Origin of the sequence: Aquirufa rosea, from assembly GCF_004118285.1 — a bacterium.
GTDB lineage: Bacteria > Bacteroidota > Bacteroidia > Cytophagales > Spirosomataceae > Aquirufa > Aquirufa rosea.
Genome location: NZ_SDHY01000002.1, coordinates 402,696 through 460,366 on the forward strand (window position 1 = coordinate 402,696; position 57,671 = coordinate 460,366).

At 39.5% G+C, this 57,671-nt stretch carries 49 protein-coding genes, 1 tRNA gene and 1 riboswitch (2 of these 51 cut by a window edge); of the genes, 25 read left to right on the forward strand and 25 right to left on the reverse strand.

Going from position 1 to position 57,671, the window contains the following annotated elements:
* Both ESB04_RS04765 and ESB04_RS04770 read left to right on the forward strand, forming a co-directional pair.
* Nucleotides 1–61 carry the 3' end of a glycoside hydrolase family 10 protein gene (locus ESB04_RS04765; protein WP_129026580.1) on the forward strand. 1,445 nt of this gene lie to the left of the window's left edge, so the window shows 61 of its 1,506 coding nt (coding positions 1,446–1,506); its start codon lies beyond the left edge, outside the window; its stop codon occupies nucleotides 59–61.
* Nucleotides 62–71: 10 nt separating this feature from the next.
* Nucleotides 72–1,127 carry a ferredoxin--NADP reductase gene (locus ESB04_RS04770; protein ID WP_129026581.1) on the forward strand — a complete coding sequence of 352 codons (1,056 nt, stop codon included), beginning with the start codon at nucleotides 72–74 and terminating at the stop codon, nucleotides 1,125–1,127.
* A gap of 86 nt (nucleotides 1,128–1,213) precedes the next feature.
* Here the strand turns inward: ESB04_RS04770 and ESB04_RS04775 are convergent, their stop codons facing one another.
* A complete protein-coding gene (locus tag ESB04_RS04775; RefSeq protein WP_129026582.1) occupies nucleotides 1,214–2,029 on the reverse strand; it encodes an aldo/keto reductase in 816 nt (271 codons plus the stop codon).
* A 152-nt stretch (nucleotides 2,030–2,181) separates the two neighbouring features.
* Between ESB04_RS04775 and ESB04_RS04780 the strand changes: the two genes are divergently transcribed.
* Both ESB04_RS04780 and ESB04_RS04785 read left to right on the forward strand, forming a co-directional pair.
* Nucleotides 2,182–3,909, forward strand: coding sequence for a M3 family oligoendopeptidase (locus ESB04_RS04780; protein ID WP_129026583.1), 1,728 nt, complete (start codon nucleotides 2,182–2,184; stop codon nucleotides 3,907–3,909).
* A 73-nt stretch (nucleotides 3,910–3,982) separates the two neighbouring features.
* Nucleotides 3,983–4,225 carry a hypothetical protein gene (locus ESB04_RS04785; RefSeq protein ID WP_129026584.1) on the forward strand — a complete coding sequence of 81 codons (243 nt, stop codon included), beginning with the start codon at nucleotides 3,983–3,985 and terminating at the stop codon, nucleotides 4,223–4,225.
* Between the two features lie 54 nt (nucleotides 4,226–4,279).
* Here ESB04_RS04785 and ESB04_RS04790 read toward each other — a convergent pair whose 3' ends face one another.
* Together ESB04_RS04790 and ESB04_RS04795 are read right to left on the reverse strand one after the other, a co-directional pair.
* Entirely contained in the window at nucleotides 4,280–4,729 is a 450-nt protein-coding gene (locus ESB04_RS04790) for a hypothetical protein (protein ID WP_129026585.1), read from the reverse strand.
* Nucleotides 4,729–6,708 carry a protein-disulfide reductase DsbD family protein gene (locus ESB04_RS04795; protein WP_205749470.1) on the reverse strand — a complete coding sequence of 660 codons (1,980 nt, stop codon included), beginning with the start codon at nucleotides 6,706–6,708 and terminating at the stop codon, nucleotides 4,729–4,731. Before ESB04_RS04795 ends, ESB04_RS04790 begins: the two co-directional genes overlap by 1 nt.
* Before the next feature lie 198 nt (nucleotides 6,709–6,906).
* Between ESB04_RS04795 and ESB04_RS04800 the strand changes: the two genes are divergently transcribed.
* From ESB04_RS04800 to ESB04_RS04815, 4 genes are read left to right on the forward strand one after another with little or no spacing between them, the layout of a single operon-like run.
* A complete protein-coding gene (locus tag ESB04_RS04800) occupies nucleotides 6,907–8,199 on the forward strand; it encodes a serine hydroxymethyltransferase (protein WP_129026587.1) in 1,293 nt (430 codons plus the stop codon).
* Nucleotides 8,200–8,208: 9 nt separating this feature from the next.
* Nucleotides 8,209–9,075, forward strand: coding sequence for a twin-arginine translocase subunit TatC (gene tatC / locus ESB04_RS04805; RefSeq protein ID WP_129026588.1), 867 nt, complete (start codon nucleotides 8,209–8,211; stop codon nucleotides 9,073–9,075).
* A 9-nt stretch (nucleotides 9,076–9,084) separates the two neighbouring features.
* Nucleotides 9,085–10,944 carry an ABC-F family ATP-binding cassette domain-containing protein gene (locus tag ESB04_RS04810; RefSeq protein WP_129026589.1) on the forward strand — a complete coding sequence of 620 codons (1,860 nt, stop codon included), beginning with the start codon at nucleotides 9,085–9,087 and terminating at the stop codon, nucleotides 10,942–10,944.
* A gap of 10 nt (nucleotides 10,945–10,954) precedes the next feature.
* On the forward strand, nucleotides 10,955–11,176 hold the full coding sequence (locus ESB04_RS04815) for a VF530 family protein (RefSeq protein ID WP_129026590.1): 222 nt from the start codon (nucleotides 10,955–10,957) through the stop codon (nucleotides 11,174–11,176).
* 47 nt (nucleotides 11,177–11,223) lie between these two features.
* Here ESB04_RS04815 and ESB04_RS04820 read toward each other — a convergent pair whose 3' ends face one another.
* The gene (locus tag ESB04_RS04820) at nucleotides 11,224–14,595 is read right to left on the reverse strand and encodes a ThuA domain-containing protein (protein ID WP_129026591.1); all 3,372 of its coding nucleotides are present in this window, start codon (nucleotides 14,593–14,595) and stop codon (nucleotides 11,224–11,226) included.
* A gap of 89 nt (nucleotides 14,596–14,684) precedes the next feature.
* Between ESB04_RS04820 and ESB04_RS04825 the strand changes: the two genes are divergently transcribed.
* Nucleotides 14,685–15,518, forward strand: a complete 834-nt coding sequence (locus tag ESB04_RS04825; protein ID WP_129026592.1) for a dienelactone hydrolase family protein — start codon at nucleotides 14,685–14,687, stop codon at nucleotides 15,516–15,518.
* 16 nt (nucleotides 15,519–15,534) lie between these two features.
* On the opposite strand, the gene ESB04_RS04830 is transcribed toward ESB04_RS04825, so the two are convergent.
* Both ESB04_RS04830 and ESB04_RS04835 read right to left on the reverse strand, forming a co-directional pair.
* The gene (locus ESB04_RS04830) at nucleotides 15,535–16,887 is read right to left on the reverse strand and encodes a flavin monoamine oxidase family protein (protein ID WP_129026593.1); all 1,353 of its coding nucleotides are present in this window, start codon (nucleotides 16,885–16,887) and stop codon (nucleotides 15,535–15,537) included.
* Nucleotides 16,874–18,205 carry a carcinine hydrolase/isopenicillin-N N-acyltransferase family protein gene (locus ESB04_RS04835; protein WP_129026594.1) on the reverse strand — a complete coding sequence of 444 codons (1,332 nt, stop codon included), beginning with the start codon at nucleotides 18,203–18,205 and terminating at the stop codon, nucleotides 16,874–16,876. The genes ESB04_RS04830 and ESB04_RS04835 overlap by 14 nt, the downstream gene beginning before the upstream one ends.
* Nucleotides 18,206–18,352: 147 nt before the next feature.
* Between ESB04_RS04835 and ESB04_RS04840 the strand changes: the two genes are divergently transcribed.
* Entirely contained in the window at nucleotides 18,353–18,544 is a 192-nt protein-coding gene (locus ESB04_RS04840) for a hypothetical protein (protein ID WP_129026595.1), read from the forward strand.
* A 20-nt stretch (nucleotides 18,545–18,564) separates the two neighbouring features.
* Here ESB04_RS04840 and ESB04_RS04845 read toward each other — a convergent pair whose 3' ends face one another.
* Nucleotides 18,565–19,356 carry a phytanoyl-CoA dioxygenase family protein gene (locus ESB04_RS04845; protein WP_129026596.1) on the reverse strand — a complete coding sequence of 264 codons (792 nt, stop codon included), beginning with the start codon at nucleotides 19,354–19,356 and terminating at the stop codon, nucleotides 18,565–18,567.
* A 126-nt stretch (nucleotides 19,357–19,482) separates the two neighbouring features.
* On the opposite strand from ESB04_RS04845, the gene ESB04_RS04850 reads away from it, so the two are divergent.
* Nucleotides 19,483–20,391, forward strand: a complete 909-nt coding sequence (locus tag ESB04_RS04850; RefSeq protein WP_129026597.1) for an AraC family transcriptional regulator — start codon at nucleotides 19,483–19,485, stop codon at nucleotides 20,389–20,391.
* Between the two features lie 86 nt (nucleotides 20,392–20,477).
* On the opposite strand, the gene ESB04_RS04855 is transcribed toward ESB04_RS04850, so the two are convergent.
* Nucleotides 20,478–21,527: a TerC/Alx family metal homeostasis membrane protein gene (locus ESB04_RS04855; RefSeq protein WP_129026598.1), complete on the reverse strand. Its 1,050-nt coding sequence runs from the start codon at nucleotides 21,525–21,527 to the stop codon at nucleotides 20,478–20,480.
* 49 nt (nucleotides 21,528–21,576) lie between these two features.
* Here ESB04_RS04855 and ESB04_RS04860 point away from each other — a divergent pair, with 49 nt between their 5' ends.
* On the forward strand, nucleotides 21,577–22,317 hold the full coding sequence (locus ESB04_RS04860) for a glycosyltransferase family 2 protein (protein ID WP_129026599.1): 741 nt from the start codon (nucleotides 21,577–21,579) through the stop codon (nucleotides 22,315–22,317).
* A 51-nt stretch (nucleotides 22,318–22,368) separates the two neighbouring features.
* Here the strand turns inward: ESB04_RS04860 and ESB04_RS04865 are convergent, their stop codons facing one another.
* The gene (locus ESB04_RS04865) at nucleotides 22,369–24,819 is read right to left on the reverse strand and encodes a TonB-dependent receptor (RefSeq protein ID WP_129026600.1); all 2,451 of its coding nucleotides are present in this window, start codon (nucleotides 24,817–24,819) and stop codon (nucleotides 22,369–22,371) included.
* 93 nt (nucleotides 24,820–24,912) lie between these two features.
* Nucleotides 24,913–25,008, reverse strand: a riboswitch (TPP riboswitch).
* Nucleotides 25,009–25,077: 69 nt separating this feature from the next.
* On the opposite strand from ESB04_RS04865, the gene mfd reads away from it, so the two are divergent.
* Together mfd and gldJ are read left to right on the forward strand one after the other, a co-directional pair.
* Complete coding sequence (gene mfd / locus ESB04_RS04870; protein ID WP_129026601.1) at nucleotides 25,078–28,428, forward strand: transcription-repair coupling factor; 3,351 nt, start codon at nucleotides 25,078–25,080, stop codon at nucleotides 28,426–28,428.
* 63 nt (nucleotides 28,429–28,491) lie between these two features.
* Nucleotides 28,492–29,748, forward strand: a complete 1,257-nt coding sequence (gene gldJ, locus ESB04_RS04875) for a gliding motility lipoprotein GldJ (RefSeq protein WP_129026602.1) — start codon at nucleotides 28,492–28,494, stop codon at nucleotides 29,746–29,748.
* A gap of 10 nt (nucleotides 29,749–29,758) precedes the next feature.
* On the opposite strand, the gene ESB04_RS04880 is transcribed toward gldJ, so the two are convergent.
* Nucleotides 29,759–30,439: a ComF family protein gene (locus ESB04_RS04880; RefSeq protein WP_129026603.1), complete on the reverse strand. Its 681-nt coding sequence runs from the start codon at nucleotides 30,437–30,439 to the stop codon at nucleotides 29,759–29,761.
* A gap of 148 nt (nucleotides 30,440–30,587) precedes the next feature.
* On the opposite strand from ESB04_RS04880, the gene fusA reads away from it, so the two are divergent.
* Complete coding sequence (gene fusA, locus ESB04_RS04885) at nucleotides 30,588–32,681, forward strand: elongation factor G (RefSeq protein WP_129026604.1); 2,094 nt, start codon at nucleotides 30,588–30,590, stop codon at nucleotides 32,679–32,681.
* Between the two features lie 117 nt (nucleotides 32,682–32,798).
* Nucleotides 32,799–33,359: a YdeI/OmpD-associated family protein gene (locus ESB04_RS04890; protein WP_129026605.1), complete on the forward strand. Its 561-nt coding sequence runs from the start codon at nucleotides 32,799–32,801 to the stop codon at nucleotides 33,357–33,359.
* 101 nt (nucleotides 33,360–33,460) lie between these two features.
* Here the strand turns inward: ESB04_RS04890 and ESB04_RS04895 are convergent, their stop codons facing one another.
* A complete protein-coding gene (locus ESB04_RS04895; RefSeq protein WP_129026606.1) occupies nucleotides 33,461–34,495 on the reverse strand; it encodes an acyltransferase family protein in 1,035 nt (344 codons plus the stop codon).
* 156 nt (nucleotides 34,496–34,651) lie between these two features.
* Between ESB04_RS04895 and ESB04_RS04900 the strand changes: the two genes are divergently transcribed.
* Both ESB04_RS04900 and ESB04_RS04905 read left to right on the forward strand, forming a co-directional pair.
* Complete coding sequence (locus ESB04_RS04900) at nucleotides 34,652–35,359, forward strand: ABC transporter ATP-binding protein (protein WP_129026607.1); 708 nt, start codon at nucleotides 34,652–34,654, stop codon at nucleotides 35,357–35,359.
* A 308-nt stretch (nucleotides 35,360–35,667) separates the two neighbouring features.
* A complete protein-coding gene (locus ESB04_RS04905; protein WP_129026608.1) occupies nucleotides 35,668–36,276 on the forward strand; it encodes a Crp/Fnr family transcriptional regulator in 609 nt (202 codons plus the stop codon).
* A gap of 448 nt (nucleotides 36,277–36,724) precedes the next feature.
* Here ESB04_RS04905 and rplS read toward each other — a convergent pair whose 3' ends face one another.
* The 10 genes from rplS to purB form a co-directional block, all read right to left on the reverse strand.
* A complete protein-coding gene (rplS, locus tag ESB04_RS04910) occupies nucleotides 36,725–37,078 on the reverse strand; it encodes a 50S ribosomal protein L19 (protein WP_129026609.1) in 354 nt (117 codons plus the stop codon).
* A 128-nt stretch (nucleotides 37,079–37,206) separates the two neighbouring features.
* Nucleotides 37,207–37,986: a tryptophan synthase subunit alpha gene (gene trpA / locus ESB04_RS04915; RefSeq protein ID WP_129026610.1), complete on the reverse strand. Its 780-nt coding sequence runs from the start codon at nucleotides 37,984–37,986 to the stop codon at nucleotides 37,207–37,209.
* A gap of 3 nt (nucleotides 37,987–37,989) precedes the next feature.
* Complete coding sequence (gene trpB, locus ESB04_RS04920; RefSeq protein ID WP_205749471.1) at nucleotides 37,990–39,171, reverse strand: tryptophan synthase subunit beta; 1,182 nt, start codon at nucleotides 39,169–39,171, stop codon at nucleotides 37,990–37,992.
* 9 nt (nucleotides 39,172–39,180) lie between these two features.
* Entirely contained in the window at nucleotides 39,181–39,798 is a 618-nt protein-coding gene (locus tag ESB04_RS12590) for a phosphoribosylanthranilate isomerase (RefSeq protein WP_205749472.1), read from the reverse strand.
* 1 nt (nucleotide 39,799) lies between these two features.
* Nucleotides 39,800–40,588, reverse strand: coding sequence for an indole-3-glycerol phosphate synthase TrpC (gene trpC, locus ESB04_RS04925; protein WP_129026611.1), 789 nt, complete (start codon nucleotides 40,586–40,588; stop codon nucleotides 39,800–39,802).
* A 1-nt stretch (nucleotide 40,589) separates the two neighbouring features.
* Entirely contained in the window at nucleotides 40,590–41,579 is a 990-nt protein-coding gene (trpD, locus tag ESB04_RS04930; RefSeq protein ID WP_129026612.1) for an anthranilate phosphoribosyltransferase, read from the reverse strand.
* Between the two features lie 3 nt (nucleotides 41,580–41,582).
* The gene (locus tag ESB04_RS04935; protein ID WP_129026613.1) at nucleotides 41,583–42,146 is read right to left on the reverse strand and encodes an anthranilate synthase component II; all 564 of its coding nucleotides are present in this window, start codon (nucleotides 42,144–42,146) and stop codon (nucleotides 41,583–41,585) included.
* A gap of 6 nt (nucleotides 42,147–42,152) precedes the next feature.
* Entirely contained in the window at nucleotides 42,153–43,574 is a 1,422-nt protein-coding gene (locus tag ESB04_RS04940) for an anthranilate synthase component I family protein (protein ID WP_129026614.1), read from the reverse strand.
* Nucleotides 43,575–43,779: 205 nt separating this feature from the next.
* Nucleotides 43,780–44,172 (reverse strand): VOC family protein, encoded by a 393-nt coding sequence (locus ESB04_RS04945; protein WP_129026615.1) that lies wholly within the window; start codon nucleotides 44,170–44,172, stop codon nucleotides 43,780–43,782.
* A gap of 4 nt (nucleotides 44,173–44,176) precedes the next feature.
* The gene (gene purB / locus ESB04_RS04950) at nucleotides 44,177–45,541 is read right to left on the reverse strand and encodes an adenylosuccinate lyase (protein ID WP_129026616.1); all 1,365 of its coding nucleotides are present in this window, start codon (nucleotides 45,539–45,541) and stop codon (nucleotides 44,177–44,179) included.
* 118 nt (nucleotides 45,542–45,659) lie between these two features.
* Here purB and ESB04_RS04955 point away from each other — a divergent pair, with 118 nt between their 5' ends.
* On the forward strand, nucleotides 45,660–46,688 hold the full coding sequence (locus ESB04_RS04955) for a sensor histidine kinase (RefSeq protein WP_129026617.1): 1,029 nt from the start codon (nucleotides 45,660–45,662) through the stop codon (nucleotides 46,686–46,688).
* Between the two features lie 138 nt (nucleotides 46,689–46,826).
* Here the strand turns inward: ESB04_RS04955 and prfA are convergent, their stop codons facing one another.
* The gene (gene prfA, locus ESB04_RS04960) at nucleotides 46,827–47,897 is read right to left on the reverse strand and encodes a peptide chain release factor 1 (protein WP_129026618.1); all 1,071 of its coding nucleotides are present in this window, start codon (nucleotides 47,895–47,897) and stop codon (nucleotides 46,827–46,829) included.
* Nucleotides 47,898–47,993: 96 nt separating this feature from the next.
* Between prfA and ESB04_RS04965 the strand changes: the two genes are divergently transcribed.
* On the forward strand, nucleotides 47,994–48,479 hold the full coding sequence (locus tag ESB04_RS04965) for a hypothetical protein (protein WP_129026619.1): 486 nt from the start codon (nucleotides 47,994–47,996) through the stop codon (nucleotides 48,477–48,479).
* Here ESB04_RS04965 and ESB04_RS04970 read toward each other — a convergent pair.
* Complete coding sequence (locus tag ESB04_RS04970; protein ID WP_129026620.1) at nucleotides 48,472–49,257, reverse strand: DUF2520 domain-containing protein; 786 nt, start codon at nucleotides 49,255–49,257, stop codon at nucleotides 48,472–48,474. The two genes, ESB04_RS04965 and ESB04_RS04970, sit on opposite strands and share 8 nt — an antisense overlap.
* Nucleotides 49,258–49,259: 2 nt before the next feature.
* A complete protein-coding gene (locus tag ESB04_RS04975) occupies nucleotides 49,260–49,775 on the reverse strand; it encodes an HNH endonuclease (RefSeq protein ID WP_129026621.1) in 516 nt (171 codons plus the stop codon).
* Between the two features lie 112 nt (nucleotides 49,776–49,887).
* Here ESB04_RS04975 and ESB04_RS04980 point away from each other — a divergent pair, with 112 nt between their 5' ends.
* Nucleotides 49,888–51,081 (forward strand): M20 metallopeptidase family protein, encoded by a 1,194-nt coding sequence (locus ESB04_RS04980; RefSeq protein WP_129026671.1) that lies wholly within the window; start codon nucleotides 49,888–49,890, stop codon nucleotides 51,079–51,081.
* Here ESB04_RS04980 and ESB04_RS04985 read toward each other — a convergent pair.
* Nucleotides 51,078–51,875, reverse strand: coding sequence for a Rossmann-fold NAD(P)-binding domain-containing protein (locus ESB04_RS04985; RefSeq protein WP_129026622.1), 798 nt, complete (start codon nucleotides 51,873–51,875; stop codon nucleotides 51,078–51,080). The two genes, ESB04_RS04980 and ESB04_RS04985, sit on opposite strands and share 4 nt — an antisense overlap.
* 139 nt (nucleotides 51,876–52,014) lie before the next feature.
* Here ESB04_RS04985 and ESB04_RS04990 point away from each other — a divergent pair, with 139 nt between their 5' ends.
* The 4 genes from ESB04_RS04990 to ESB04_RS05005 all read left to right on the forward strand — a co-directional run.
* Nucleotides 52,015–53,265: a metallophosphoesterase gene (locus ESB04_RS04990; protein WP_129026623.1), complete on the forward strand. Its 1,251-nt coding sequence runs from the start codon at nucleotides 52,015–52,017 to the stop codon at nucleotides 53,263–53,265.
* Between the two features lie 139 nt (nucleotides 53,266–53,404).
* Nucleotides 53,405–53,475, forward strand: a tRNA-Cys gene (locus ESB04_RS04995).
* 214 nt (nucleotides 53,476–53,689) lie between these two features.
* Nucleotides 53,690–54,892, forward strand: coding sequence for a c-type cytochrome (locus tag ESB04_RS05000; RefSeq protein WP_129026624.1), 1,203 nt, complete (start codon nucleotides 53,690–53,692; stop codon nucleotides 54,890–54,892).
* A gap of 51 nt (nucleotides 54,893–54,943) precedes the next feature.
* Nucleotides 54,944–57,671, forward strand: the 5' portion of a protein-coding gene (locus tag ESB04_RS05005) for a TAT-variant-translocated molybdopterin oxidoreductase (protein WP_129026625.1). Its footprint extends 320 nt past the window's final position; 2,728 of the gene's 3,048 nt are visible here — the first part of the coding sequence; it begins with the start codon at nucleotides 54,944–54,946; its stop codon lies beyond the right edge, outside the window.

Sequence of the window (57,671 nt, forward strand, 5' to 3'; positions counted from 1 at the left end):
TTTACATAATGAATCTATTCCAGGGACCATCCAATGGATAGTGCCCAACCAAGTAGAATAATGAACTGAATATGAAATTCTTACATTTAACTGTCAAAGAAATCACCGAAGAGACAAATGATACCAAAACCATTCATTTTTGGCATCCGATTCATGATTCCTTGCACTATCATTCGGGACAGTTTCTGACCGTCATACCTGAAATCAATGGGACTAAAGTGAGAAGAAGTTATTCTTTGTCATCTTCGCCCAAAATAGACCATTCTCCTGCTATTACGGTGAAGCGTATCCCTGGTGGTTTGGTTTCCAACTTTTTATGTGATCAAATCAAGGTAGGAGACAGCCTGGAAGTCATTGAACCCATGGGCAATTTTTACATTGAACCTGATGCCAATGCTGCTAAAAACTATGTTTTCATGGGCGCTGGATCGGGCATCACCCCATTGCTTTCTATGATTAAAACCGTTCTTAAATCAGAGCCTAAATCGCATGTTTATTTGATTTACGGTTCACGATATGAAAGTCAAATTATATTCAAGTCAGCTCTAAATCAATTAGAGCAAACTTACGGCAATCGACTAAAAGTTCTACATATTATCAGTCGGCCAGAGGCTAACTGGCCTGGATTAAAAGGTCGGATCAATAAAGCTTCTACCGTGTATTATTTGAAGCAGGAATTTGGAATAGATATTGCCTCTGCCCATTATTATTTATGCGGGCCAGTAGGCATGATGGACGAAATTCAGGAAGCATTAGGCATGTTTGACGTTCCTAGTCAGAAAATTCACCGAGAGTTATTTCACAGTAATTCCAGTGTTGAAGAGGACAGTAATGATGATGACGGAAGCTTAAAAGAACAGGAAGTACACATTATTTATGAGGGCAAAGAGCACAAAATAAGCGTCAAGCCCCATGAAACAATTTTAGAGGCTGCTCTATCCGCCGATATCGACATGCCTTATTCTTGTCAAGCGGGTATGTGCACCGCCTGTATGGGCCTTTGCAAAAGTGGAAAAGTAATGATGGATGAGGAAGATGGCCTAACGGACAACGAAATCAAAAAAGGGTATGTACTTACCTGCGTGGCCCACCCACTTTCAAGCGGTGTCGTGATTGATTTAGATTAGTAAATCAGTTTCTTGATTCAATAAAAAATTCGATTTTTCGTTAACCTTGACAGCGTTTCCAACGCTGTCAAGGTTTAGAATTTCCACTAAAAATCTCTCGGATCCCAAGCCACACGAGTATTGTCATACATACTGGCCATTCGCTCCATATCCTCCTCCGAAATACTAAAATCAAATACATCCATATTTTCCTGAATCCTTGCTCGATTGACCGACTTAGGAATGGTGACAGCCCCTAATTCAATGTTCCAGCGAACCAATAACTGAAAGGTACTTTTGCCGTAATGATTGGCAATCTCGTTTAACACAGGATCATCTTTTTTCCAGCCTCGAACCAGTGGAGCATAACCTTCTACTTGTATCGTATTAGCCTTGTTAAAGGCCAATTCCTCAGGCATATAACAGAATGGACTTAGTTCAAATTGATTGACAGCTGGGCAAACATTCGCCTTAACAAACAATTCCTCTAGATGCTTTTGGTAATAATTGGACACACCAATGGATCGACAAAGTTTTTGTTCGTAAAGTGTTTCCATCGCCTTCCACGTTTCTTTTCTCTGACCATCCTTCGGCCAATGTATCAAATACAGGTCAAGGTATTCCAAACCTAAGTCCTTCAAGGTCTTATCAAATGCCTTCAAAGTACTATCATAACCCATGTCATCCATCCAAACCTTACTCGTCACAAACAGCTCCTTTCTGGACAAGCCCGATTCCTTGATAGCTTCGCCCACTTGTATTTCATTGGCATAAATGGCTGCCGAATCAATCAGGCGAATTCCCAAATCCAAGGCATCTAATACGGATTGCTTAATCTCATCTTGTTGTTTGGGGGCGTATAAACCCAATCCTAGCTGGGGCATAGAAATGCCATTGTTTAAAGTAATAGATGGAATATGCATGATTCTTGGATTATTATTTTGCGGGACAAATCTAAAAAAATCAAGAGAATTTTCATCCTAATTGTATCACCTCCTTAAGCCAGTATCAACAAAGCTATTTTTCCACTAAAAAAGACAAATACCTTCCGTATTTTTGTAAAAAAATTATTCGCATGAGTAGAACGATACGTGTAACTGCACCTAAAAGAAATTTACTTCCTTCTGATTTTGAATTAAGTACCTGGGAAAGTATTCTGCCCTATTTTGAACAATTAAGCGCTGTAAAAATTGAAAGCCTAAAGGACTTGGAACAATTCTGCTTGAACCGTTCAGAATTAGAAAGCTATTTATCAGAGAATTTTGCCTGGAGATACATTAAGATGTCATGTGACAATCAGAATGAGTCCTTGCAGAAAAGTTACCAACAATTTGTGAATGATATCATGCCTCATGCATCCATTTATGAGGATGCTTGGAATAAAAAAGTGGTGGAATCAGGCTTTACTGAACAATTACCGGCACATGGTTATGGCATCATGCTTCGAGGCATGAAGAAAGCCATCGAGGTATTTAGAGAAGAAAATATTCCCATTTACACGGAACTTTCTAATCTTTCTACGGAATATGGCGCCTTGACTGGAGGATTGATGGTAGAAATAGATGGACAAGAAAAAACACTCCAACAGGCCAATGCGTATTTAGAATCTACGGACCGACAAAAACGACAGGAGGTATATTTACAAATAGCCAATAAGCGATTGAGCATAAAAAATGATTTGAATGAGCTTTTCAATAAATTGATTGAGCGAAGACATCAGGTGGCTCTCAATGCCGGATTTCAAAATTTTAGAGATTATTCTTTCGCCAGCATGGGTCGCTTTGATTATTCCCCGGCCGACTGCTTTGAATTTCATGAAGCTGTGGCACAAACGGTGGTTCCGATGATCAACCAACAAGCTGCTAAAAGAAAAGAAGTTTTGAAATTGGATGCGCTTAAACCATGGGATAAAGCGGTAGATCCTTGGGGCAGAAAACCACTCGTGCCTTTTAAAACAGCAGATGAATTACTTCAAAAAACCATTCAGGTTTTTGATGAACTTGATCCATTCTTAGGTAATTGCTTAAAAGAAATGGTAAAATTGAACCGTTTCGATTTAGACTCTAGAAAGGGCAAAAATCCAGGCGGGTATAATTATCCTTTGGAGGAGAGCGGTTTTCCATTCATTTTTATGAATGCGGCAGGACAAGTAAGAGACATGGTAACTTTATTACACGAAGGTGGCCATGCGGTACACTCTATCGTGACCAAAGATTTAGCGTTGAATTCCTTTAGAAATGTTCCTTCGGAGGTAGCTGAATTAGCTTCCATGAGTATGGAATTGTTGACAATCGATCATTGGGATATATATTTTACTAATCCTGAGGAAGCCAAAAGGGCTAAAATAAAACACTTAGAAGACATACTAGAAACCTTGCCTTGGGTGGCTACCATCGACGCCTTCCAGCATTGGATTTACGAAAACCCAAGCCATTCACAGGCTCAACGTGATGCCGCTTGGTTAGAAATCAGTGGGAAGTTCTCAGACAGCATGACCGATTGGTCTGATTTATCTGAGATCAAAACCAATATTTGGCAGAAGCAATTGCACCTATTTGAAGTGCCATTCTATTACATTGAATATGCTATCGCCCAATTAGGAGCTTTAGCTGTTTGGAGAAACTATTGCCAAAATCCTAAACAAGCATTGGAACAATACTTACAAGCCTTGGAATTGGGATATACAGAGCCCATGAAAACTATTTATGCTACTGCTGGAATAGAATTTAGCTTTAGCAAAGATTACATAGCTGAATTAATGAGCTTTTTAGCTGAAAAAATCAAAAATTTAGAAGAAAGCTAAGCTGCAGATTTAAAGAAATTTTTTTTGTACCAATTTTGGACTTATTTTTGCATCGAATTTTTCACACAACCATATGAAATTAAAAAGTTTATTACCTGCCCTTCTTGTTGTTGCTTTAGCCAGCTCTTGCGATTATCAAAAAAACAATCGAATCAAACAAAAAGATGTTCGTCAAGGTGATACATACGTGTATGGGGTTCATCCGGATAGTGCTGCTGCTCAAACTAAGCAAACCTACACGGCTAAGCCAGAGTTGGAAGTAAAAGCAAACGAGTTGCGTGCAAAATTATTTAACTCAAAAAATGTAAGCGAATAGTCGATCTAGCAAAAGATTATATCATATCGAAAAGCCTTCCTATCGGAGGGCTTTTTATTTTTCCATGAAATAGTCCCGAATAAAATCCAATTGATAAATCAGGGCTGTATAAATGGTAGCCCACAAGAATGCCGAAATGGCCATAAAGAACAAGATTCTTGTTAAAGGCACCTTAAAAGAAAGCGCTAAAAGGCTTCCTCCGATGGGTGTTAAAAACAAGGGTGTACAGGCTGCAATACCTTTGATGCCAAATTGCGTCCAAATTTTGACTGCTAATCGAGCGCGTTTACTAAAAACCAAAGGTTTTTGATTGCGAAGTTTGGCAATATATTTAACCAACCACTGGCCTAGGCTAACCATAAAGCTAACCGTGAGCATCATCCCTAACCAAGTAAAAAAAATAGTTTCAATCCAGGTTAAGCCCAAGCTAAATCCTGTAATTGGACCAGCAATGAACTTGATGGCCGTAGCCAGCATAACAGCTGTATAAGAAGACCAATCCATTATTTATTCAATTTATACTGACGAACTCCCTGATCTAAAAAGTCTACAAAATGATCTACATTCGCATCAAAGGCCACCGGCTTCACCATTGGAGCACCTTCCTTTCGTGGATCTAGCAATACATAATGAGGCTGGGCATTCGAGTTGAAACGAGTGATTTGAAAATCTAGATTTTGATCCCCCAAGGTTTTCTTTTCTTGACCATCCACAGTAGAAACATACCATTGATCTTTTGGTAATTCTGTCTTATCATCACAGTAAAGTGCCACAATCACATACTCCTCTTGTAGGCGCTTAAGCACCTTCGGATCTGACCACACATATTCCTCCATCTTGCGACAATTTACACACCCATGCCCTGTAAAATCAATAAACAGAGGCTTACCCACTTGATTGGCATAGGCCTTTGCCTCTTGGTAATCAAAGAAGCCCGTTAATCCCAAGGGTAACTTTAAGAAATCTGCATATTTGACATTGCCTGTGGAACCAGGTTTGATGCTCACCTCTCCAGAATTTCCCTTAAAATCTTGGGTGCTCAATGGGGGCAACCATCCCGACAATCCCTTCAACGGAGCACCAAACATGCCTGGAACAAGGTAAACAACAAAGGCTAAAACAGCTGTTGCGACCAAAGTTCTTGGAATGGATAATTTACCAGATGGTCCATCATGCGGCAATGAAATCTTACCAAAAAGATAAAGAGTTAAGGCACTGAAAATAGCTATCCAAATAGCTAAGAATATTTCACGATCCAACAGATGCCAGTGATAAACCTGATCTGCCACACTTAAAAACTTGAAAGCCAAGGCAATCTCCAAAAAGCCTAATACCACCTTCACCTCGTTCATCCAATTGCCAGATTTAGGCAATTTTTGCATAAAGCCAGGAAAGACTGCAAATAAAGTAAAGGGGATGGCAAAGGCCAGAGAGAAACCCAGCATGCCGACAATCGGTTTCACAAAAGCCCCTTGAGAAGCGGCAATCAAAATACTACCTGCCAGTGGCCCGGTACACGAAAAAGATACCAATACCAAGGTAAAGGCCATAAAAAATACCCCTATGATGCCGCCTTTATCCGATTTAGCATCAACAGAATTGACCATACCGGAAGGTAAGACAATTTCAAAGGCTCCTAAAAAAGATATTCCGAAAAAGATGAATATGATAAAAAACAGCAAATTAGGTATCCAGTGGGTACTCAAGAAATTGGCGAAACTTGCCCCGGCAAAAAAGGCTAAAATGGTACCAAAAAACACATAGATCAATACGATGAAGGAGCCGTAGAGAAAAGCTAAGCCCTTACCTCCTTTTTGTTTGGTAAAAAAGCTAACCGTCATAGGAATCAAAGGATATACACAAGGAGTTAACAAGGCCAAAAGACCCGCACCCATTGCAATCCAAAAAAATTGCCACAAAGATTCCTGAGGAGCAGCCTGCTCTGCTTCAGTAGCACTACTTACTGATTCAGGGATTTTTTTTTTTGCTTCGTCTGATGGTAGATCCGAAGCGGCATTGGCACTAGCAATGACGAATGGGCCTTTAATGGGAACACATAAACCGCTTTCATTAGAACATGCCTGCGAATCATAATTCCCTTCAATCTTCCAATTCTCTGAGTTAATCTTGATTTTCTGTCTGAACTCCCCCTGACCCGTGAAATAGGTATAGGTACCATTCCAAATCTCTTTATCGAATTTTGAATGAGGGTTAATGGCCTTTAATCCACCTACCAACTCAAATCCAATGGGATTTTTGATGTTTACAGTGGTAACCACTGGACCTAAATCTTTATCAAAATCGGAAGAATATAAATACCAACCTTTGTCAATTTTTACTTGGAAAACAATTTCTGCTTCCTGCCCTACACTCGGTTTAGCTGGCTCCAAAGTCCATGACCACTTAGCTGGCACTATTTTTTGTGCCAAAAGAGGACTTGCCAAAAGGCATAAGAAGCTAAGTAGAACTAATTTGTACTTCATAAGGTTCATATTTTTCATACCTAACGTCATTAGGCATCTTTGTAGTTCGTGTGACCGAAATAATTTGATAAAATTAAACAATTTAGCGGATATCTAGGTCAAATCTTTAGAACTGAAAAGCCCAAAAATGGTTTTTCTATTCAGATAAAAAAACGTAATTTTGTGCCCATTCTCACGTAATTACGATTAATATAATCCATGGCTGCAAGCACATTTCCACAACAGCGCGACAACGAAATTTTTTCTTTGATAAATCAAGAAGCTCACCGACAAGAATTCGGCATTGAGTTAATCGCATCAGAAAACTTCACTTCTCCACAAGTAATGGAGGCGCAAGGAAGTGTTTTGACTAATAAATATGCAGAAGGACTTCCTGGTAAACGTTATTATGGTGGCTGTGAAGTAGTGGACGAAGTGGAAACGATAGCCATTGAGCGTGCCAAGAAATTATTTGGAGCAAGCTGGGCAAACGTACAACCACACTCTGGCGCACAAGCCAACGCTGCCGTATTTTTATCCTTTTTAAATCCAGGAGATAAAATTCTAGGATTTGATCTTTCTCATGGTGGACACTTATCTCATGGTTCACCTGTAAACTTTTCTGGAAAATACTTTCAAGCATTTTTTTACGGAGTAGAGAAGGAAACAGGTTTAATTGACTGGGACAAAGTAGAAGCTACGGCTGCCAAAGAAAAACCAAGATTAATCATCTGCGGAGCTTCGGCTTATTCGCGTGATTGGGATTATGCCCGCTTACGTGCCATAGCTGACCAAGTAGGAGCTATCCTTTTAGCCGATATTTCACATCCATCAGCTTTGATTGCGAAAGGTTTATTGAATAACCCGATGCAACATTGCCATATAGTTAGCACCACTACCCACAAAACCTTGCGTGGGCCACGTGGAGGTTTGATCATGATGGGAAATGATTTTGAAAATCCATTTGGCTTCAAAACCCTTAAAGGAGATTTAAAAACCATGTCGGCATGTCTTGATGGTGCTGTCTTCCCAGGAACACAGGGTGGACCATTGGAGCACGTCATTGCAGCGAAGGCCATTGCCTTTGGAGAAGCCCTAACACCGACATTCGAGGCTTATGCTAAGCAAGTACAAAGCAATGCTCAAGCCATGGCGAAAGCATTTTTAGCTAAAGGCTATGATATCATTTCAGGAGGAACAGATAATCACTTGATGTTAATCGACTTACGTCCAAAAGGATTAACCGGAAAATTAGCGGAAAATACCTTGATCAAATCGGATATCACCATCAACAAAAACATGGTGCCATTTGACGATAAATCCCCATTTGTGACTTCAGGTATGCGCGTTGGTACGGCAGCGATGACCACTCGTGGTTTAAAAGAAGCCGAAATGGAGCAAATCGTGGATTTAGTAGACCGCGCCTTGATGAATCATGAAAATGAATCTGTATTAGCTCAAATCAAAACAGAAGTAAATCAGTGGATGAAGCAATTCCCACTTTATTCATAAAAAATACACATGGCTTTAGATCAGGACTGGGACGACGAAGAACAAGATGAGGAGAAAGACGGCACGGAAATGTCGTTTATGGATCATTTAGAAGAATTAAGGTGGCACATTATCCGCTCCTTAGCTTCTATTGTAATTTTCACGATTCTTGCATGGATTTTTAGAAATGAAATCTTTGGGATCATCATCATGGGACCTACCAAAGTAGATTTTTATACCAATCAGGTATTATGTCGTTTGGCAGAACTCACGGGTATGACGAGCTTGTGTATGCAAGCTGCCGACTTCATTCTTCAAAGTAGAGAGGTTTCTGGTCAGTTCATGATGGCATTAACTCAATCCATCATTGTTGGTCTATTATTCGCGTTCCCTTATGCCTTTTATGAAATCTGGCGATTTATCCGTCCGGGTTTAAAAGAAAAAGAACAAAAAGCCGCTCGTGGAGCTGTGTTTTGGGTATCCTTGCTATTTTTTATTGGAGTGTCCTTCGGTTATTTCGTGGTAGCTCCTATGGCGATCAACTTTTTGGCCAATTTCAAATTAGATCCAAGTATCCAAAATCAATTTGATATTAACGATTACATTTCGTTATTATCCATGTTAACTCTGGCTTGCGGTTTAACTTTCCAATTACCGATGATTGCCTTTGTACTTTCTCAAGTAGGTATTTTAACGCCTTCCTTTATGAGAGAGTATAGAAAACATGCACTCATCGTGATTTTATTAGTAGCTGCCATCATTACACCTTCTCCCGATGTGATTTCTCAATTATTGGTGGCCTTCCCACTTTTTGGTCTGTATGAAATCAGTATCCTCGTGTCGGGAAGAGTATTGCGCAGAAAAATGAGAGAAGAAGCGCTCGAATCGAATTCCTAATCGGACAACATGAATTACCTATCCGCGGAAAATATTTCTCGCAATTTGGGGGAAAGATGGGTCTTTAAAAACCTATTCTTTGGCCTACAAAAAGGGGAGAAAGTATCCCTCATTGGAAAAAATGGTACGGGTAAAACTACCCTGATGGAAACCCTCATGGGAATGCAAAGTCCTGATGAAGGTAAAGTAACCATTCGAAAAGGGATTCGCGTGGGTTATCTTCCTCAAAACCCTATTTTTCAGGAAAATGAAGAAGTTCTCAACTACCTTTTTTCTGATGATTTACCCAGTGCACAAGCAATTAAGGCTTACGAAAAAGCCATGATTTCTGGCGATGCCAAGGAGCTTGAGGAATCCTTTGCGCTCATGGAAGCTCATAATGCTTGGGATTACGAGGCCAGAGCTAAGCAAATCATCACTCGTTTAGGTATTCCTGATGGAGACCAAAAAGTGAGTACGCTTTCCGGTGGACAAAAGAAAAGACTATCCTTGGCCAAATTATTGATCGAAAGTCCAGATATCATGATTCTGGATGAACCTACCAACCATTTGGATATTGAAACCATTGAATGGCTGGAAGGCATTTTGTCCGGACCTAATGTAACAGTACTCGTAGTTTCTCACGATAGATACTTTCTAGATAAAGTTTGTAATAAAATGCTCGAGCTAAGTAATGGCTCCATTTATACTTACGAGGGGAATTATGCCTATTTTCTAGAGAAAAAAGCAGAAAGAGAAGCCTCAGAAGCGAGTACCATCTCAAAAGCCAAGAACCTTTACCGTAAGGAATTGGAATGGATGAGAAGGCAGCCCAAAGCTCGCGGAACTAAGGCTCAATCCCGTATAGATGCCTTTGCTGAAACGGAGGAAATAGCTCACCGCAAGGTCGATGATAGTAAACTAGAATTTAACATTCAGATGTCTCGATTAGGAAATAAAATCATCGAGATTAACCATTTGAAGAAAGCTTGGGGTGACAAAAAAATTGTCAACGATTTTACTTACACATTCAAGAAAAAAGACCGAATCGGAATCGTGGGGAAGAACGGCGCAGGAAAGACTACTTTCTTGCAATTGTTGACTGGCTTAGAACAGCCTGACGCCGGAACCATCGATCCAGGAGAGACTTTGGTGATTGGGTATTATACACAATTGCCTTTTGAGTTTAAACCTGAACAAAGGGTCATCGATGTCATCACAGAAATTGCTGAAGTAATCCCTTATGGCAAGAATGAATCTCTAACTCCAAGCCAGTTTTTAAGTAAATTTTTATTCCCAACGGCCCAACAATACACGCCGGTAGAGAAACTTTCAGGAGGGGAGAAAAAGAGGCTACAATTGATGCAAGTACTGGTAAAAAATCCCAACTTCTTGATATTGGATGAGCCAACCAACGACTTGGATTTAGATACCTTACAATTATTGGAAGACTTCTTAAGTGAATTCCAAGGTTGTTTATTACTAGTTTCCCATGATCGATACTTCATGGATAATCTGGTGGATCAATTAATCTTAGTGGAAGGAGATGGAGAAGTAAATTTCTTCAATGGAAATTATACGGATTATCGCATTGCTTTAGAAAATAAGGAAAAAGAACCAGTGGTAGAGAAAAAGACTCCAACGCCCGTTATTGAAAACAAATCAACTACGAAAGTTGCCAAATTAAGCTTTAAAGAAGCGAAGGAGTTGGAAGAATTAGAAAAAGATATGGCGGTGATGGAGGAGCAAAAAGAAGCGCTTATCGAACGACTAAACAAAGGTTCTGATAACTTTCAAGATTTGACCGCTTGGGCGGCTGAAATTGAGCGTTTAAAGAATAGTCTAGAAGAAAAAGAAATGCGTTGGCTGGAATTATCCGAGCGCGCCTAAATAATCATCTATGAGCGAAGGACAAGTTTCCAATGACCCTTTACATGGCAAGACCTTAGCCTTTATCCTAGTGCAATTGGTGGAACGTTATGGCTGGGACGAATTGGCCCGCAGAATACGAATTAATTGCTTTGCGATCAACCCAAGCATCAAATCTTCCCTGACCTTTTTACGTCGAACCCCATGGGCTCGTCAAAAAGTAGAGAATCTTTACCTTCGAACTAAATGGTAACAAAAAAGGCTCCTCTCGGAGCCTTTTTCATGGTTTACACTTTATTTCTAATTCTCGAAATAAATTTCTTTTAATCCATACAATGGCTTGTCGCCAGCACTTGGATTAGAGAATACAAAATACAAGTTCTGAGACCCCAAAACATTCACAGGCATGCTCACTTGACCTGTGGTATTGATATCCACTGAACCTAATAATGTACCTGATGGACTACCTGATCTCAACTCTAACTTACCTCCAGCTGTTTGTCCAGGCATCACGAAAGACGATACTTGAATCGACTTAATTCCTGTCAAATCAATCATACCATAGTTCGCATAACCTTTGTCGGCAGTAGCAATTAACAACTCCCCTATACCATCAATTTTATATTTCATGGTTTTAAAAGTTTGATCAGCCGTAGCAGCCACCACACGTGAGTTACGTAAAGTAATTACCTGCTGACCCGTTGCCGAACCTACTTTTGAACCACCCTTATCTGTGTAACTAGCTACAAATAAGAATGTACCTGGCTTACCATTATCATTGGTTACATATTCCCCTTTCAAAGGCTTAGATGTTTTCTTGGTATCAGATAAGCTCAAGATATAACGTACCATTTCTTTGGCATCATCTGGCTTAATTTGTGGGTGAGCCGCCATCATTTGTTCTCCCCAAACACCACCTCCACCGGTAATGATCTTCTTAGATAACATATCGATATTGGCAGGAGTAGCACGGTATTTCTTACTTACCTCTGAGTAAGATGGTCCAATGGACTTTTTCTCTACGGCATGACAAGTCTTACAATCCGATAATTCAATCAATCGTTTTCCATTGGAGAAGGACGTATTACTTTGATGTCCTTGTTCAATTAAGGTCTTATCAAATCCTTGTAAATAGTTGATATTCAACACCACATCTTCCTCTGCAATTTTCTTATTACTAAGAGAACCATCCTCCTTATCTTCTACTTTCACTTGGTACTTCACAGGCTTATCATTCCAATAGAAAGATTTATTTCCTTCGATGCTAACTTCCACTTTAGGAACTTCGTTTCCTACCTTAACAGTCGTTTCAGCAGAACTTACATTTCCCTTAGCATCCTTCACCTTCAAGACTGCTTTGAATGTTCCTGATTTGGTGTAAGTTACAGTTGGATTAGCCAAAGTACTGGTTTGTCCGTCTCCAAAAGACCAAGCATATTTAATGGCATCACCATCATAATCTAAAGTACCTGCAGAAGAAAACTTCACTTTTAATGGCGAAGCACCTATTTTCTTGTCTACAGAAATCTCCACTTTTGGCGGACGATTTCCCCCGTTGTATTCAATCTTATACAAGGTGGCCTCCTCATTTTGAGCGAACCAATTAGGACCATATTCCAAACCATAGAAAGTCCCATCCTTCGCAAATTGCATATCAATTGGGTGAGAGAATTTTACAGATGGTAAAAAGCGTTCCATGGAATCAAAATCACCATTTTGCTTCATTGTTACGGTGTAGATGATATCCCTAGCCCAATCGTAAGCAAATAATTTACCATCATAGTAAGATGGGAATTTAGTCTTGGAATTTGCTGGATAATCATCTGAATAATACACCGGACCAGCCATAGCATTTCTAGAACCTTTTCCAATTACTGGACCAAAATCAGGAGAATCTACGTAAGGATAGAAAATAAAAGCCTTTTGAGGTTTAGGTAAATGAGCAAAACCGGTATTGTGCGGAGAATCATTGATTGGGGCATCTACACTGAATTTAGCCCATGTGCTATCTTTTGTAAAATCGCGCTGGTGATAAGTTTGATTATTCCCAACAAATAATGGCCATCCGAAATAACCCGCCTCACGCGCTTGATTCACCTCATCATATCCTCTTGAACCATATTTAGGAGAATCTTCACCCGCATCTGGACCTACTTCTCCCCAATATAAAAATCCTGTTCTCTGGTCTACTGCAATACGATAAGGATTACGGTTACCCATCACGTAAATCTCAGCTTTCGCATGTGGAGTCTTCTCTGGATATAAATTGCCTTTTGGAATGGTATAAGAGCCATCTGGAGTAGGTTTAATTCGAATAATCTTACCTCTTAAATCATTGGTGTTAGAGCTAGTAGAACGAGCGTCCCATCCTGCTCTTCCAGGACGGTTATCAATCGGACCATATCCATTCGATTCAAATGGGTTTGTATCATCTCCTGTAGATAAAAACAAATTACCTTCTTTATCCCATGCAATAGAACCACCGGTGTGACAACACCCTGTACGCTTAACAGGAACTCTTAATAATACCTTCTCTGTGTTCATTAATAAGGTATCTTTCACATCATCGTAAGTGAAACGAGATAAATGCTGCGCTGTATCTGGCTGACCCGTTTGTGGAGAATAGAATAAGTAAATCCACTTATTTTGATCGTAGTTTGGATCAATGTTCAATCCCATTAAACCATATTCAAACTTGTTGAAAACATCCAAATTGGCTACCACTTTGGTCTTACCCTTCTTTGGATCATACATTTTAACCTTACCCTTACGCTCGGCATAAAAGATTTTCCCTTGATTCGTAACAGCCAATTCAGTCGGCTCATCCAAATTACGATCCAAAATTACTTTAGTGAATCTGTTTTCCTCTGGCAATATGCCTGTGCGTAACTTCTTGTTGTAATTAATATCTGGACCTGAAGCTACCCATTGTAAACCTCCCCAGATATGCTTTAATACTAAATCCTCTGAAAAACTCTCGTGGGTATGTCCCCAGTTGGTATAAAAAGCACGTCCACCATCATATTCATGGTACCAAGCCATTGGGTGGAAATCACCCATTTTACCATCTTTATAGGTTTTCTCGTCAACAGTTACTAAGACTTTAACATCTTTGTTAAACTCCTTGATGTCATAAAATTCATCTTTACGAATGAAACTAGCAGGCATATGTGCTGTGGAAATATGACTAGGATCAACCACGGTCATTTTTCCCTCTTGTACGTTAGGACGGCCAGGATGAGAAGCAAAATATCCTCCAGATAATTTACCATACCATGGCCAGTCATATTCTGTATCTGTGGCAGCATGTATACCTAAATAACCACCTCCTGCTTGAATGAAGCGCTCAAATGCATTTTGCTGCGGAGCGTTTAGCACATTTCCAGTAGTATTCAAAAACACCACGACACGATACTTCTTAAGATTGTTTTCTGTGAATGCGGCAGCGTTTTCCGTAGTATCTACCGAAAAGCCTTTTTCAGCAGCCATCTTTAAAAAAGCGATTTTACCTGGTTCAATAGAACTATGGCGAAAGCCCTTTGTAGATGAAAAAACCAAAACCTTTTTACCTTTGAGTACGTTCTTGTCTTGTGCAACAAGATTTAATGAGAGTAAGCCTACTAGACAGATGCTAGCAAAGATTCGGACTGAGCCGAAGATTAAATGTTTCATATATTATTTCAGTCTTAAAGAATTAGGCAAAGTTAATCCAAATGCCGCATTTTCGATTAAATTATTCAAAATTTTATTCAAATAATCCCATGAAAAAAATCGTTATTCTATTGGCTCTTTTAGCTGGCTTTCAAGAGTTAAACGCACAGTCATGCTGCTTTCTAAAAAAAGATGACATGCAATTAATGGCTTCTAATAAGGCCTTTCAACGCTCTCACAAATTACCCAAACCTTATGTTCATGTTTCCAAAGCAGGGGGTGAAATGATGGAGTTCAGCACTCCTGACGGTCAAAAAGCCCGTGCCTTTTATATCAAGGCGGCCAAGCCTAGTCAGACCACTTTATTCGTATTTCAGGAATGGTGGGGTTTAAATGACCATATCAAGAGAGAAGCTGAGCATTTTTACAGTACGTTGGGTAATGTCAATGTCATGGCCATCGATATGTACGATGGAAAAGTAGCTACAACTCGGGAAGATGCTGGCAAGTACATGGGTGAGGCTAATCCTGCCCGTTTAGAAGCCATCATCAAAGGAGCCATTCAGCATGTGGGACCCAAGGCCAAAATTGCTACGGTTGGCTGGTGTTTTGGTGGAGGATTATCCTTAAAAGCATCCATCTTAGCTGGTAAACAAGGCGTGGCTTGTGTCATGTATTATGGAATGCCCGTGAAAGATGTGAATGAATTAAAAGCCTTAAATACTGATGTATTAGGCCTTTTTGCTGGAAAAGAGCAGTGGATCTCGCCTAAAGTAGTTTCCGAATTTCAAGACAATATGAAGGCAGCAGGTAAAAACCTTCAGGTGAAAAGTTTTGATGCAGAACATGCTTTTGCTAATCCTTCTAATCCTGCTTTTGATAAAAAAGCGACTGAAGAAGCATGGAACATGGCCATTGCCTTTTTTAAAGAAAGAATTAAGTAAGAGAAAAGGCAGCTTCTTAGTTCTGTGACAGGATCTCGGAAGCTGCCCTATATCCTGAGGATATGGCACCATCTAAATAACCTGACCATTTTTCTGCCGTTTCTGTACCCGCAAAATGCACATGTTTGAATGGAACACGAAGCTGAGGACCCAACTGCGTCAAAGTATTAGGCCCCATCAATCCAGTATAGCAACCGCGAGAATACACTTCCTCCGTCCAACATTTATCCAAGTACTGCACCGGGTTAGCTGCTTGATGACCAAAAATTTTCTCAACCCTTTCCAAGATCATTTTTTTCCTCTCCTGCTCCTCTAAATCAATAAAATTTCGAGCGTCATTCCCTTCCACAAATACCAATAAAATCCCCAAGTCTGTGTCCGCATGTCCCACATCAAATGTCACTTTGAGAGGATATTCATCACTCACGATTTGTCCGCTGAAACTCAGTTCCCGCCAAAATGGAGTTGGATAAATAAGGTAAACTTTCATGGCAGCACCCATGGGCATGCGTTGGTATAATTGTGCTTTTTGCTGAGGAAGAGGAGGATTAAAGCCAATAGTATTAATTAAAACGGGCGGTATAGCCAGAATGCATTTCTTAGCTTTCACTCTCAAATGAGCTGATTCGGCCATGATGCCTTCGTCTGATTGCGTCAAACTCATTAATGGTTCATTGAGGTGAATCTTATCCATCCACGTTTCGGCAATTTTTTTCACCAGTCCTTGAGTCCCTCCTTTTAAAATAGTTTGTTGAGCTCCATTTTTAATGGAAATCAGCGTATCCATATTATCCCCAGATTTGAAATAAAAAAGCGCAAAAAGAAGGGAGATTTCCGAGGCATCCGCCGCAAAAACGGTTTGAATACCTATCTCAAATAAATGCTTAGCCTTGGCTGTCCATAAATGTTTGTCCATCCAAGTGGCCAAAGTCATGGCATCATACTCTTTAGCTTTGGGATGATTCCATGGTTCAGAAGTAGAAATCTGACCAGATAAACGATTTATTTTACTAATAGCCAAACCCAAATCAATCAATGAAATTGGGTCTATTTTGGGAATAGTCCCAGTGTAAGCACTTATTTTGTCTCCGAACTTCAACAAATTCTTGCCTTGATCATAAGTATCATATGTGGCCGTTTGCGTTTCCTTTATCCACTCCCAAACCAAATGTTGCGTTGGCCCCACCCATTTAGCACCTAAATCCACGGTAGCGCCAGAACTCAAATTTTCTGTTAAGGTTCTCCCACCTATTCGATCTCGGGCCTCCAAGACTAAAAAGTCCTTGCCCGCCTCTCGCAGTTTTTTCGCAGCAGCAATTCCCGCGTAACCTGCCCCGATTATCAGAACATCTGTATTAAGCTCTTTCATAGTTCACCTTTCTATTTTGCCATTTCCAATACCAGCGATATCCCCAATGTCCTCTCATGCTACTCAACTTGGGTAATTCTTCTATTTGTTTGAAGAGCTGTAAACAATCTTCCAAAGCCTTTTGGCTTAATTGTTCCTTTTCGGATAAATTATCCTGATTCGCCCATTGCTGGTCTACATCAAACCAAGATTTTTCCTTCTCCATCTGAAAATGCTGTACCAATGAATGAATTAGGGCATAGTTCAGCAAGCCTGCCCGATGTATTTTCTCCCATTTCCACCAATATGATTCATCCATTTGATGCGTAGAAGGTAAAAAATGAGCTTCCTCTAGCGTAGTAGTTCCAAAATAAAACGGTTTGAAAACAGATAAACAGGGTGCTGAAGAACCCGTTAGCCAGACACTTGATTGAGCTTTTTCTCTCAACTCTACCACCATGCTTCCGGTGGTTTGAGATGGGGTCAGAATTCCCTGGGCATGCAAACAAATATTCCCCATGTCACCATGACATGGCTCAAAGTGTTCTTTTTTTCGATGACTTCTCAAAATTTGAAAAGCATCCAACACGGAAAAAGATGGGTTTTGGGTCGTACCTAATTGAATTTCACATTGTTGTTTCCTGGAGGCCCCTCGACCTAAAAAGGTCATGATGGGCTCTGAAAAAGCTTCCTGAAAATGAAAAGGGACATCCCTCTTCATCCACGATTTTTGATAGGCATAGGCTTTCGCAGCAGGATGAATCTCATCAAAATCCGTACCTATGCTTAATAAATTAGAAATAGCATAAAAGGTCTTAACCGATTTATAAGCCCAAAAAGGACCCGCAGTTTCTAAAACATAAGCCGACTGAGTATCTGCAATCAAAAAACTATTGCTATAATACATCCCACGATCTTGGTAACCACCACAGGCATCTTGCCCATATTTTCCCAATAATTGAATGATTACATGTAAGGCCTCAGTGGCAGAAATGGATTGTTCCAGGGCCAACCTTAACAGATCCATGCCCGTCAGACCGTCGTTATTTCTAGAAAGCTTCATTTTAGTGAAAACAGCCTCATTTCCAATAGCAACACCATGTTCATTGACCCCCATTTCTGCTCCCCACATGTGAAATGGCTTAGATAAAATCACTTCATGCACTTGTTCTAGACAATCTACCACAATAAAGGTAGCCTGAACCCGTTTCTCTGATCTTTTGTGTGCAGGAAATCGAACGATGGATTGCGCTTCATTAGGCTCTCGATCTGAGTTTTTAGCCAAAATAGCATAACCATGTAAATTGACATGAGCTGGACTAAAAAAGGTATCACACATAAAAAAAGATTTTGACAGCCAATAATTTTACAAGTATGAAATTATTTCCATTTTCCCCAAATAAAACATCTTGCAAAGAGAGTATGTAAAAGCACCTAATTATCAGTTAATTGCCGTAAGTTTGTGAACAGTCCAACATCTATAGTTATGAAATATTTGCTATTCATCTGCCTACTTTCTTTCAATCTCCCGATGGATTCTTATGCTGCTGAATCGAGCAAGGAATTGCGTTACTCCATATCTAATCAGAAAAAAGCTGCTAAATATCGAAAGAAAAAAGGCTTTCTATGGGGGCTATTCAAGAAGAAGAAAAAGGGTTGTGACTGCCCTAAATTGTAATAAGCCTTTATGAATGGTATCTATACCAAAATAGGATTCAATTCAGACGCCGCCAAACTTCCTGGCGCTAAACCTTGTAGCCAACGCTGACGGTCTGCCTCTTGATTGTCATTTTGAGGCTCAATCACATGAGCATCAGCATCCATGTAAATGATGGTCATGACTTCACGCATTTTAGTAGAATGGTTACCGGGTGCAGCATGTAAAGTCCAACCTTGGTGAAAGGTTGCGTCTCCAGCCTTCATCGTTTTCTGAGCTACAATGGGGAAATTATTTTCCTTGACGAATTGACCAATCATTTGTTCTGACTCATCTGATATATGAACCTTGGGCAAATTAACCTCCTGAGTACCCGAAGCAAAAGTCAACATTCCCATATCATCATCTATATCCACCAAGGGCATCCACATGGTGACAGTTTTGGTAGTATCCAGAGGCCAATAATATTGATCTTGGTGCCAGGGAGTTAGGCCTCCTCCAGGCTCCTTGAATAAGGCTTGATCATGATATAGCCTCACATGTGAAACTCCCAATAAATCAGCCGCAATTTTTGCAAATCGCTTGGCCAGGGTGAACTCTTTTATCAGACTATCCTCCTCCCATAAATTCATCATTTGTAAAAATGCCTTTCCGTAAGTATCGCGTTCAGCTAAGGACTTTTGCTTAGCACGAAAATCCTTAGCCCAGCGATTGATTGCCTCCCTGTATGGTTGCAATGCGTCGGTACTCAACACGTCTGGCAAATAGACGTGTCCATTCATATTAAAATAGGTTTTATCAGTTTCTTTTAGCGAGTAAGTTTGACGTAACATCAAGCAAAATTTTTCTCAAATTTCTTAAAAAAGAATGATGCTAACTACCGCAAAATTTGTAAAAATTAATGCAATTTTACCATGTAATCGGAGTATAACTAATTATAATGATAATTTTCAAATAAGATGAAAGCCAGTTTGGAACATTTATCGAAAAGTGCCGAGGCCTTATCTTTTGAAATTAAGGAAGTTAAGCAAGCTCGATTTGACGCACCATACCATTTTCATCCTGAGCTAGAGCTGACTTTGATTATTGCTGGTGAAGGAAAAAGATTTATAGGAAATCAAATCAGTGATTTTGGTCCCGGAGATTTGGTTCTATTGGGTACGAATTTACCCCATTGCTGGCAGAACCACCGGAAAGACTGGCTAAGTGAGGATCCAGAAGAGGATGCAGCACAGGCCTTAGTTATTCATTTTTCCAGCGATTTCCTTGGGGAAGCTTTTATGAATAAGCGAGAAAGTGTCACCATTAAATCCCTATTGGATCGGGCTAAATTAGGTTTTTCTATTCAAGGAAATACACAAGATAAAATTGCTCGAGAGATGTTACTTCTGAGAGGACTTGCGCCATTTCCTCGTCTGCTTCAATTTTTACAAATCTTGCATACATTAAGCATTCAAACTGCGGACCTACACCCAATCGAATCCAGTCAAAGTCACTATGCCTTGTCTACAGTTGATTTAGAAAGAATTAATCGGGTATATGCCTATGTGATAGCCAATTATACGCATGAAGTGCATTTAGATGAAGTGGCACATTTGGCGAACATGACGGAAACTGCCTTTTGCCGCTACTTTAAAAAAGTTACTCAAAAAACATTTGTAGAGCTCGTGACCGAATTTCGAATAAAACATGCTTGTCAACTCCTCAGAAGCACCTCCAAACCTATGATTGAAATTTGTTTTGAAAGCGGTTTTGGGAATCTTTCACATTTCAATAAGCAATTCAAACAATGGATAAAAATGCCTCCGCGGCAATATAGAAAATTGACTTTAGAGTGGAACCAAAATCCTAACGCTGTCAAGGTTTGAAACCTTGACAGCGTTGAAAAATGACGCTGCGCAAAAAAACCGAATCTCCCTCAAAAACCCTTCCAAGAAACTGATAAAATCACTGATTATTTTTTCTCTGGAAATAATATACTCAAAACTATACTCACCGTCAAAATTCCAATAATTACCCCCAAAGAAGCCAATGTTCCAAATCCGATTTGCTCCAGGTAATGATGCGCTAACATTTTGATTCCTACAAAGCTGAGTAATACCCCCAGTCCCATGGGTAAAAATCTAAATAAGCCCATTAAGTTCGACAAAAAGAAAAATAGCGAACGCAAGCCCATTACAGCAAATACATTGGAGAAGAACACGATGTAAGGATCTTTTGAAATAGAGAAAATAGCAGGAATAGAATCTACAGCAAACAAAATATCCGTAAAGGCAATAACCACTACCACCACAAATATGGGGGTAATATACAGTTTGCCTGTTTTCATACGAACAAAAAAGCGACCAATGACATTTCGCTTATACACATTAAAATATTTGGATAAAATCTTTACCACGGGATGATGCCCTGGCACCATTTCCTCCTCACTCTCCTTCTTAACAATGATACTTACTCCAGTGTACACTAAGAACGCACCAAACAAATAAATGATCCATTCAAATTTTTGTAATAAAGCCGCTCCCAGGAAAATAAAGATTAGTCGCAATACTATGGCACCTAATACCCCCCAAACAAGAATCTTTTTATAATAGCGTTTTTGTACGCCAAATGAATTGAAAATGAGAATAAATACAAAGACATTATCAGCCGACAACGAATATTCTACCAAATAACCCGTGATAAATTCCAAGGACATATTGTCCTGAAATACAGCCAATTGATCCAAATAAGAACCCGAACCCAATGAAATATGCTTGGCATATAAATCTTTGACAACTTCAAGGCTAGCGATGTCATGTATTCCATGAACCATGCCCCCGTTGAAACGTAAAAAAAGATAAAATAAGAAGGCCAAAATCACCCATGCACCACTCCAAAAACCTGCCTCCCGAAAGGTAACTTCAGACTGTGGGCCAGTCCTGAAAACCCCTAAATCCACCAACATCACGGCTAAGACTCCCACGGAAAACAGAATAAAAAACAAAGTTTCGCTCATAAATATCTAATTTTACACCAAAGCTCAAAGTTCGTAAATCTTTGGCACACATTTTATGTACGAAGGGAAAAAGGTAATTGTTGTGATGCCTGCCTACAAAGCCGCACTCACACTAGAAAAAACGTATAATGAAATTCCGCACGATTGGGTGGATGAAGTCATTTTAGTAGATGACCACAGTCCTGATAATACCGTGGAGGTAGCCAAAAAAATTGGCATACAACACGTGATCCGCCACGATAAGAACAAAGGTTATGGCGGAAATCAAAAAACCTGTTATACCAAAGCCTTAGAACTTCAGGGTGACATTGTCATTATGCTTCATCCGGATTATCAATATACTCCTTTGCTGCTCAAGGCCATGATTAGTATCATCGGCAATGGCTTATATCCCGTTGTTTTTGCCTCAAGAATCTTAGGGAAAGGTGCCTTAAAAGGTGGCATGCCTATCTATAAATACATTGCAAATCGAATTTTGACTCTCTATCAAAATATTTTGATAGGTCAAAAGCTTTCCGAATACCATACTGGCTATCGAGCATTTTCCAAAGAGGTGTTAGAAGCTGTAGCATTTCAGGATTGCGACGATGATTTCATTTTTGATAACCAAATGGTCCTACAGGTATTTTGGAAAAACTTTGAAGTAGGCGAAGTCACTTGTCCTACCAAATATTTTGAAGAGGCCTCCTCCATCAATTTTAAACGAAGTTCCATTTATGGATTAGGAGTTTTATGGTATTCATTGCGTTACCGACTAGCCAAAATGGGCTGGAAATGGGATCTAATGGAAAAATAGCATGATTCTTTTAATAAAAATCCCCCGCCAAAACAGGGGATTTTTATTTCTCTATAATCGAATAAAAAGTCCCAATAGGAAATTAAATCCAGCTTGAGGGTAATGGAAGTTTTCCGTAATCACCTGTTGGTCATACACATAACTATAAGTATATCCATTGGATGAATAAAGGCTATTCGCCACATTATTTAACAATAAACTAGCTTGTAGTTGCTTAGCCCACGATGTTTTAATGGGATAAATAAATCGAATATCTTGCGTCCAATAGGCCTTTAGCTTCCTATTTTCACTCGAAGTATTGTCCAAGTATTGCTGTCCTACATATTTAGTGAGCAAAGTGGTCTCTAGGCCCTTCCAACTATATGTCAACTGACTGCCAGCTATCGTTGAAGGCGAATAAGCAATATCGCTATTGCCATGATTCACCGATTTCACTCCGCCCGTATCATAATCAGGAATACTTTCCACAAAATTCAAGACCTTGTTCTGACTCAATGTGGCGTTCGCTTGCCAAGTAAAATGATTCGACAAACGGTAGTTCAAACTGGCTTCAATTCCCATGCGATAGCTTTCTGGCACATTGGTTCTAATGGCCTCGCCTACACTATTAACTGCACCTGTCAATACCAATTGATCACGATATTGCATGCGATAGGCATTCAATTGAAAGGAGTAGCTTGTAGCTGACCTTTCAAAACCCAACTCGTAATCCGTCAAAAACTCAGATCTTGGTGTGGTTCCTGGGTTGTCAATAAAATCCTGTCGACTAGGTTCTTTACTCCCCACTGACACAGAAGCATAAATTTTACTAGACTCCCCTAATTGATGTGTTAAACCAAATTTAGGATTAAAAAAGTGGTAGGTCCAAGTTTGACCAATATCCTGCATTTTATCCGCAGTACCCTGCATCTTATAGCCAACTGTTCGATATTGAAGGTCAAGGTAACTTTGCCATTTGGCTGCCAAAGCATAATTCATTTTAACGTACATATTGAAATCCGTTTTTTGGGATCGACTTTGATACCAACGATGCCCTAAATATGAACTAGGTAAATTTTCCCCTGAGATTACCTCTCCGAAATGTCGACCAATATAGCGATTCCAAGCTCCGCCAAAAGTGAATTTAAAACCCTGATTGGCATCAAAATTCAAGGCAAACGTACTTCCATAAAAATCATTATCTAACCACTTTCTTCTTACTAAATTGGTACTTGTCAAGGATACTGACCCAAGATTAATGGGAGCTAAGCCATATTTCGACAAACTGGCATCGGCTTTATATTCCTCATAATAACCTCTTCCATACGTATAATGTCCATTTAAGTCCAAATCCCAATGCGTCCCCAGACTATGATGTGTCAATAATTGATAATGATCCTGAGCATAATTATCCGTCTGATTAGGATAGGTATAATAATTATAAGTCCTTCCGCTCTCTAACAAATTCTTGGCTTCAGCATCACTCAACCAATTCCTTTCGATATATGCCTTCATTCCCTCCAGGTCATTATTGACTCTACTTTCTGGAGTACCATACCAGGACTGAAATGTCTTTTCCTTACCGGTAAAATAATTTACGCGGTAAAAGGATTTCTTTCCAAAATAGGCTCCAGATACATAAGCCGATTGCAAATTGGAAAAAGAGCGGTCTATATAACCATCAGAAACCACTCGGGATAAGCGACCATCCAGGATCCATTTTCCCGCCATCAAACCTGTACCCAACTTTAAGGTTGTCTTTAATGTACCAAAAGACCCTCCAGAAGCATTTATTTCAGCATATGCATCTTTTTCAAAAGTATTGGTCTGCATATTAACTGATCCTCCAAATGCCCCTGCTCCGTTGGTGGATGTGCCCACTCCGCGTTGGATTTGAACAGATGCGACCGAACTAGCAAAATCAGGCATATTCACCCAATAGGTGCCTTGTGATTCAGAATCGTTTACCGGGATACCATTAATGGTCACATTTACTCGAGTGGCATCCGTGCCTCGAATCCTAATACCCGTGTAACCTATCCCTGCCCCCGCATCGGAAGTCGTCACAATGGAAGGCGTGAAATTCAACAATACTGGCATGTCTTGCCCTAGGTTCGATTTAGCCAATTCCTTGGCTCCAACATTGGAAAACGCCATAGCCGAATTTCCATCAGCTCGAGTGGATTTAACCACGACTTCATCATACATAAAGGAAGATTTCTTTAGTCGGATTATTGGCGATTTTTGTTTTGCATCAAGAACTAGCGATTCTGTTTCATAACCTAAAAACCTTACTTGAATGACAACAAAGGACTGATTACTAGTCAGTACAAAATGGCCTTTACTGTCTGTCAGGGTGCCTTGTGGTCTGTCTTGTAATTGAATACTCGCCCCCCAAAGAGCTTGGGAATTTTCTTGATCTTGGACGATACCTTCCCAACGGTAGGATTTTTGCGCCTTGGCAGAAAGTGCGACCAACACGCATACTAACAATAAAATAAATGATGTCGTTACCTTTTTCATTTTTGAAAAGTTTAACAACAGGTAAAGGAGTCAAATCCTGTCTGATTTAACATAAATAACCCTTACATCGATGATTTTTTTGAGTTTTCAGCGCTAAAAACTCTACAAAATCCCTTCGACGGTACTAACCGTATCAGGTTCAATGGGTATAATCTCAGCCTAATTAAATGGGCACCCCTTTTTGTGGATGCACAAAGATACAAAAATTCCTACCTTTGCAAGCCCTAATTAAAATTGACTGCCCTGATTCGGTAGATTATGATTGTAAAAGATTTTATTACGCATTACCAGCACGACGGAATAATTCAAACCATTTCTTCGAAGATTCATCACGCCCCCAAAGGTAGCAAATTCCATATCAAAGGCTTATCTGGGTCCCTAGATGCCATCCTCATGGCAGCAACTAAACAGGATAAAAGACCCTATTTATTGATTTGTGAAGAAAAAGAGGAAGCCCATTATTTGCTGAACGACTTACAATCGCTACTAAATGAGGCAGAGGTTATGTTATTCCCCATGTCACATAAGAAACCTTATGAGTGGGAAGAAATAGATAATGCCAATGTACTGATGCGGGCAGAAGTACTAAATGTACTTAGTAATTTATCCAACAAAGGCCTGTTTATTGTAACCTATCCAGAGGCTTTAAGTGAAAAGGTAATTAATAGGAAATCATTGGTTAAAAACACCTTATCCATTCGGGTAGGAGATAAAATTGACCCAAATTTCGTAGCTGAGACCCTTAATGACTATGATTTTGAACGCACGGATTTTGTCTATGAGGCTGGCCAATATTCTGTGAGAGGAGGAATCTTGGATGTATTTTCCTATGCGACTGAATTTCCTTATCGATTGGACTTCTTTGGTAATGAAGTGGATAGCATACGAACTTTTCACCCAGAAACCCAACTTTCCATTCAATCAGTGTCAGCCATGCACCTGATTCCTGATGTCCAAACCAAACTTATTCAAGAAAGTAGAGAGAGTTTTTTGAGTTTCTTTCCAGAAAATAGCCTGGTCTGGATCAAAGACCAAGATATGCTTTTGGAAATTATTCAAAACTATTACCAAAAGACTCATGAGGCATTTGAAGAAATAAAAAGTCGAGGAGGAGATATTCATATCATTTCTGACCCATCTGAGCGCTGGGAAAACAAAAAAGATTTTCTGAAGGCACTTAACAACTTCACTCAAATAGAATTTGGGAAAAGAAACCACCTGAAAAATGCCGAAACGATACCATACAGCTCCAAAAATCCGGGGGCATTTCATAAGGATTTCGAACGATTGGCTGGTGCTCTTTTAGATAACCAGACCCAGGGATTTCAAAACATCATTTGTTCGGAATCTTCTAGGCAGTTGGAACGACTAGAAGTCATTTTCAACGAATTAAATACAGCTATTCAATTTAAAAATCTTCAAATTTCTCTTAGAGAGGGTTTCATTGATGAACAATTAAAAATAGCTTTTTATCCTGACCATCAGCTATTTGATCGATTCCATCGATTTAAAGAGAAAAATAAATTCTCAAAAAATAAGGCCTTAACCTTAAAGGAATTAAGGAGCTTACAAGTAGGTGATTTTGTAACCCACATTGATTATGGAATTGGTCGATTCGCTGGACTCAACCTCATAGAAACCTCTCATGGTGAACAAGAAGTCATTCGTTTGATTTACCGAGATGATGATGTGCTTTCTGTTTCCATTCATGCTTTGCACAAAATATCTAAATATTCAGGCAAAGAAGGTGCCCCTCCAAGTATGTCCAAATTAGGCTCGCCAGAATGGGAAAATAAGAAGACCCGTGTTAAAAAGCAGGTTAAGGACATTGCTAAAGAATTAATTTCCCTATATGCCAAACGGAAATCAGCTCCTGGTTTTGCCTTTTCACCGGACACCTACCTTCAAGCCGAATTAGAATCGTCCTTCTTATATGAGGATACGCCGGATCAAGCCAAGGCGACACAAGATGTGAAAGCCGACATGGAAAAACCCCACCCCATGGATAGACTGGTTTGCGGAGATGTGGGATTTGGGAAAACAGAAATTGCTGTTCGCGCAGCCTTTAAAGCCGTGGCAGATTCTAAACAAGTAGCGGTTTTGGTACCCACTACCGTATTGGCCATGCAACATTTTAGAACTTTTCATGACCGATTAGCCGCCTTTCCTTGCAAAGTAGAATATATCAACCGATTCAAATCGCCCAAGCAAATCAAAGAAACCCTAGAGCGTGTTGCAAAAGGAGAAACGGATATTTTGATTGGAACGCATCGACTGGTCAACAAGGACGTAAATTTTAAGAATTTAGGACTGATGATTATTGATGAGGAGCAAAAATTCGGGGTTAAAGTTAAGGATCGTCTCAAGGAAATGCGTGTGGATGTGGATGTATTGACACTCACCGCTACACCCATTCCTCGGACTTTACATTTCTCGTTGATGGGAGCTAGGGATTTATCTATTATTGCTACACCACCCCCAAACCGTCAGCCAGTAGAAACCAAATTGGTCGCCTTAAACGATGAAATACTGCGAGATGGAATCCGAGAGGAACTCTCCAGAAATGGGCAGGTATTTGTGGTGTATAATCGAATTGGTGAACTAGATAGTATTGCTAACCGAATACTACGACTTGTACCCGATGCCAAAATTGCCGTGGCCCATGGACAAATGGAGGGTGACAAACTAGAAAAAATCATGTTAGGATTCATTGAAGGGCATTACGATGTGTTAGTTGCCACCAATATCATTGAATCCGGATTAGATATCCCAAATGCCAATACCATTTTCATCATCAATGCCAACAATTTTGGCCTTTCCGATTTACACCAAATGCGAGGGCGAGTGGGCCGTTCCAATAAAAAAGCCTATTGTTATTTGGTTACTCCTTCCCTCGCAAATTTAACTAGTGATGCTCGTAAGCGATTGAGTGCATTGGAAGAATTTTCTGATTTAGGTGATGGAATTAAAGTAGCCATGAGAGATCTGGACATTCGTGGAGCAGGAAATTTATTAGGGGCCGAACAAAGTGGTTTCATCAATGACCTAGGATACGATATGTACCATAAGATATTGGATGAAGCGGTGCAAGAACTAAAGGAAAATGAGTTTAAAGCCCTCTTTGAAGCTGATTTAAACCAAGTAGCTGAAACACTTCAGGTAGATTGTCAGATAGAAACAGACTTACGCGTATTAATTCCTGAAACCTACGTGCAAAGCATTTCAGAGCGATTGGCCCTGTATACTAGATTGGATGAAATAGACCGTCAAGAAGAATTGAATCTATTCATTCAGGAAATGGAGGACCGATTTGGCAAAATGCCTGAGGAAGTAAAAGATATGATTGAGCTGGTAAAATGTCGGTGGAAAGCACAAGTACTGGGTATTGAAAAAATATTACTAAAAAACAATATCCTCAAACTCCATTTCGTTTCCTCTGAGACAAATCAAAAGCACGCCAGTTCTATTGTTTTGAAGGTTATTAACTTTGTCAACTCTCGAAAAGGCCAATGTCAACTGAGAGAAAAGGCCAATAAATTAATCCTTCAAGTGGACCGAATAAGTACTATTGATGAATTAAATACTATTTTAGTGGATATTTTGGGCTAGTTTTGAGCTTATTAATTGAATTTTATACCTTTGTTTTTCAAATTCTTACGATAAAAGATATCAATGATTGCTAAATTGAAAATTGTATTAGGGATTTGTGCTAGCGTGGTCCTCTTGACATCATGTCCAAGTGGAATCAAATCCGGCACCAAACCCAGCAGTGTAAATATCGGTTCTAAATCCACAGCCACGGGTATAGCCTATAACCAGAAAGGTGGTTTTCAAGTAGATAAAAAATTCAGCGGCCAATTAACAGGCCCCAATTTAGTATTTATTGAAGGCGGTCGTTTTACCATGGGTTCCTTGGAAGAGGACGTATTAGGAATGCATGACAACGTGGAAAGAACAGTTTCAGTACAATCATTTTACATGGATGAAACGGAAATTGCCAATGTACACTATTTAGAGTATTTGTACGCCGTTCAAAAAGATTCTACCCAAGATTTTTACGAATCTGCTTTACCAGACACTACGGTTTGGAGAAATGATTTAGCCTTCAATGACCCCTACATAGAGCAATATTTACGCTTCCCAGGATTTCGCATGTATCCGGTAGTAGGTATTTCATGGAAACAAGTGAATGACTATTGTGTATGGAGAACGGCAGCCGTGAATCAGCAATTAGCTGGAGGCGACAAAGTAAAAGAGAAAAAACCTAAGAAAGGAGCTAGCACGGGAACAGCCGCAACGGCCGCCACCACTAGAACTAATACGACAGCACGTTTAACCATCGAATCGGGTAGGGTACTTCCTTCCTACCGACTGCCTACGGAAGCAGAGTGGGAATATGCCGCTAAAGCCATGATTGGAACTCAGCAAGAAGATGAAAACCAAATCAACCAACGTATTTATCCATGGGATGGACCATCTTTGCGCCAATCACAGGGTAAGTCGAGAGGAACCATGTTAGCCAACTTTAAGCGTGGGCGCGGGGACTATGCAGGTATTGCCGGCAAATCGAATGACGGAGCCATTATTACCACAGAAGTGTACAAATATCCACCAAACGACTTCGGATTATACCAAATGGCCGGAAACGTGAATGAGTGGGTACAAGATTTATATCGTCCTCTATCATTTCAAGATTTCAATGACTTGAACCCTGTTCGTAGAAATGAAAAATTGGATAAAGCAAGTCGCTATGACAGCAAAAACAATAATTCATTGATTGACAATAAGGTGCGTGTGTACAAAGGTGGTTCATGGGCAGATGTTGCCTATTGGTTAGCCCCAGGTACTCGCCGTTATTTAGATGAAGATTCTGCAACAGCCACCATCGGTTTCCGTTGTGCGATGATTTCCGCAGGTACTAATAAATAAGTATTCTTGTTTATTGTAAAGCCGCCAGGGCCAAGAATGATACTTTCTTAGCTCCGGCGGTTTTTACTTTTATACCTAAGGCCAACATTGTTGAACCCGTCGTGAGGGTATCATCAACAATCAACACATGTTTTCCTAGAAATTCACGAGAATCTATCACTTGAAAAACATCTTCCAAAACAGTAAATCGGTCTTGCCTATTTTGATGGATAAGGGTTTGACTAAAGCTCATTCTTTCCACACATTGACTTGATATAGGTATTTGTGTTTTATCTGAAATTCCTTCAGCTATACACATAGCTTGGTTATAACCTCTTTCTTTCAACCTTTCCTGATGAATAGGAACTGGTATTATCAGGTCATATATTGTCGCGCAATTGTATTTATTCAATTCCTTTCCACACCAAGCACCCAAGAAATAACCCAGATTCTGAGCTCCTTGGTATTTAATTTGATGCATAATTTTTTGAACGCGCCCCCCTTCTGAAAATAAGAAGAAGCATTGCGCATCCTGATATTCCATCCAGCCATCAAATTTCAGACTTAGCCAATTGGGCTTTGAAAGGAAGAATCCCGGCCTTGGTAAGTCAAATAGACAATTAGTGCACAGTAATTTTTCGGCATCTAAAAGGGTCTTAGCACATGCAAAACAAACATCTGGGTAAAGCAATTGTAAAATGCGCTTAAACATTGGAAAAAAGTTTTGTATTTAATTAAGATTCAGTAATTTTGCACCCCTAAATAAGAACCTAAATCTTACATGTTAAAACCATGTGGTTCAAGTTCTTGATAATCTTAGAGAAGAGTAAAAACACTTATATCATAATTAACCTTTTAAAATGGCACGCGATTTAAAATTCACTAGAAACATCGGTATTGCTGCGCATATTGATGCGGGTAAAACTACCACCACGGAACGTATCCTGTATTATGCAGGTGTGAGTCACAAAATTGGTGAGGTACACGATGGTGCAGCAACCATGGACTGGATGGAGCAAGAGCAGGAGCGTGGAATCACGATTACTTCTGCAGCAACTACAGTAAACTGGAAATACCGTAACCAAGATTATCATGTTAACATCATTGATACTCCAGGTCACGTAGACTTTACTGTAGAGGTAAACCGTTCACTTCGTGTATTGGATGGTCTAGTTTTCTTGTTTTCAGCGGTAGACGGCGTTGAGCCTCAATCTGAGACTAACTGGCGTTTAGCGAACAACTACAATGTAGCTCGTATCGGATTCGTTAACAAAATGGACCGTTCTGGTGCTGACTTCTTAAACGTTTGTAAGCAAGTGAAGGAAATGCTAGGAAGCTATGCCGTTCCATTACAATTGCCTATCGGTGCTGAAGAGAGTTTTGAGGGTGTGGTAGACTTAGTGAACTTCCGTGGTATCAAGTGGAATGAGGCAGATAAAGGAATGACCTTTACTGAAGTACCTATTCCAGATGATATGTTGGAAGAAGCGAAAGAATACCGTGAAAAATTATTAGAAGCTGTAGCTGAGTTTGATGAAACTTTGATGGAAAAATACTTCGAAGATCCTAACTCTATTACAGAAGATGAAATTTTAGCTGCCTTACGTGCTGCAACTATTTCCATGAAAATCGTTCCAATGGTTTGTGGTTCATCTTTCAAAAATAAAGGTGTTCAAACCATGTTGGATTATGTGATGGCTATCTTACCTTCTCCAGTAGACAAGGAGGGCGTAAAAGGAACTGACCCTAACACAGGAGCAGAAATTTTGAGAAAACCATCTGAATCAGAGCCATTTGCTGCATTAGCATTTAAAATTGCTACTGACCCTTACGTTGGTCGTTTATGCTTTATCCGTGCGTATTCAGGAGGTTTAGATTCTGGTTCTTATGTATTAAACAACCGTTCTGGAAATAAGGAGCGTATCTCTCGTATTTTCCAAATGCATGCCAACAAGCAGAATGCCATTGAGCGCTTAGGTGCAGGTGATATTGGTGCTGTAGTTGGTTTCAAAGATATCAAAACAGGAGATACTCTATCGGATGAAAAAAATCCAATCATCTTAGAAGCAATGGAATTCCCAGAGCCGGTAATTGGATACGCTATTGAGCCTAAGAAAACAGCCGATGCTGATAACTTCTCTAAAGCAATTACTAAGTTGATCGAAGAAGATCCAACTTTGCAAGTAGAATCAAATGAGGAAACTGGCCAGACCATCATCAAAGGTATGGGAGAGCTTCACTTGGAAATCATCATCGACCGTATGCGTCGTGAGTTTAAGGTTGAAGTTAACCAAGGTGCTCCTCAAGTAGCTTATAAAGAGTCTTTAACCAAGACAACTGAACACCGTGAGGTTTATAAAAAGCAATCTGGTGGTCGTGGAAAGTTTGCTGATATCGTATTTGAAATCGGACCAAGAGAAGATGAGAAACCAGGCTTAGAATTCGTGAACAATATCGTGGGTGGTGTTATTCCTCGTGAATTTATCCCTGCAGTTCAAAAAGGATTTGAGGAGGCTATGAAAACTGGTGCTTTGGCAGGTTATCCAATGGATTCCATGAAAGTACGTTTGTTCCACGGATCTTACCATGATGTCGATTCAGATTCATTATCTTTCGAATTAGCTGCTCGTATGGGTTACAAAGAAGCTGCGAAAAATGCTGGTGCCAAATTGATGGAACCGATCATGGCTGTCGACGTAGTTACACCAGATGAGTATACTGGACCAATCACAGGAGACTTAAACCGTCGCCGTGGTATCATGAAAGGTATGGATTCTCGTCAAGGAGCTGTGATCTTAAAAGCAGATGTTCCTTTGTCAGAATTATTTGGATATGTGACTGATTTACGTACTATGTCTTCTGGACGTGCTACAGCTACCTTAACATTCTCTCACTATGAATTCGTTCCGCAAAATATTGCTGACGAAGTAGTTAAGAAAGCTAAAGGTTTGTAATTCAAATACATTTCTTTTTAGAAGCCCTCAGAGATGAGGGCTTTTTTTGTGTCAAAAGTGTACACTTTTGACATCAATTGATTTAATTGAAACTCATTAGCTTGAAAAAATTTGTACATGGAAATTGTTGAATTTCAAACGCCACAAAAATGGAGGGAGTGGCTAGAAAAAAACCACTTACATTCAAAGGGAATTTGCCTTAAGATTTCCAAAGTAAAAGCTCCAGAAAGCACTATTTCATACCAAGAGGCATTGGATGAGGCCTTATGCTTCGGTTGGATAGACAGCCAAAAACTACCATTAAATGAACATTATTGGTTGCAAAAATTTGGGCCTAGAAAAGCAAAGAGTATTTGGTCGAAAACGAATATAGCGCATGTGGAGCGCCTAATTAAATCTAAAAAAATGAGTCATGTTGGATTAAAATCAGTCAATCAAGCAAAGCAAGATGGCCGATGGGATCAGGCCTATGATACACAAAGTCAAATGATTATACCTGATGATTTCCTAGTTGAACTTCAGAAAAACGAATCCGCGGAACGCTTTTTCAAAACCCTCAATCGTAGTAATCTATTTGCTATCTATTTCAAACTTCACTCGGCAAAAAAACCGGAAACCCGCAAAAAACGTATGGACGAAATCATGGCTAAGCTTTCCAGAGGAGAAAAATTTCATTAAAAAATTTCAACGCTGTCAAGGTTTGAAACCTTGACAGCGTTATGCAAAAATACTGCATTTTCAGGCTTCCGATTATCCAAAAACTGATAATCAACTAAGGATTAAACAAAATATCGTTTAAGTGATTGAATTGGCTTTTCAAAGATGTAATAAGAAGCTAAACTAAAACCAAATAGGACAACAATACCATATACATGATAAGGGTCTGAGATAGAAATATGAATTCGATTCAACAATTGATAAAACAAATCAGGAATAACCATATGATAAACATATAGGCCATAACTCACTTTCCCTATTTCCCTCAATGGCCGTGTAGTTAAAAACCTAGACCAAAGATTCGTTTGAAGAGCACCAAAGATTAATCCAAGGGAAAAAATGGAAGTAAAAGTCCTAAAAAACAATTGCTTTCCTAGATGCTGATCTGTCAGCAATAGCGTAGTATACAAAAAACCAATGAAAGCCAAGGGCATTACATACGTTAGTACATTTTTAATTTGAACTTCTTTCCCTTCCTTCAAATAATAAGCTAATATTCCACCCCAGGCAAAAGTATCTACACAAGTAATCATATATACCCCAATCCCGTTCAATTGATGTATCAATACAAACCTTGCGATTAGGCCTATGCCAGTGGTACACCAAAGTAAAGTCAGCAACGATCTTTTGGAAGCTATACCTAAAACGAACATTGGCCAAATAATATAAAATTGTTCCTCCACCGATAATGACCAATAAGGCGAAAGCATATCCGACCAATTTTGACTTTTCTCTAACCAATGATTGTATAAATAGGACCAATAATAAAGAGGATACTGGTAAAAATCACTAACTATCTGAATACCTAATAGCTTTTTCAGTCCTAGTAAGCCAATGAGCACCGCATAATAAATGGGGAAAATGCGCAAGGCTCGTCGAGCAACAAAATTCTTAAATGCCTGGAAGAAACCAACTGTATCCCTTTGATTAATCAAAATAGACGTAATCAAGAATCCACTTAATACAAAAAACAATGTGACGCCCATGGGCCCGTTAGGAAGGGTATTAATCCAATGATTGGTAGGAAACCAATGAAAAATTAAAACTAATAAAATGGCCAAGGCCCTAAGACCATCCAAGGCAGGTACGTATTTCATCCCATTACATGACAAGTAACAAAGCTAAAACAATATACTGAATAAACCTCTTATCCTTGCTAGCGCTGCTTCATCCACGATGCGTATCTTTTGTAGAAAAATGAAGCATATTTCTTTGTTTGGATGTACTTTTAAGGATATTTTATTCCTGAAATTATGACTAAGATTATTGAAACTAAGAATATTTCCAAAAGATATATAATGGGCGAAGAGATTATTGATGCCCTCAAGAATATTAGTATTTCAGTAAACAAAGGTGAGTATGTCGCATTTATGGGCCCATCTGGTTCTGGCAAATCGACTTTAATGAATATCGTGGGTTGCCTAGACACCCCGAGTACCGGTAAGTATATATTAAACGGCCATGACGTGAGTGAAATGTCTGAAAATGAATTAGCCGCTGTTCGTAACAAAGAAATAGGCTTTGTATTCCAAACTTTTAACTTATTACCTAGGCAATCTGCCTTAGACAATGTTGCTCTACCATTAATTTATGCTGGTTATTCCAAAAAAGAGCGTAATGAAATTGCTATGGAAACTTTGAAAGGGGTGGGCTTAGACAATCGTGCCAACCATAAACCGAATGAGTTATCAGGTGGACAAAGACAAAGAGTGGCAGTTGCCAGGGCACTTGTGAATGATCCTTCCATTTTGCTCGCAGATGAACCAACTGGTAATCTAGACACCAAGACTTCTTATGAAATCATGGATTTATTTGACCAGTTGCACAAAAAAGGGAACACCATAGTAATGGTAACCCATGAAGATGATATTGCTCAATATGCACATCGCATTATACGCTTAAGAGATGGACTTATTGAATCTGACACTATTAATCAGAACGTTAGAAAAGTCATCAAATAACAGGTATTTGCTCACACAATACCTATAATTCATATATATATCAAGATTTATATTTGAGAATTATCAAATAATTTTCTTGCTAATTCGCAAGAAATTAAATTTCAGAACAGCTTTAAGACTTGTAACATTGGCATAATTCAAGGGTATTCATATCTTTGAATAGTTCTAATTGTATACTCATTGGGGAAATTAACATTTTCGATTATCATCCGAAATGGAATCAAGTCAAAAATCAATCCAGATTTTTCATTGATAAATTTGCCTCATGATATTTATTTTCCCCCTTTTAACCCTAATCTTCTGAATTTATGTCGAATATTGCTGCCCTAGAATCTTATCTAGACTCATTTAAATTATTGAACCCCAGTGAAATCAAACAACTAGGGAGTTATTTCAAACCAGCTAAATTTCAAAAAAATCAAATAATCATTGCCGAAGGAGAAATTAATAGCCGATTTTACTTTTTAACCTCTGGTTTACTCAGAGAGTATTCTTGGGTAGACCACCTAGATATGCCAGAACCTATTTCCAGGTGGTTCACATTGCCGGGGAAATTTGGTATTTCAGCAGAAAGCTTTTTCCATCAAACACCCAGTGAAATTACACTAGATGCCTTAAAAAAATCAGAATTATTTTATATGGAAAAAGAGGATCTAGAAAGGGCCTATATAGAAATCCCGCATTCGAACACGATTTGCCGCATTATATTACAAGAGAATCTCGTGCAGCATGAACGAATCACTTCATTTTTACATATCAGAAATACACAAATCAGGTATGAGGCCTTTCGAAAGGCATTCCGAGAAATGGACGAACAGGTTCCAGATAAATACAAAGCTTCTTTTCTAAATATGAGCCCTTCTGAGCTCAGCCGAGTTCGTAGAAAAATCATGGAAAACGGCTCCCTATTGAACTAATTGTTGCGTTTTATCAATTTTATTTATTGATTTTTCGCAAGTGTTTTTTGATTTGAATTTGCCAACTTTGTTCCAAGGTAATCAAATTAAAATCAATGATGTTGGTCAGAGATTTTAATTCTTACCGGCTGATAAGAGATATGTTTTAATTTGCAATCTGTGTTCTAAAATTTTTAATAAATGAAAATATTAGATCTACATTTATTACACATTTTTGAAACGAGTTTGGTCACTTCAATTTCAAAAATAATTGTTTATCTAATTACTCTTATTAGCCACCTAATCACTAATAATTTCTAATAAAATAGGAGGAGCCTCAAAATTCCTCCTGTTTGTGAGAAATGCCACGGAATCACAAGACTCTAGTACCCTTTAACATCTAACCACTAATAAAACAAAGAGCTGCTTTTTCAAGCAGCTCTTTCTATTTATACCGAGTTCAAACCTCTTATTTTTTCTTTTCTTTAACACGAGCAGATTTACCTTGCTTACCTCTCATGTAATATAAACGAGCCCTACGTACCTTACCACGACGTAACACCTCAATCTTGTCGATATTTGGCGACAAAATTGGAAAAATACGCTCAACACCAATTCCATTAGAAATTTTGCGAACTGTAAAAGTTTCGCCAGCACCAGAATTCTTGCGCTGAATAACTAATCCTTGGAAAACCTGAATACGCTCCTTGTTACCCTCACGGATCTTCACGTGAACGTTAATAGTGTCTCCTGCTGCAAATTCAGGATGCTCAGCTCTGCGAGCTGCATTTTCTGCTTCAACTAATTTAATTAAATCACTCATCTTAATAATTGTTCAAACTTTGGTGATTATCAGCGCTTAGCGGTCCAATCGTACATAAGCCATTCTGATTTGGGTTGCAAAGATAAGAAAAAATATCTTTTATAAAAAAGACAACCTAAAAAATCAAATTAATTTGTGCCCTTAATTTCTCGTACAAATGCAATGATATCCTTTTTCAAATCGCTTGATTTAGCCAATAACTTCACAAATGCACTTCCTATGATAGCTCCCGAAGCCGAACTAGATGCCTTCAAAAAGCTTTCTCGATCCGAAATTCCAAATCCAATCAGTCGAGGATTTTTCAAATTCATCTGATTAATCCTATCAAAATACAAAGCTTGCTCAGAACTAATCCCTGATTTTGCCCCCGTGGTGCTGGCAGAAGACACCATGTAAATAAAACCCTTACTCACAGCATCTATCTGATGAATGCGCTTATCCTTCGTTTGAGGAGTGATTAAAAATATATTATACAATCCATATTTTTCAAAAACTTCCCGATATTCCGCTTCATATTCCGCCATCGGCAAATCTGGCAAAATAAGACCATCAACCCCTACTTCTTGACATTTTTGACAAAACCTCTCCACTCCAAATTGTAATACTGGATTGATATATCCCATCAATAAAACGGGCACCTGCACCTTTTTCCGCAAATCCTTTAATTGCTCAAATAACAATGCCACGGTCATTCCTTGATCCAAAGAAATCTGATTTGACTGCTGAATGGTTTCTCCATCTGCAACTGGGTCAGAATATGGCATTCCAATCTCAATGATATCTACTCCTCCTTCTTGAAGAGCTTCTAAAACCAACATAGTATCTCCCAGTTTGGGAAATCCAGCTGTGGCATAAACATTCAATATTGGGCCCGATGCCTTCTCAAATACTGTTGAAATTCGATTCATCTACTACAATTTTAATCGTTGCTGATAAGTTGCCAAATCCTTATCTCCTCTACCTGATAAATTAATTACTACTATTTCCTGGGGCTTAGCCTGTAACTTGGGTAAAACTGCCAAGGCATGTGCTGATTCTAATGCTGGAATAATTCCCTCCAACTGGCTTAATTCTAAGGCGGAATCTAAAGCCTCCTCATCTGTAATATCATAAAAATGTGCCCTGCCTGTCTTAAATAAGTGGGCATGCATAGGACCAATGCCTGGATAATCTAAACCCGCTGAAATAGAATATGGCTCTATCACTTGTCCATCTTCCGTTTGCATCAATAAACTCCTACTACCATGTAAAACTCCTGACTTACCCAAAAAAGTAGTCGCTGCCGAATGCCCCGTACCGACTCCCTGACCCGCCGCTTCAGCAGCAATCAACTGTGTACGAGGTTCATCTAAAAAATGATAAAATGCACCAGCTGCATTGGAGCCTCCTCCCACACAAGCTAACACATAATCAGGGTAATTTCTTCCCTCTTTCTCCATCAACTGAGTCTTAATTTCCTCCGAAATAACTGACTGAAATCTAGCTACCATATCCGGATATGGATGAGGTCCCACTACAGAACCAATAATATAGTGTGTATCCACTGGATTATTTATCCAATGACGCATGGCTTCGTTAGTAGCATCTTTCAAGGTCTTTGAGCCCGATTGAGCCGCCACTACCTTGGCTCCTAACATACGCATTCTGGCTACATTGGGCGCTTGACGCTCTATATCAATGGCCCCCATGTACACAATACATTCCAAACCCATCAAGGCACAAACCGTGGCTGTGGCCACTCCGTGTTGACCTGCGCCGGTTTCGGCCACAATCTTATTTTTACCTAATCTTTTAGCTACTAAAATTTGTCCAATTGTATTGTTCACTTTATGCGCTCCCGTATGACATAAATCTTCCCGCTTCAAAAATATCTGGGTTTGGTATTTTTCGGATAAGCGCTTCGCCGCAAATAATGGCGTTGGCCTCCCCACAAAATCTCTTAATAAATCATGAAATTCCTGTTGAAATGAAGGTTCATTCATTATTTCCAAATAATGCGTCCTTAGTTCCTCTACATTTGGATATAGCATTTCGGGAATAAAGGCCCCGCCAAACTCCCCGTAATACCCTTTTTCATCAACTTGATATGTCATTGCCATAAACTAATTTTCAACTAATCTTTTTGATATTTTTTGCACTTCTATGATATCTTTCAAACCTGGATTTAGTTCTATTTTACTATTAAAATCCAAGGCATAAATGGGAAAGCTTTTACTTAATGTCAAAGCCTCCTCTAAATTCGTGAAACTCAAACCTCCTGCCAAAAAAAATGGCTTTCCCAACTGGTAAGCAGCTAATATCTGCCAATCAAAGCGTTCTCCAGTACCCCCAGTTTGCGAACCCTTTTTGGTATCAAACAAATAATAATCGGGTAGGTCACTTAAATTCTTCAAATCTCTTTCTTCAGCCACTGAAACCGCCTTCACCACTTTGATTCCTGCATTTTTCAACTCCAGCATTTCCTCTTCCGTTTCTTCCCCATGCAATTGCACCCAAGTAAATCCTGCCGATTCAGACAATTTCAAAATACTCGATACCGACCTATTCACAAATACTCCCACCGGAATCGTATCACCTAATAACTCTAAGGGAATACGGAAATCCTCTCCCACATACCTTGGTGAGGCTTCAGCCCAAATAAAACCCATGAAATCTGGGCGGAAATCAGCCACTTCCTGAATATTACTTGATTCCCGCATACCACAAACCTTCCACCTCATCTTATTCCTGATTTAAAAACTCCAATAAGGCCTTACCTGGCGCATCCGTTTTCATGAAACTTTCTCCAATCAAAAAACCGCGGTAGCCATATTCTCTTAATTCACTGATAGTCTTTGGCCCTGAAATACAACTCTCTGAAACCTTGATAAAACTTTGGGGAATTCTTTCGGCCAATCGCTTTGAAGTCTCTACATTTTGTTCCGAAAAATTTTTCAAATTACGATTATTAACGCCAACAATTGAAATAAAATCCCCCAAACTACGATCCAACTCCTGCTCATCATGCACTTCCAATAAAGTCTCCATGCCTAAAGACCTAGCCAAATTTCCTAAGTGCTTTATTTCATCAGGATTCAATGCCGCCGCAATCAATAAAATAACATCCGCACCCATCGCTTTTGCCTCAATGATTTGATATTCATCAACCATAAAATCTTTTCGTAGTATGGGAGTATTGGGATTGGCCCGACGAGCCAATTCGAAATCTTGGTCAGTCCCTCCGAAAAATGGATAATCCGTCAAAACGGACAAACAAGCTGCACCCGAAGCCACGTAGGCTTGAGTCACTTCTTCTACAGTCAATGCATCGTTAATGACCCCTTTAGAAGGAGATTTTCTCTTAAACTCAGCAATAATGCCCGTGCTAGCTGGCTGAACCAAGGAGGTGGACAAGGCATGGCAATTACGTGCAAAAAAGCCCGTCTTTTCCAAGTCCTTGGAGGAAACTCGCGACTTCCTTTCGGCAACTTCCTTTTTCTTAGATTCTAATATAGTAGCTAAAATACTCATACTAATCCATGATAAATTTCTTGAACACCTGAAAAGCTCTACCGCTTTCTAAGGATTCTTTGGCCATTAAATATCCGTCCGACAAATTATTCACCTTTCCTGCCACCAATAAAGCGGCTCCCGCATTAGCTAACACCACCTGTGTTTGTGCTGGACTTCCTTGTCTTTGTAAAATCTTGTATAACATATCGGCAGATTGCTCCACGTTAGCTCCACCATGAAGATCTTGAGATTGGAAAGTATCACAGGCAAAGTCTCCTGGTAAATACCTTTTTTCTCCAGCATTTGTCGTCAATAAAAAGGAACTAGTCAATGAAATCTCATCGTATCCATCTTCCCCAAATACAATCCCAAATTGATTTTCTCCTGATTGGTAAAATTGTACAAACAAATCATATACTTCCTTGGCATAAACCCCTGTCAATTGCTTCGTTACCAAGGCTGGATTCATTAATGGCCCCAATAAATTGAAAAAAGTCTTTATCCCTAATTCTTTACGGATAGGCCCTACATGTCGCATGGCTGGGTGAAACAAAGGTGCATGTAAAAAACATATCCCCGAAGATTCCATTTTGCGTTTCAAATAATTCGGGTCATTACTAAACTTGACACCTAAAAATTCTAAAACGGTTGAGGAACCTACTGCAGATGAAACACCATGATTCCCGTGCTTAGCAATCTTTTGCCCAGCCCCTACTACCACAAAAGAAGAAGTGGTACTAACATTGAAAGTATCCTTTCCATCTCCTCCCGTTCCACAAACATCCATGGCATCAAATTCCGTTAAGTCAATAGTGACAGCCAATTCCATCATAGCTGACACAAATCCCTTCAACTCTTGAACCTGAATTGGTGTGTACCAATAACTTGCAAGAAAAGCGGCAATCTGACTGGGATTAATTCCTCCTTGTCCTATTCTATATAACAAATCTCTTGCTTCAACTTCCGTCAAAGAATAACCCTGAACTCGCTTACTTAAAATCTCTCTCATCTCTTATTTAATCCAATTTTTAATCATTTGCAATCCGTGCTGAGTCAAGTAGGCTTCGGGATGAAACTGTACTCCTCGTACATCGTACGTTTGATGTGCCTCCGCCATGACAAATCCTTTATCATCTACTGCCGTAATTTTCAAATCTGTGGGCATCGTCTCAGGAATGACCGTCCATGAATGATACCGACATACCTCAAAACGAGTTGGAATTCCTTGAAATAATCGTTCATTAGGATCAGTAACCACACACTCGGTCGTCACCCCATGAAGGACTTCTCCCATATTCTGTAAGCTCGACCCGAAAGATTCCGCTATAGCCTGGTGACCTAAACAAACCCCTAAAATTCGTTTAGTGCTTGCATATTCCTTCAGCAAATCCAACATAATGCCCGCCTCCGAAGGAATTCCGGGTCCTGGGGAAAGCAATATGTGATCATAGGCATTCACTTCCTCCAAGGAGATTTTGTCATTTCTAAAGACGTCCACTTCAGCGCCAATCTCTTTCAATAAGTATACCAAATTGTATACAAATGAATCATAATTATCTATTACTAATACTTTCATGAATCTCTATGCTAAATTTTCTGCTACATCCAGCGCCTTTTTGAGAGCTGCTAGTTTATTGTGTATTTCTTGCATTTCACTGGCAACCACAGATTTAGCCACCACTCCCATTCCTGCTTGATAAAACAAGGTATTTCCCTTGCTTAAAAAGGTTCTGATGGCGATGGCATGGTTGAAATTACCCTCAAAATCCATAAAGCCAATGGCTCCTCCATAAATATGGCGGTTGGTAGGCTCCAAACGATTGATGATGGTCATGGCATTATGCTTAGGTGCACCACTCAATGTTCCCGCAGGAAAAGTATCTGCCACCATTTGTAATGGATTAACTCCTTTTTGCAAAGTACCTGTCACTTTTGATACCAAATGAATCACATGGGAAAAAAACTGCACTTCTTTAAAGGTTTCCACCTGAACATTATCGGCACTTCTGCTCAAATCATTTCTCGCCAAATCTACCAACATCACGTGCTCGGCAGACTCTTTTGGGTCCGCAATCAACGCTTGTGCCAGTTCAGCATCCTTGGCATCATCCCCTGTCCGACGGAAGGTACCAGCTATTGGATGAATTTCGGCTAATCGATGATCAATCTTTATTTGTTTCTCTGGCGAAGCCCCGAAAATTCGATATTGCTCATAGTCAAAAAAGAACAAATAAGGAGAAGGATTTACCGATCTCAATGCGCGGTAAACTTGAAATTCATCTCCTTTAAAATCTTGACTAAATCTTCTTGAGGGAACAATTTGAAATACATCTCCACGTAAACAATGTTTGATACAGGTTTTAACTATTTCCTCGGTTTGAGCCTCCGTCAAATTACTTTTCTCCTCACCCAACCTTTGAAATGGCTCCAAGGTATAATGTGGCATCTCCAAATGATATTTAATGGGGTCCAAACTGGCTGCCTTTCCTTCCTCATAGCTATGCGCATACCAAGTCATTTGATTATTAAAATGATTCAAGGCAACCACATATCGGTATACATGGTACCTTATAGAAGGTATGGCAGTTTCAGGATTTTTTTCCTGGATTTGAATATCTTCAAAATACGTGACCGCATCATAACTAATATGGCCAAAAAGACCATTCGACATGGGAGAGTCTCCTGTTTCTTTTTGGTAAGAAAATCTAGCAGAAAAATCTTGTAATACTTTTACGGCATCCTGCGGCTTTTCTAGTCGAAATGTCTCTATTGTTCCATCGGGAAAGGTCTGAGTTACTATTTGTTGGTCTAATACGAAACTCGCCACTGGATCAAAAGCAATGTGAGAATAACCATGCTCTCTACCATGGTAATCAGCACTTTCTAGGATAACAGAGTTTTTATAATGATTCCTAATTTTCAAAAATATACCTATAGGTGTTAACGTGTCTGCTAACAAAGTTTTCCTAGTGGTATGTACGTTAAATATATGTGAACTGGACATGAGGGCTATTAACAAATTAAAATAAAAAGGCTTACTGAGAACAGCAAGCCTTGAGTAAAACATATCATATACACACAGCAAAACTGTTCAAGGAGTTTTTAGCCTTGCCACCAGTTGTTATTGTGTGTCGTTTTATTCATTTCTATAATAATTTGATGCAAATGTAAACTGAAATATGGGAAATCAAAATTTCCGATAAAAAAAACTAGTCTTTCCTTTCTACTAAATCCCACAAATTACCGTATAAATCAGCAAAAACAGCCACTTTCCCATATTCTTCCACACTAGCTTCTCGGATGATTTGTACTCCATTTTGCAACAATCGATCATAATCTCTGTCAAAATCATCCGTATGCAAAAACAAGAAAACACGACCTCCTGTTTGATTTCCAACCCGAGATGTTTGTTCCTCGTTAGCTGCTTTTGCCAATAACAATTGGCATGAACCTTCTCCTACGGGCTTTACTACAACCCAACGTTTGGTGGGGCTCATAGTTGTATCCTCTACTAATTCAAACCCTAGCTTTTCCGTATAAAAAGCAATGGCCTCATCGTAATCATCTACCACTAAGGATAATTGGGCAATGCGCTGATTCATGGATTTAGTTTTCGTCTCTACCTACGAAATTGAACGGGGAAATCACCAAAAGTTCGGCCTTGACTGCATCTGAAACCGCCAATCCTTGTATAAAATCATGAAAAACTTGTTGGTCAATTTTTCCATGATGACGCGTCAACTCTTTCAATGCCTCATAAGGCTTTGGATAGGATTCACGACGTAAAACCGTTTGAATTGCCTCCGCAATTACCACCCAGTTTTCCTCTAAATCTTGATGAATTTTCACTTCGTTCAACTCCAATTTACCCAAGCCTCTTTGCAAGGAAGTCAAGGAGATCAAGATGTGTGCCAATGGCGTTCCTACATTTCTTAATACGGTTGAATCGGTCAAATCCCTTTGTAATCTGGAAATGGGTAATTTGGCAGACAAAAACTCTAAGAGCGCATTAGCTATCGCCAAGTTTCCTTCGGCATTTTCAAAGTCGATGGGATTTACTTTATGTGGCATAGCAGAGGAGCCAATCTCTCCTGCCTTAATTTTTTGCTTGAAATAGCCCATAGAAACATAGGACCAAATGTCCCGTGCCAAATCAACCAAGATGGTATTTAGGCGTTTCAAACCATCAAAATATGCAGCTAGATTATCGTAATGCTCTATTTGGGTGGTGTATTTACTGCGCTGAATTCCAAATTTATTCGCTAATAATTTAGCTCCAAAATCTGGCCAATTGATGTTTGGAAAAGCCACATGATGTGCATTGAAATTTCCCGTAGCCCCACCGAATTTACCCGTAAATGGCACCTGAGCTAACAATTCCAATTGCTTTTCTAAACGCTCTACAAACACTTGTATTTCCTTACCTAAACGAGTAGGAGAAGCTGGCTGACCATGTGTATGTGCTAACATGGGAATATTTTTCCATTCTTTTGCCAAAGTAGCTAGTTGTTCTTTTACTTGACTATACGCTGGTAAAATAGCGGCACGATGCGCCTCCACTAGGGACATAGGAATGGCCGTATTATTAATATCTTGAGAAGTCAATCCAAAATGGATAAACTCTAGGTAAGACGACAAATCTCCAAAGCGGGAAAATCCTAGCATCTGCTCTTTGATGAAATACTCTACCGCCTTTACATCGTGATTGGTCTCTTTTTCTTTTTCTTTAATCCAAAGAGCATCCTGCTCGGAGAATTGCTGATAAATACCACGTAATGCAGGAATAGCGTCTTTCGGAAAAGAAGCCAAAGGAGCCAAAGGAATTTCGCATAGAGCAATGAAATACTCTATTTCAACTCGTACACGATATTGAATCAATCCATACTCCGAAAAATAAGGTGATAAAACTTCCGTTTGCTTTCTGTAGCGGCCATCCACGGGAGAGATGGCGGTTAAACGATTTAATTCCATGGTATTTTTTCTAAAGCGTAAAGGTACAAAAATGTGTGCAAAACCCGATTATTCTAAAACAAATGGGCTTATGGTTCCCCAAAAGAAATTTAAATCGTAACTTGATTCAAAAAACAGCATGTTAAGCCCACGATACCTTTCCTTACTTTTGGCATTCGTCATTGCTGGGGTTTGTACCTCTTTCTTGTCGTTTTTACCTAATACCGATTTCACTATCCTTTTTATTAGTTTCATCAGTTCTTTCATCTTTGGGAGTGCCGTGATTTATTTTGCCTTAGACAATTTGGTTTTTAAGGAAGTCAACAAATTATACGACCGAATCAAACAAATTAAAAAGAAGAATTTCTCGGTCATTCCGCGCAAACAATTGATTGAAAAAGAAAACCCCATTGAATTATTGAAGGAGGAGTTAAACTCCTACGTGACCACCAAAGAAGATGAGGTAAAAGAACTTAAAAAAGCGGCTAAATACCGTCAGGAATTTTTGGCAGATGTGTCTCATGAGTTAAAAACACCCATTTTTGCCGCACAGGGATTTGTTCATACTTTATTGGACAATCCAGAGGAGGATCCTGAAATCAGAAAACGATTCCTGGAAAAAGCCGCCAAAAGTCTGGATGGATTGGACATTTTGGTAAAGGATTTATTAACTGTTTCTCAAATTGAAACTGGGGCCATTAAAATTGACAAAAAAGCCTTGGATTTAAAGCCTTTGGTATTGGAGATTTTTGAGCAATTAGAAGCTAAGGCCAAGTCAAAAAATATCGAATTGAAGCTGATTGGTCACCCTGGTCCTGTTTTAGTTAAGGCCGACTACCAACGTATCAGTCAGGTACTTGTTAATTTAATAGACAATGGCATCAAATATGGACATCAGGATGGAAAAGTAACCGTGCACTTGGAGGAAAAGAAAAAGGCATTTTTAATAATGGTGAAAGATAATGGACCTGGTGTGCCTGCGGAACATTTGCCTCGATTGTTTGAAAGATTCTATCGAGTAGATAAAAGTCGAGCTAAGCTAAATGGTGGTTCCGGACTAGGCTTATCCATTGTCAAACATATCATCCAGGCACACAATAGCAAAATATCCGTTTTCTCTAAAGTAGATAAAGGAACCTCCTTTCAATTCAAATTGGAGAAGGCCTGAAATTCTAACGTTGTCAAGGTTTAAAACCTTAACAACGTTGAGCAAATTAATTTTATTTCAATTTCCTCATCAGTTACTTGATAATAAAAGCGGCCTCATTTTGATAAATAAGGCCGCTTTTATTTAAAAACAAATCCCTTACATCGAGCCTTCTTTTAAACGCTCTGCGTTTTCAGCTATACGTAATTGCTCTATAAACTCTCCAATCTCACCATCCATTACTACAGGTAAATTATAAACCGTTAAGCCTATGCGGTGGTCTGTCACACGCCCCTGCGGATAATTATAAGTTCTAATTTTGTCTGATCGATCTCCAGAACCTACCATGGACTTTCTATTTCCAGCTATTTCTGCATTTCTCTTCTCTAATTCAATCTCATACAACCTTGAGCGCAAAACCGTCATAGCTTTTTCAAAATTCTTTATCTGAGATCTTTCGTCTTGACATTGCACAACCAATCCTGAAGGAATATGGGTTACACGAACAGCCGAATAAGTGGTATTTACGGATTGTCCACCCGCTCCAGAAGAACAAAATGTGTCTTTTCTGATATCATTCATATTAATCTGAACATCCACTTCATCTGCCTCTGGCATCACTGCCACCGTGGCGGCAGAAGTATGAATTCTACCAGCTGATTCAGTGGCTGGGACACGCTGAACACGATGAACACCTGATTCAAATTTCAGTTTTGCATACACATCTTCTCCCTGAACTGAAACGATAATTTCCTTAAAGCCGCCTGCAGTCCCCTCGGTAAAATCCATGATTTGGAATGTCCAACCCATCTTTTCAGCATACCGCTGGTACATACGGAACAAATCCCCCGCAAAAATTGATGCTTCATCACCGCCTGTACCACCCCTAATTTCTAAAATACAATCTTTGGAATCATTTGGATCCTTAGGAATTAACATCTCTTTGAGAAGCTCCTGCATTTCCTTTTCTTGTGGAACCAATGTCTCTAATTCAGCCTTGGCCATATCTCTGAAATCCTCGTCCTTCTCCGTGGCAATTACTTCTTTTGCCTCATCGATGGATTTCAATAAATTCAAATATGCGGCGTATTGATCTACAATCTTTTGTAAATCTTTGTATTCTTTACTTAAAGTCTTGAATTTCTTTAAATCGGAAACGATTTCCGGCATGGCAATTTGCTGCTCTACTTCTAAGAATCTTTCCCTGATGGCCTCCAATTGCTCCAACATACTTGTATAAAAATTTAAAATTACCCGCAAAGATAACAATTAAATTCATTGCCCTTTCTGCTTGTAAAGAATACCTTTGTGCATCAATTTAATCTCATGAAGAAATTTCTTTCCGCGGCTAGCTTAATAATAGTTATTATCCACCTTCAAAGCTGCGATTTTTCCAAGCGCATTGATACCAGTGCGGCAGTCAAAGAAATGAAAATGCGTCAAGTGAAGAGAATTCTTCCACAAGACATCACCAATAAGGCAGATACATGGGGGCAAGAAATTCAAGCGCTCATAGAAAATCCTAAAAACCAAATTAGCCTAGATAGTATTGCTAAAAAATTCCAAGTAAAAATTCAATCAGGAGATGCCGAAAATTTAAAGAAGCTACATAAGGATAAGAAAATTCTAGAAACATTAGATGCTTTGGCCTACAGCCAATCATTACAGCAGGATATCCCACCTAGTATTCAGAAAAATAGCCAGGGAGATAGCTTATACTACCTTTTCATCGACAAAAAATCCAAGGTAGTACTGGTAGGATTTAGCAAGTCTCAAATTATTTTAAATATCGACAAGCCTTTCATTAAGTAGCCTTCATCAGCTGCTGAACCATGTTACGGTACACTTCCTGAAGCTCGATGCTGGACAAGTAGGATTGCTGTTCAATCATTAAACGGCCATCTTTAAAAGATTGCGCCTCTATTTGATCCTGAACCGGTAAGTTTTTAAAATAGGATTGTACATAGTTTTGTATCAAGCCTTGAAGCAAGGAGGTATCCAACTCAATGGAATGCAATAATCGACTTGCCTCATTCCATAGCTGCTGCGTAAATATTCCAGCTAATAACATAGACAGGTAAATCTTCTTTCTTTCTTGCCCATTGACCAAATACATGGCATCGGTAATATCTTTGGCTAATTGCACTGACAAGGCTTCAGTTTCCTCCACCAATACCTCCAAGCAAATAGGCATGTGGGATAAATTAATTTTCCTACCTGACTGCAAATGTTGAACCGGGAAAAACACCCCTAACTGATTCGTACTTTCTCTGGCGGGATCGTACCAAATGGACGCTTCAGCTAATAAAACTGTCCCAGATACCAAGAGAAGTGTGGCATACTTAGGAAGCAATAATTCCTTTAACACTACGGGGTAAGCCATGTCTGGAACGCACAAAAAGAAAACGCTGGATTTGGATTCGGAAAAATCTAAATGTTCTTGAACTTTAGCATTATATAAATAAGTAACCAAGTCCTTGGCCTTGGCTGGATCTCTACTAAAGACTTCTTGCACACTATGACCCGCATTTTCTAAAGCCTGCGACAAATGCCAGGCCACATGACCAGCACCAATAAAAGAAATATTCATGCTTAAATTATTTGCTCCATTTTAGATCCAACAAAAGGTACCCATTGCTGATCCAAAATTCCAGAAAAATTACGCAAAAACATAACAAATGATGGCTTAAATGGACGCCGCCTCAATGTCATACCTGCTTCTTCAGGAGTAAGATCTCCTTTTTTTGAATTACAATATTTACATGCAGTGGTTAAATTATCCCAGGAAGTTCTGCCTTGTCTAGATTTAGGCATCACATGATCCAAGGTCAAATGGTCTTTCGAACCACAATATTGACACATACTATCATCTCGCTTGAAGATATTCTGCCTGCTTAAGACCACCCCTTTATAAGGGAAATAAACATAACGATTTAAGCGAATGACGGATGGAAATGGAAAAGTTTGCGAGATAGAATGAAGTTTTTCTGTCGTTGATTCTGCCACTAATTCTGCCTTATTCAGGTAAACTAGCAAAAAAGCTTTGGGCATGGAACAAATGGTTAAGGCGCTGTAATCTTGATTTAAGACTAAAACTTTCCGACTCATAAGACAAAAGATTAAAGGTGAACAAGCTCCCTACACATCCCTTGTCTTTAAAGTTAAGAAAAAAACTCTTTGAAGCAATATTTTGTAGATTTGTAAAAAATTAAATTTTATGATGTCCAGTCTTCTAAAAAAGATACAGGAACTAGCTGAGCAGCAGGCAAATGCAAATATTTCTGCCCGTCGCCATCTACATTCACACCCCGAACTCTCCTTTCATGAATTTGAGACACAGGCTTATGTGGAAAAACAATTGCAGGAAATGGGTATTTCCACCGAACGTATCGCCACTACCGGGGTTATAGCTATCATTGAAGGAAGAAATCCTAGCAAAAAAGTAGTTGCTTTGAGGGCTGACATGGATGCTTTACCTATCCAAGAAACCAACGATATATCCTATAAATCCCAAAAACCGGGCGTGATGCATGCCTGTGGTCACGATGTGCATACCTCTTCCCTGTTAGGAAGTGCCCGAATTTTACAGGCGGTGAAAGACGAATTTGAAGGAACAATTAAACTACTATTCCAGCCAGCAGAGGAAAAGGCCCCCGGTGGAGCTAGCATCATGATCGAGGAAGGAGCATTGAGTAATCCGAGTCCTTCGGGTATATTGGGACAGCACGTGGCAACGAACATCCCTGTAGGAAAAGTTGGCTTTAGAGAGGGCATGTATATGGCTAGTGCCGATGAATTGTATTTAACTGTAAAAGGGAAAGGTGGTCATGGAGCTATGCCTGATCAGTGCATTGACCCGATTGTCATAGCCTCGCACATCATCATAGCTATGCAGCAAATCATTTCTAGGAATAAAAACCCTAGACTTCCTTCGGTACTTAGCTTTGGTAAATTCATTGCTGAAGGGGCTACGAATGTGATACCCAATGAGGTAAAGATAGAAGGAACTTTCCGTGCCATGGACGAAGAATGGAGAGCCGAAGGATTGGCCAAAATGAAGAAGCTGGCAGAAGGAATTGCGGAATCCATGGGAGGCTCATGTGACTTTCATGTCTTAAAAGGCTATCCCTTCCTAAAAAACAATCCTGAGTTAACTCGCAGAATGAAGGCAGCAGCCATCGAGTATTTAGGCGAGGAACATGTGATTGACCTGGACATTTGGATGGCGGCAGAAGACTTTGCTTTTTATACGCACCATGTGGATGCCTGCTTCTATCGACTAGGAATTCGAAACGACCAACAAGGTATCATTCACGGCGTTCATACCCCTAACTTTAATATCGACGAAAAAGCCTTACATATAGGTCCGGGGCTCATGGCATGGCTAGCCATTCAGGAGCTCAATATGGCTTAGTTTTCCAAGGGAAACCATAATGGATCGGGGTATTGAAATGTATATTTTAATGCCCCGATGATTTTATCTGAACTAACTATTTTAGCGGGCTCTGCATCCTCTATACTACCTTGTGGCTTTGGCAAATTTCGCATCTCGCACTCCTTGAAAACAAGTTCAGATTTAATCGGATGAAAGGGTGCCACTACATTATATATACCTATGATGGATGGAACTAAACTCTGAGAAATAATTTCTAGCACATCCACACGATGGACATAATTAACAGGATGGTTTGCCGCAGGTATCGTTTTTCCCGAATAGTACTTAGCTACAAATCGATTACCCCCCATGAGTCCGCCTAAACGGAGGATTAACCAAGGACTCTGAAGTTCCATGAATATCTTTTCAGCCTGACTCATCATATTATCTTCGACCTCAGACTGCTCATCTACCACGCCATGAACAGACTTATACACCGAGGTAGATGACAAAAAGATAATTTTTTGATACTTTCTTTTATTGGCCAATCGAATGAAATCGGTGATTATTTCCAAATAAAATGTATCCCCATGCTCTTTTCGTCTAGGGGGAATTGTCCAAATAAGTATATCCGCTTCTAACATTGGTTGCCATGCTTCATCTGACATGTGGAGTTCTGCCCTCCATGATAACAACCTGATTTCCTTATTTTGTATTAAGCTGCTTTGGGACGATTGGCTCATTTGGACCGAATATCCCTTTGCAACGAGTGTTTCAGCCAATGGAACACCTATCCAACCTCCTCCTAAAATGGAAATATGTAACTTATTCATTAAAAATGGGAACAAAAAAATCCATCAAGTAGTTTAAAGAAACAAATTAACGAGGATTATAACTCGATAAACACCATTCATCCAGATTAATTTTGAAAATAGCTAGCAATAGCCCTACTTGCCATTCTATATTACCCATATGAATAAACTATTTTTTATTCCTTTCATGAGCTTGATTTTACTCGCCATCGACTACTATGTTTGGCAAGCATTCAAAACAAGCTTCCAACACCAAAGTAACTCCACACAACAGATAGTTCGTTGGGTATATTGGAGCATTTCTGGCGGCATCATTTTAGGCATATTAGGATACAACTTCCTCCCATTAGCATTTTGGAACAAAACCCTCCGCACGTTTTTCATGGCCAGCGTCATGATTACCGTATTCTCCAAGCTTTTTGTACTTATATTTTTATTCATTGAAGATATCACTCGAATTATTCGTTGGGCCTTCACCAATAAAAATTTAGACATCATTCCTGGAGAACCTGCTCCGGGACAAATCAGTCGAAGTGAATTTTTATCAAAAACGGCATTGGCTGTTGGAGCTGTACCTGCCGCTACTTTTACCTTTGGTATCCTTTCTGGCGCACATGATTATCGAGTAGAACAGGTTAGTTTAAAAATACCTAACCTTCCCAAATCCTTTGATGGTTTACGCATAGCCCAATTGTCTGATATCCATTCGGGTAGTTTTTACAACAAAAGAGCGGTTCAAGGCGGTGTGGACATGGTGAAACGAGAGAAAGCTGATTTACTATTTTTCACCGGCGACTTGGTAAACAATGAAGCCAAAGAAGTAGAAGATTATTTCCAAATGTTCTCCAAATTATCTGCACCATTGGGTGTTTATAGTACCCTGGGTAATCATGATTATGGTGACTATGTTCGTTGGAAAAGTCCACAAGCCAAAAGACAAAACCTGCAAGATTTAATGAAAGCGCATGAATTAATGGGCTGGAATTTATTGATGGATGAAAATAAAATCATTGAGGAATCAGGAGAAAAATTGGCTTTGATCGGTGTACAAAATATTGGAGTAGGTCGTTTCCCTTGGTACGGAAATTTAGCTAAAGCCTACCAAGGCTCAGAAGAAGCTAGCACTAAATTATTGTTATCCCATGATCCGACACACTGGAACGCAGAGGTAACTAAAAAATACCAGGATATAGATGTGGCATTCGCAGGTCATACGCATGGCACCCAATTTGGAGTTAAAGTAGGTGATTTTACCTGGTCACCAGCACAATATGTTTACAAACAATGGGCTGGCCTTTATCAAGAAGGACAACAACAATTATATGTAAACCGCGGATTTGGATACATTGGTTACCCTGGACGAGTGGGTATGCCACCAGAAATTTCAGTCTTTACACTGAAAAGAGGATAATGGCAGAATTGCCCCAAAGCAATTTACCGACTCGGACAAATGGGCTAAGAAATGTAGTTTTCGGCCCCTTGAAGGCTTAAGATGAAAAAAGACTTGGCATTTAAACAAAAATGCCCTAATTTCGTGTCCCCAAAAAGATGGTTTCGTGGCCGAGTGGCTAGGCAGAGGTCTGCAAAACCTTGTACAGCGGTTCGAATCCGCTCGAAACCTCCCAAAAACCTCCCTGATTGGGAGGTTTTTTTATTTAAAGCTGATTATATCCAATTATTTATTGAAATATTAAAATTTAACAAATTGCTTATTTTGAAAAATTCTAAATAAAAGGGTAAAGCTTAAAAATTCCTGAAATTGAGTGGCAAATAAATTGTTTCCTAAAAATTCGAATTGTAGTTTTGCGGACTGAATAAATAGGAGATTTTCAAACATGAATCGCAACAATTTTACGCTCGTTAAGTTCCTTTTCTCATTTCTGTTTTTGTTTGCATCAACATATGCGACTTTAGCTCAAGACGCTGCAGAGGGAGAAACATTGTTTAAAAATAACTGTGCAGCTTGCCATAGTAGTACAGATGAAGTGCTTGTAGGCCCAGGTTTAAAGGGTATCAGTGAACGTAGACCCATTGAATGGATTGTTAAGTGGGTGCATAATCCTCAAGCAGTCATTGCCTCAGGAGATAAATACGCTAACGACCTTTACAACAAGTTCAATAAGGCTGCTATGACTCCTTATCCGAACTTCTCAGAAGGTCAAATCAAAAGTATTATTGCTTATATAGATGCTTCCAATGCTGCGCCAGCCGCGCCAGCTGCAGGAGCTGCTCCGGCGGGGGCTGCTGCACCAGCGGCTGCTAGCTCAGGTGGAATGATGGAGGTTTTATTAGTAGGCTTGTTAGTTATCATGGTATTTGTATTGATCGCATTATTGTCGATCGTGAATACATTAAGTAAACTAAGCAGCGGAGAAGCTGATTCAGAGGCTCCATTGATGCAACGATTTGCTGAAAATGCTAAAAAATTAGCTGCTAATTCTGCTGTGAAAACGGGTATCATCATTTTTGCTCTTCTATTAGGAGGTAAAGCAACCATTGATGCCGCTTACGGAGTAGGTATCCACCAAGGTTATGCTCCAGAGCAACCTATCAAATTCTCGCACAAACTTCACGCGGGTCAGTATCAAATCAACTGTAACTACTGCCACACAGGCGTATATGAAGGAAAAGGTGCCAACGTTCCTTCGGCTAACATTTGTATGAACTGCCACAACGCTATTAAAAGAGAATCTCCAGAAATTCAGAAGATTTACCAAGCTATCGAAAAAGACGAACCAATTCAATGGGTTCGTGTACACAACCTTCCAGATTTAGCGTATTTCAATCACTCACAACATACCAATGTGGGTAATTTGGAATGTAAAAACTGCCATGGAGAAGTAGAAAAAATGGAAGTAGTTGAGCAACGTTCCACCTTAACTATGGGATGGTGTATCGATTGTCATCGTAATACAGATGTAAACGCAAAAGGAAATGCGTATTATGATAAATTGGTAGAAGTACATAATAAGGATAGCAAGACTCCACTTAAAGTGCAAAACATTGGCGGTTTAGAATGTTCTAAGTGCCACTATTAATAGTATACGCGTTATAAAAGATTCAATTTTAGTCTGAATAAGAAAGATTATATGGAAAATTCGAACAAGAGGTATTGGAAAGGGATTGAGGAGTTAACCAATGAACCATCGTTTGTAAAAAATATCCACAACGAGTTTGGCAATATGCCATCTGAGAACGATTCTAAAGGGGAAGCCCTAGTAGATGGATCGGGAACTCACCGTCGTGATTTTCTAAAAATGTTGGGATTCGGTGTAGCAGCAGTTTCATTAGCTGCTTGCGAGGCTCCAGTCAAGAAAACCATTCCTTACTTGAACAAGCCAGTAGATGTAGAGCCTACGATTGCTAACTGGTATGCTTCAACGTATACAGATGGAGGTGAATATGCTTCCATTTTAGTAAAAACAAGAGAAGGTCGTCCAATCAAAATTGAAGGAAACAAATTATCAGCGGTTTCTAAGGGTGTTCTTTCTGGTAGAGCTCATGCTTCCGTATTGAGTCTTTATGATAACGAAAAATTAAAAGGGCCACAAATTGGTGCAAAAGCAAGCGATTGGGCTCAATTAGATAAAGAGTTTACAGCCAAATTAGCGGCTGTAGCTACCAAAGGAGGACAAATTAGAATAGTTTCCAATACCATTCTTTCTCCAACAACGAAAAAGGTAATTGCTGAATTCACAGCGAAATATCCAACTACTCAACATGTCGTATATGATGCCAACCCAGCTTATGGATTAACACAAGCTCATGGAGGTATACTTCCTAGCATGGATTTCAGCAAAGCAAAAACAATTGTTTCTGTTGGAGCTGACTTCTTAGGTACTTGGGTAGCACCTACGGAGTTCGCAGCACAATGGGCTGAAACTCGTCGTGTAGGATCAGGCAAAGAAGGTAAAAAAGAAATGTCTCGTCATTATCAATTTGAGACGATCTTATCTAACACTGGTGCTAACGCAGACTACCGTGCTACTTATAAGCCATCACAAGAGGGTTTAGTCGTAGTAAGTTTATACAACGCAGTTGCCAAATTAACAGGAGCCGCTGCTTTAGCAGGTGCATCCATTAAAGTAGATCATTTAGATAAAGCAGCGAAAGATTTAGTAGCATCCAAAGGTGCTTCTATTGTAGTAGCTGGATCCAATGATCCTGAAGTTCAAAAAGTAGTGGTAGCTATCAATGCTCTCGTTGGAGCTTATGGTACTACGATTAATACAGGAGTAGCTGTTAATTACCGTCAGGGTAATGATATGTCCATGGCTAACTTCATTAAAGAAGCAGGTGCAGGTAAAATTGGTGCAGTCATTTTCTACAATGCAAACCCAGTTTACAACCACCCAATGGGGGCTGCATTAGCTGCTGCTTTACCGAAAATTGAAGTAAGTTTAGCTACTAACGAAAGAGCTGATGAAACAGCATCTCTATGCCAGTTCATCGCTCCAGATTCACACTATTTAGAGTCATGGAATGATGCTGAACCAAAAGCTGGTTTCTATTCATTAACTCAGCCAACGATTTCTACCATTTTCAAAACCCGTCAAGCTCAATCTAGCTTATTGACCTGGGCAGGATTGAATGGTGATTACGCTACTTATTTAGAGCGTAACTGGGAAGCGAACATCTTGAAAGCAGGTGCCGTACAATGGAAAAATGCTTTACATGATGGAGTATTCCAACCAAACGCTGTCAACGTATCTAGCGGAGTACCTTCGGTAGATGCGAATGCCGCCGCCGCTGCTATCGCAAAAGCTTATACGGCTAATTCAACAGGATTAGAAATTGCCGTTTATGAAAAAGTAGGTTTGGGAACAGGTTCTCAAGCAAATAACCCTTGGTTACAAGAATTCCCAGAGCCAGTTTCTAAAGCATGTTGGGACAATTATGCATCTATTTCACAGCCTACAGCGACTAAATTAAACTTGAAGCAAGGAGATGTAGTCAAAGTAGCTGCTAAAGGATATGAAGTAACTTTACCGGTATTAGTTCAACCAGGTCAAGCACAAGATACCATTGCTATTGCTATTGGTTACGGTAGAACTAAAGCTGGAAAATCAGCGGATGGAGTAGGTGCTAATGCTTATCCATTTATTTCTGAAATCAATGGTGCTTGTGTAGGTACTTGTACTCAAGGAGTTAGTTTAAGCCCAACTGGCGATTCTAAAGAAATAGCTCAAACACAAACTCACCAAACAGTAATGGCTCGTCAGGCGGTTATCCAAGAAACTGTTCTTTCTGAGTTTGTGAAAAATTCACAAGCTGGACGTTTCCACCCAACAGTGGCCACTTCAGAAGGCAAGAAAAACGCTACAGACCTAACCTTATGGAACGGTCACCAATACAATAACCATGCTTGGGGTATGGTGATAGACTTAAATACTTGTACAGGTTGTTCTGCTTGCGTGGTTTCATGTTCTGCAGAAAACAACGTACCAGTAGTAGGTCGCCAGGAAGTAATCAACCGTCGTGAAATGCATTGGATGCGTATCGACCGTTATTACTCATCTGATGCAGAGGTAGAAGACTTAAAAGGCTTAGAAATTGCTTCAGATAATCCAGAAGTAGTATTCCAGCCAATGTTGTGTCAGCACTGTAACAATGCTCCTTGTGAGACTGTTTGTCCAGTATTAGCTACTACGCACTCAACCGAGGGTCTAAACCAAATGACATACAACCGTTGTATCGGTACTCGTTACTGTGCTAACAACTGTCCATACAAAGTTCGTCGTTTCAACTGGTTCCGTTATTTCCAAACTGACGATTTCGATTTCCACTTCAACAATGACTTAGGTCGTATGGTAATTA

What these genes read in the sequence shown, in the direction of transcription:
- ESB04_RS04770 (WP_129026581.1), top strand. Translation starts at nt 72, where the DNA reads ATGAAATTCTTACATTTAACTGTCAAAGAAATCACCGAAGAGACAAAT.
- ESB04_RS04775 (WP_129026582.1), bottom strand. Translation starts at nt 2,029, where the DNA reads ATGCATATTCCATCTATTACTTTAAACAATGGCATTTCTATGCCCCAG.
- ESB04_RS04780 (WP_129026583.1), top strand. Translation starts at nt 2,182, where the DNA reads ATGAGTAGAACGATACGTGTAACTGCACCTAAAAGAAATTTACTTCCT.
- ESB04_RS04785 (WP_129026584.1), top strand. Translation starts at nt 3,983, where the DNA reads ATGAAATTAAAAAGTTTATTACCTGCCCTTCTTGTTGTTGCTTTAGCC.
- ESB04_RS04790 (WP_129026585.1), bottom strand. Translation starts at nt 4,729, where the DNA reads ATGGATTGGTCTTCTTATACAGCTGTTATGCTGGCTACGGCCATCAAG.
- ESB04_RS04795 (WP_205749470.1), bottom strand. Translation starts at nt 6,708, where the DNA reads ATGAAGTACAAATTAGTTCTACTTAGCTTCTTATGCCTTTTGGCAAGT.
- ESB04_RS04800 (WP_129026587.1), top strand. Translation starts at nt 6,907, where the DNA reads ATGGCTGCAAGCACATTTCCACAACAGCGCGACAACGAAATTTTTTCT.
- tatC (WP_129026588.1), top strand. Translation starts at nt 8,209, where the DNA reads ATGGCTTTAGATCAGGACTGGGACGACGAAGAACAAGATGAGGAGAAA.
- ESB04_RS04810 (WP_129026589.1), top strand. Translation starts at nt 9,085, where the DNA reads ATGAATTACCTATCCGCGGAAAATATTTCTCGCAATTTGGGGGAAAGA.
- ESB04_RS04815 (WP_129026590.1), top strand. Translation starts at nt 10,955, where the DNA reads ATGAGCGAAGGACAAGTTTCCAATGACCCTTTACATGGCAAGACCTTA.
- ESB04_RS04820 (WP_129026591.1), bottom strand. Translation starts at nt 14,595, where the DNA reads ATGAAACATTTAATCTTCGGCTCAGTCCGAATCTTTGCTAGCATCTGT.
- ESB04_RS04825 (WP_129026592.1), top strand. Translation starts at nt 14,685, where the DNA reads ATGAAAAAAATCGTTATTCTATTGGCTCTTTTAGCTGGCTTTCAAGAG.
- ESB04_RS04830 (WP_129026593.1), bottom strand. Translation starts at nt 16,887, where the DNA reads ATGAAAGAGCTTAATACAGATGTTCTGATAATCGGGGCAGGTTACGCG.
- ESB04_RS04835 (WP_129026594.1), bottom strand. Translation starts at nt 18,205, where the DNA reads ATGTGTGATACCTTTTTTAGTCCAGCTCATGTCAATTTACATGGTTAT.
- ESB04_RS04840 (WP_129026595.1), top strand. Translation starts at nt 18,353, where the DNA reads ATGAAATATTTGCTATTCATCTGCCTACTTTCTTTCAATCTCCCGATG.
- ESB04_RS04845 (WP_129026596.1), bottom strand. Translation starts at nt 19,356, where the DNA reads ATGTTACGTCAAACTTACTCGCTAAAAGAAACTGATAAAACCTATTTT.
- ESB04_RS04850 (WP_129026597.1), top strand. Translation starts at nt 19,483, where the DNA reads ATGAAAGCCAGTTTGGAACATTTATCGAAAAGTGCCGAGGCCTTATCT.
- ESB04_RS04860 (WP_129026599.1), top strand. Translation starts at nt 21,577, where the DNA reads ATGTACGAAGGGAAAAAGGTAATTGTTGTGATGCCTGCCTACAAAGCC.
- ESB04_RS04865 (WP_129026600.1), bottom strand. Translation starts at nt 24,819, where the DNA reads ATGAAAAAGGTAACGACATCATTTATTTTATTGTTAGTATGCGTGTTG.
- mfd (WP_129026601.1), top strand. Translation starts at nt 25,078, where the DNA reads ATGATTGTAAAAGATTTTATTACGCATTACCAGCACGACGGAATAATT.
- gldJ (WP_129026602.1), top strand. Translation starts at nt 28,492, where the DNA reads ATGATTGCTAAATTGAAAATTGTATTAGGGATTTGTGCTAGCGTGGTC.
- ESB04_RS04880 (WP_129026603.1), bottom strand. Translation starts at nt 30,439, where the DNA reads ATGTTTAAGCGCATTTTACAATTGCTTTACCCAGATGTTTGTTTTGCA.
- fusA (WP_129026604.1), top strand. Translation starts at nt 30,588, where the DNA reads ATGGCACGCGATTTAAAATTCACTAGAAACATCGGTATTGCTGCGCAT.
- ESB04_RS04890 (WP_129026605.1), top strand. Translation starts at nt 32,799, where the DNA reads ATGGAAATTGTTGAATTTCAAACGCCACAAAAATGGAGGGAGTGGCTA.
- ESB04_RS04895 (WP_129026606.1), bottom strand. Translation starts at nt 34,495, where the DNA reads ATGAAATACGTACCTGCCTTGGATGGTCTTAGGGCCTTGGCCATTTTA.
- ESB04_RS04900 (WP_129026607.1), top strand. Translation starts at nt 34,652, where the DNA reads ATGACTAAGATTATTGAAACTAAGAATATTTCCAAAAGATATATAATG.
- ESB04_RS04905 (WP_129026608.1), top strand. Translation starts at nt 35,668, where the DNA reads ATGTCGAATATTGCTGCCCTAGAATCTTATCTAGACTCATTTAAATTA.
- rplS (WP_129026609.1), bottom strand. Translation starts at nt 37,078, where the DNA reads ATGAGTGATTTAATTAAATTAGTTGAAGCAGAAAATGCAGCTCGCAGA.
- trpA (WP_129026610.1), bottom strand. Translation starts at nt 37,986, where the DNA reads ATGAATCGAATTTCAACAGTATTTGAGAAGGCATCGGGCCCAATATTG.
- trpB (WP_205749471.1), bottom strand. Translation starts at nt 39,171, where the DNA reads ATGACATATCAAGTTGATGAAAAAGGGTATTACGGGGAGTTTGGCGGG.
- ESB04_RS12590 (WP_205749472.1), bottom strand. Translation starts at nt 39,798, where the DNA reads ATGAGGTGGAAGGTTTGTGGTATGCGGGAATCAAGTAATATTCAGGAA.
- trpC (WP_129026611.1), bottom strand. Translation starts at nt 40,588, where the DNA reads ATGAGTATTTTAGCTACTATATTAGAATCTAAGAAAAAGGAAGTTGCC.
- trpD (WP_129026612.1), bottom strand. Translation starts at nt 41,579, where the DNA reads ATGAGAGAGATTTTAAGTAAGCGAGTTCAGGGTTATTCTTTGACGGAA.
- ESB04_RS04935 (WP_129026613.1), bottom strand. Translation starts at nt 42,146, where the DNA reads ATGAAAGTATTAGTAATAGATAATTATGATTCATTTGTATACAATTTG.
- ESB04_RS04940 (WP_129026614.1), bottom strand. Translation starts at nt 43,574, where the DNA reads ATGTCCAGTTCACATATATTTAACGTACATACCACTAGGAAAACTTTG.
- ESB04_RS04945 (WP_129026615.1), bottom strand. Translation starts at nt 44,172, where the DNA reads ATGAATCAGCGCATTGCCCAATTATCCTTAGTGGTAGATGATTACGAT.
- purB (WP_129026616.1), bottom strand. Translation starts at nt 45,541, where the DNA reads ATGGAATTAAATCGTTTAACCGCCATCTCTCCCGTGGATGGCCGCTAC.
- ESB04_RS04955 (WP_129026617.1), top strand. Translation starts at nt 45,660, where the DNA reads ATGTTAAGCCCACGATACCTTTCCTTACTTTTGGCATTCGTCATTGCT.
- prfA (WP_129026618.1), bottom strand. Translation starts at nt 47,897, where the DNA reads ATGTTGGAGCAATTGGAGGCCATCAGGGAAAGATTCTTAGAAGTAGAG.
- ESB04_RS04965 (WP_129026619.1), top strand. Translation starts at nt 47,994, where the DNA reads ATGAAGAAATTTCTTTCCGCGGCTAGCTTAATAATAGTTATTATCCAC.
- ESB04_RS04970 (WP_129026620.1), bottom strand. Translation starts at nt 49,257, where the DNA reads ATGAATATTTCTTTTATTGGTGCTGGTCATGTGGCCTGGCATTTGTCG.
- ESB04_RS04975 (WP_129026621.1), bottom strand. Translation starts at nt 49,775, where the DNA reads ATGAGTCGGAAAGTTTTAGTCTTAAATCAAGATTACAGCGCCTTAACC.
- ESB04_RS04980 (WP_129026671.1), top strand. Translation starts at nt 49,888, where the DNA reads ATGTCCAGTCTTCTAAAAAAGATACAGGAACTAGCTGAGCAGCAGGCA.
- ESB04_RS04985 (WP_129026622.1), bottom strand. Translation starts at nt 51,875, where the DNA reads ATGAATAAGTTACATATTTCCATTTTAGGAGGAGGTTGGATAGGTGTT.
- ESB04_RS04990 (WP_129026623.1), top strand. Translation starts at nt 52,015, where the DNA reads ATGAATAAACTATTTTTTATTCCTTTCATGAGCTTGATTTTACTCGCC.
- ESB04_RS05000 (WP_129026624.1), top strand. Translation starts at nt 53,690, where the DNA reads ATGAATCGCAACAATTTTACGCTCGTTAAGTTCCTTTTCTCATTTCTG.